At 68.7% G+C, this 57,671-nt stretch carries 46 protein-coding genes and 1 other RNA gene (1 of these 47 cut by a window edge); 14 read left to right on the top strand and 33 right to left on the bottom strand.

Annotation, left to right across the window (positions count from 1 at the left end; genetic code table 11):
- The 6 genes from RG19_RS07170 to RG19_RS07195 form a co-directional block, all read left to right on the top strand.
- On the top strand, window positions 1-771 hold the 3' end of the coding sequence (locus RG19_RS07170; RefSeq protein ID WP_238376600.1) for an AMP-binding protein. 912 nt of this gene lie to the left of the window's left edge; 771 of the gene's 1,683 nt are visible here — the last part of the coding sequence; its start codon lies beyond the left edge, outside the window; its stop codon occupies window positions 769-771.
- A 216-nt stretch (window positions 772-987) separates the two neighbouring features.
- Window positions 988-1,911 carry a diiron oxygenase gene (locus tag RG19_RS07175; RefSeq protein WP_058834683.1) on the top strand — a complete coding sequence of 308 codons (924 nt, stop codon included), beginning with the start codon at window positions 988-990 and terminating at the stop codon, window positions 1,909-1,911.
- Window positions 1,908-2,153 carry a hypothetical protein gene (locus RG19_RS07180; protein WP_058834684.1) on the top strand — a complete coding sequence of 82 codons (246 nt, stop codon included), beginning with the start codon at window positions 1,908-1,910 and terminating at the stop codon, window positions 2,151-2,153. The genes RG19_RS07175 and RG19_RS07180 overlap by 4 nt, the downstream gene beginning before the upstream one ends.
- Window positions 2,154-2,247: 94 nt before the next feature.
- Window positions 2,248-4,326, top strand: a complete 2,079-nt coding sequence (locus RG19_RS07185) for an alpha/beta fold hydrolase (protein ID WP_058834685.1) — start codon at window positions 2,248-2,250, stop codon at window positions 4,324-4,326.
- A gap of 16 nt (window positions 4,327-4,342) precedes the next feature.
- Window positions 4,343-6,085, top strand: a complete 1,743-nt coding sequence (locus tag RG19_RS07190; RefSeq protein ID WP_058834686.1) for an AMP-binding protein — start codon at window positions 4,343-4,345, stop codon at window positions 6,083-6,085.
- Window positions 6,082-6,567 carry an HIT family protein gene (locus RG19_RS07195; protein ID WP_058834687.1) on the top strand — a complete coding sequence of 162 codons (486 nt, stop codon included), beginning with the start codon at window positions 6,082-6,084 and terminating at the stop codon, window positions 6,565-6,567. The genes RG19_RS07190 and RG19_RS07195 overlap by 4 nt, the downstream gene beginning before the upstream one ends.
- Before the next feature lie 344 nt (window positions 6,568-6,911).
- Here RG19_RS07195 and acnB read toward each other — a convergent pair whose 3' ends face one another.
- From acnB to RG19_RS07210, 3 genes are read right to left on the bottom strand one after another with little or no spacing between them, the layout of a single operon-like run.
- The gene (acnB, locus tag RG19_RS07200) at window positions 6,912-9,491 is read right to left on the bottom strand and encodes a bifunctional aconitate hydratase 2/2-methylisocitrate dehydratase (protein WP_058834688.1); all 2,580 of its coding nucleotides are present in this window, start codon (window positions 9,489-9,491) and stop codon (window positions 6,912-6,914) included.
- 38 nt (window positions 9,492-9,529) lie between these two features.
- Window positions 9,530-9,934, bottom strand: coding sequence for a type II toxin-antitoxin system VapC family toxin (locus RG19_RS07205; protein ID WP_058834689.1), 405 nt, complete (start codon window positions 9,932-9,934; stop codon window positions 9,530-9,532).
- Entirely contained in the window at window positions 9,931-10,179 is a 249-nt protein-coding gene (locus RG19_RS07210; RefSeq protein ID WP_058834690.1) for an AbrB/MazE/SpoVT family DNA-binding domain-containing protein, read from the bottom strand. The genes RG19_RS07205 and RG19_RS07210 overlap by 4 nt, the downstream gene beginning before the upstream one ends.
- Before the next feature lie 141 nt (window positions 10,180-10,320).
- Between RG19_RS07210 and acnA the strand changes: the two genes are divergently transcribed.
- On the top strand, window positions 10,321-13,098 hold the full coding sequence (acnA, locus tag RG19_RS07215) for an aconitate hydratase AcnA (protein ID WP_058836468.1): 2,778 nt from the start codon (window positions 10,321-10,323) through the stop codon (window positions 13,096-13,098).
- Between the two features lie 56 nt (window positions 13,099-13,154).
- Here acnA and RG19_RS07220 read toward each other — a convergent pair whose 3' ends face one another.
- Window positions 13,155-13,598, bottom strand: a complete 444-nt coding sequence (locus tag RG19_RS07220; protein WP_058834691.1) for a Cif family virulence factor — start codon at window positions 13,596-13,598, stop codon at window positions 13,155-13,157.
- A 166-nt stretch (window positions 13,599-13,764) separates the two neighbouring features.
- Between RG19_RS07220 and RG19_RS07225 the strand changes: the two genes are divergently transcribed.
- Window positions 13,765-15,447, top strand: coding sequence for an AMP-binding protein (locus RG19_RS07225; protein ID WP_058834692.1), 1,683 nt, complete (start codon window positions 13,765-13,767; stop codon window positions 15,445-15,447).
- A gap of 278 nt (window positions 15,448-15,725) precedes the next feature.
- Window positions 15,726-16,607: a crotonase/enoyl-CoA hydratase family protein gene (locus RG19_RS07230; protein ID WP_058834693.1), complete on the top strand. Its 882-nt coding sequence runs from the start codon at window positions 15,726-15,728 to the stop codon at window positions 16,605-16,607.
- 13 nt (window positions 16,608-16,620) lie between these two features.
- Here RG19_RS07230 and RG19_RS07235 read toward each other — a convergent pair whose 3' ends face one another.
- The 4 genes from RG19_RS07235 to prfB form a co-directional block, all read right to left on the bottom strand.
- Window positions 16,621-18,780, bottom strand: coding sequence for an ATP-binding protein (locus RG19_RS07235; protein ID WP_058834694.1), 2,160 nt, complete (start codon window positions 18,778-18,780; stop codon window positions 16,621-16,623).
- Between the two features lie 5 nt (window positions 18,781-18,785).
- On the bottom strand, window positions 18,786-19,916 hold the full coding sequence (locus RG19_RS07240) for a response regulator (protein ID WP_058834695.1): 1,131 nt from the start codon (window positions 19,914-19,916) through the stop codon (window positions 18,786-18,788).
- 49 nt (window positions 19,917-19,965) lie between these two features.
- Window positions 19,966-21,495: a lysine--tRNA ligase gene (gene lysS / locus RG19_RS07245; protein ID WP_058836469.1), complete on the bottom strand. Its 1,530-nt coding sequence runs from the start codon at window positions 21,493-21,495 to the stop codon at window positions 19,966-19,968.
- A 179-nt stretch (window positions 21,496-21,674) separates the two neighbouring features.
- A protein-coding gene (prfB, locus tag RG19_RS07250) for a peptide chain release factor 2 (RefSeq protein ID WP_157515194.1) occupies window positions 21,675-22,803 on the bottom strand; the annotation gives its coding sequence in 2 pieces (ribosomal slippage) (window positions 21,675-22,727 and window positions 22,729-22,803; 1,128 coding nt in all).
- Between the two features lie 120 nt (window positions 22,804-22,923).
- Here prfB and RG19_RS07255 point away from each other — a divergent pair.
- Window positions 22,924-24,849 carry a tetratricopeptide repeat-containing diguanylate cyclase gene (locus tag RG19_RS07255; protein ID WP_058834696.1) on the top strand — a complete coding sequence of 642 codons (1,926 nt, stop codon included), beginning with the start codon at window positions 22,924-22,926 and terminating at the stop codon, window positions 24,847-24,849.
- Between the two features lie 57 nt (window positions 24,850-24,906).
- Here RG19_RS07255 and RG19_RS07260 read toward each other — a convergent pair whose 3' ends face one another.
- The 21 genes from RG19_RS07260 to hrcA form a co-directional block, all read right to left on the bottom strand.
- On the bottom strand, window positions 24,907-26,235 hold the full coding sequence (locus tag RG19_RS07260) for a hypothetical protein (protein WP_058834697.1): 1,329 nt from the start codon (window positions 26,233-26,235) through the stop codon (window positions 24,907-24,909).
- 55 nt (window positions 26,236-26,290) lie between these two features.
- Window positions 26,291-28,024, bottom strand: coding sequence for a single-stranded-DNA-specific exonuclease RecJ (recJ, locus tag RG19_RS07265; RefSeq protein ID WP_058834698.1), 1,734 nt, complete (start codon window positions 28,022-28,024; stop codon window positions 26,291-26,293).
- The gene (locus RG19_RS07270) at window positions 28,021-28,998 is read right to left on the bottom strand and encodes a phosphoglycerate mutase (protein WP_238376602.1); all 978 of its coding nucleotides are present in this window, start codon (window positions 28,996-28,998) and stop codon (window positions 28,021-28,023) included. The genes recJ and RG19_RS07270 overlap by 4 nt, the downstream gene beginning before the upstream one ends.
- A 42-nt stretch (window positions 28,999-29,040) precedes the next feature.
- Complete coding sequence (gene greA / locus RG19_RS07275; protein WP_058834699.1) at window positions 29,041-29,517, bottom strand: transcription elongation factor GreA; 477 nt, start codon at window positions 29,515-29,517, stop codon at window positions 29,041-29,043.
- A complete protein-coding gene (carB, locus tag RG19_RS07280) occupies window positions 29,514-32,762 on the bottom strand; it encodes a carbamoyl-phosphate synthase large subunit (protein WP_058834700.1) in 3,249 nt (1,082 codons plus the stop codon). The genes greA and carB overlap by 4 nt, the downstream gene beginning before the upstream one ends.
- 1 nt (window position 32,763) lies before the next feature.
- Window positions 32,764-33,915: a glutamine-hydrolyzing carbamoyl-phosphate synthase small subunit gene (carA, locus tag RG19_RS07285; RefSeq protein ID WP_058834701.1), complete on the bottom strand. Its 1,152-nt coding sequence runs from the start codon at window positions 33,913-33,915 to the stop codon at window positions 32,764-32,766.
- 215 nt (window positions 33,916-34,130) lie between these two features.
- A complete protein-coding gene (locus RG19_RS07290) occupies window positions 34,131-34,850 on the bottom strand; it encodes a 4-hydroxy-tetrahydrodipicolinate reductase (RefSeq protein ID WP_082672543.1) in 720 nt (239 codons plus the stop codon).
- Window positions 34,851-34,985: 135 nt separating this feature from the next.
- The gene (locus RG19_RS07295; RefSeq protein ID WP_058834703.1) at window positions 34,986-36,671 is read right to left on the bottom strand and encodes a complex I subunit 5 family protein; all 1,686 of its coding nucleotides are present in this window, start codon (window positions 36,669-36,671) and stop codon (window positions 34,986-34,988) included.
- Window positions 36,672-36,673: 2 nt separating this feature from the next.
- On the bottom strand, window positions 36,674-38,197 hold the full coding sequence (locus RG19_RS07300) for a complex I subunit 5 family protein (RefSeq protein WP_202905323.1): 1,524 nt from the start codon (window positions 38,195-38,197) through the stop codon (window positions 36,674-36,676).
- Window positions 38,194-39,663, bottom strand: coding sequence for a complex I subunit 5 family protein (locus tag RG19_RS07305; RefSeq protein WP_202905324.1), 1,470 nt, complete (start codon window positions 39,661-39,663; stop codon window positions 38,194-38,196). Before RG19_RS07305 ends, RG19_RS07300 begins: the two co-directional genes overlap by 4 nt.
- Before the next feature lie 5 nt (window positions 39,664-39,668).
- Window positions 39,669-40,052, bottom strand: a complete 384-nt coding sequence (locus tag RG19_RS07310) for an NADH-quinone oxidoreductase subunit K (protein WP_202905325.1) — start codon at window positions 40,050-40,052, stop codon at window positions 39,669-39,671.
- Between the two features lie 11 nt (window positions 40,053-40,063).
- Entirely contained in the window at window positions 40,064-41,011 is a 948-nt protein-coding gene (locus tag RG19_RS07315; RefSeq protein ID WP_157515195.1) for a hydrogenase subunit MbhD domain-containing protein, read from the bottom strand.
- Window positions 41,011-41,469, bottom strand: coding sequence for a cation:proton antiporter (locus tag RG19_RS17200; RefSeq protein WP_082672545.1), 459 nt, complete (start codon window positions 41,467-41,469; stop codon window positions 41,011-41,013). Before RG19_RS17200 ends, RG19_RS07315 begins: the two co-directional genes overlap by 1 nt.
- Complete coding sequence (locus RG19_RS07325; protein ID WP_058834706.1) at window positions 41,466-41,747, bottom strand: monovalent cation/H+ antiporter complex subunit F; 282 nt, start codon at window positions 41,745-41,747, stop codon at window positions 41,466-41,468. Before RG19_RS07325 ends, RG19_RS17200 begins: the two co-directional genes overlap by 4 nt.
- Window positions 41,744-42,223, bottom strand: a complete 480-nt coding sequence (locus tag RG19_RS07330; protein WP_058834707.1) for a Na+/H+ antiporter subunit E — start codon at window positions 42,221-42,223, stop codon at window positions 41,744-41,746. Before RG19_RS07330 ends, RG19_RS07325 begins: the two co-directional genes overlap by 4 nt.
- 204 nt (window positions 42,224-42,427) lie before the next feature.
- Window positions 42,428-43,531: a prephenate dehydrogenase gene (locus RG19_RS07335; protein WP_058836473.1), complete on the bottom strand. Its 1,104-nt coding sequence runs from the start codon at window positions 43,529-43,531 to the stop codon at window positions 42,428-42,430.
- A gap of 8 nt (window positions 43,532-43,539) precedes the next feature.
- Window positions 43,540-44,466: a pyridoxal kinase gene (gene pdxY / locus RG19_RS07340; RefSeq protein ID WP_058834708.1), complete on the bottom strand. Its 927-nt coding sequence runs from the start codon at window positions 44,464-44,466 to the stop codon at window positions 43,540-43,542.
- A gap of 636 nt (window positions 44,467-45,102) precedes the next feature.
- A complete protein-coding gene (gene dnaJ, locus RG19_RS07345; protein WP_058834709.1) occupies window positions 45,103-46,239 on the bottom strand; it encodes a molecular chaperone DnaJ in 1,137 nt (378 codons plus the stop codon).
- A 125-nt stretch (window positions 46,240-46,364) separates the two neighbouring features.
- The gene (gene dnaK, locus RG19_RS07350) at window positions 46,365-48,299 is read right to left on the bottom strand and encodes a molecular chaperone DnaK (protein ID WP_058834710.1); all 1,935 of its coding nucleotides are present in this window, start codon (window positions 48,297-48,299) and stop codon (window positions 46,365-46,367) included.
- A gap of 188 nt (window positions 48,300-48,487) precedes the next feature.
- The gene (gene grpE, locus RG19_RS07355) at window positions 48,488-49,015 is read right to left on the bottom strand and encodes a nucleotide exchange factor GrpE (RefSeq protein ID WP_082672546.1); all 528 of its coding nucleotides are present in this window, start codon (window positions 49,013-49,015) and stop codon (window positions 48,488-48,490) included.
- Window positions 49,016-49,117: 102 nt separating this feature from the next.
- The gene (hrcA, locus tag RG19_RS07360) at window positions 49,118-50,167 is read right to left on the bottom strand and encodes a heat-inducible transcriptional repressor HrcA (RefSeq protein ID WP_058836475.1); all 1,050 of its coding nucleotides are present in this window, start codon (window positions 50,165-50,167) and stop codon (window positions 49,118-49,120) included.
- Window positions 50,168-50,485: 318 nt separating this feature from the next.
- Between hrcA and recN the strand changes: the two genes are divergently transcribed.
- Window positions 50,486-52,147, top strand: a complete 1,662-nt coding sequence (gene recN / locus RG19_RS07365; RefSeq protein ID WP_058834711.1) for a DNA repair protein RecN — start codon at window positions 50,486-50,488, stop codon at window positions 52,145-52,147.
- A 283-nt stretch (window positions 52,148-52,430) separates the two neighbouring features.
- On the opposite strand, the gene fur is transcribed toward recN, so the two are convergent.
- Window positions 52,431-52,838 (bottom strand): ferric iron uptake transcriptional regulator, encoded by a 408-nt coding sequence (gene fur / locus RG19_RS07370; protein ID WP_058834712.1) that lies wholly within the window; start codon window positions 52,836-52,838, stop codon window positions 52,431-52,433.
- A 101-nt stretch (window positions 52,839-52,939) separates the two neighbouring features.
- Between fur and RG19_RS07375 the strand changes: the two genes are divergently transcribed.
- Window positions 52,940-53,317, top strand: coding sequence for an outer membrane protein assembly factor BamE (locus tag RG19_RS07375; RefSeq protein ID WP_058834713.1), 378 nt, complete (start codon window positions 52,940-52,942; stop codon window positions 53,315-53,317).
- 49 nt (window positions 53,318-53,366) lie between these two features.
- Here RG19_RS07375 and RG19_RS07380 read toward each other — a convergent pair whose 3' ends face one another.
- Window positions 53,367-53,645, bottom strand: coding sequence for an RnfH family protein (locus RG19_RS07380; RefSeq protein ID WP_058834714.1), 279 nt, complete (start codon window positions 53,643-53,645; stop codon window positions 53,367-53,369).
- A complete protein-coding gene (locus RG19_RS07385; protein WP_058834715.1) occupies window positions 53,642-54,070 on the bottom strand; it encodes a type II toxin-antitoxin system RatA family toxin in 429 nt (142 codons plus the stop codon). Before RG19_RS07385 ends, RG19_RS07380 begins: the two co-directional genes overlap by 4 nt.
- 57 nt (window positions 54,071-54,127) lie before the next feature.
- Between RG19_RS07385 and smpB the strand changes: the two genes are divergently transcribed.
- Window positions 54,128-54,619, top strand: a complete 492-nt coding sequence (smpB, locus tag RG19_RS07390; protein ID WP_058834716.1) for an SsrA-binding protein SmpB — start codon at window positions 54,128-54,130, stop codon at window positions 54,617-54,619.
- Window positions 54,620-54,646: 27 nt separating this feature from the next.
- Here the strand turns inward: smpB and RG19_RS07395 are convergent, their stop codons facing one another.
- Entirely contained in the window at window positions 54,647-56,830 is a 2,184-nt protein-coding gene (locus RG19_RS07395; protein WP_162267057.1) for a CHASE domain-containing protein, read from the bottom strand.
- A 139-nt stretch (window positions 56,831-56,969) separates the two neighbouring features.
- On the opposite strand from RG19_RS07395, the gene ssrA reads away from it, so the two are divergent.
- Window positions 56,970-57,326: a transfer-messenger RNA gene (ssrA, locus tag RG19_RS17205) on the top strand.
- Window positions 57,327-57,671: the final 345 nt, after the last annotated feature.

A 57,671-nucleotide genomic window follows, 5' to 3' on the forward strand; every position in this document is an offset into this window, starting at 1 on the left:
ACCGGTGTCAACACGCTGTTCAACGGGCTGCTCAATACACCGGGCTTCGACAAGATCGATCTCTCGCACCTCACCCTGTCGCTGGGCGGCGGGACCGCCGTGCAGCGTTCGGTCGCCGACCGTTGGAAGCAGGTGACCGGCTGCACCCTGGTCGAGGCCTACGGCCTGACGGAGACCTCACCGGCCGCATGCATCAATCCGATGAACCTCACCGAGTACAACGGTTCGATCGGCCTGCCGGTGTCGTCCACCGATGCCTGCGTCATGGGGCCTGACAACGAACGCCTGCCCACCGGCGAGATCGGCGAACTCTGCCTGCGCGGACCGCAGGTCATGAAGGGCTATTGGAACCACCCGGAAGAAACCGCCAAGATCATCGACGAGCAGGGCTGGCTGCACACCGGCGACATGGCGCGGATGGACGAGAACGGATTCTTCTACGTCGTCGACCGCAAGAAGGACATGGTGCTCGTCTCGGGCTTCAACGTGTATCCGAACGAAATCGAAGACGTCATCTCCGGACTGCCCGGCGTGCTCGAGGTCGCGGCGCTGGGCGTGCCCGACGAGAAGTCCGGCGAGGCGGTCAAGGTCGTCATCGTCAAGAAGGACCCGAACCTCACCGAGGAGCAGGTCAAGGCCTACGCCCGCGAGAACCTCACGGGCTACAAGCAGCCCAGGCACGTGGAATTCCGCTCCGAACTGCCCAAGAGCAACGTCGGCAAGATCCTGCGCCGCGAACTTCGCGAAGAAGCCAAGGCCAAAGCGTCCTGACCTCCGGGCACGCCGGCAATGCGACGGCGGCACGCCCGGGGGCGTGCCGCACATCTCAGTTTTGAAATTTTTCCCTCCCATACCTCCCCGCACGGTTGCCGACATGGAATAGTCGGCTGCACCGGCACGCGGCGTCGCTGAAGGCGTCGCGGACCCGGCACAGGAAGATCCAGACGGGCGCCCGCAAGCCCGCATCCAAACCAGGGAGGGAATCAGATGTTTCCGGACAACGGCGCCGAAGGCGTGGCCGTCGATCTGAGCAGGATCGACGAGGATCCCGTATTCGCATCGCGTGTCGAGCAGTTGATCAAGCTGTCGCGCGAGCGGCACGTCAACAGCTTCTCGCAGATCGAATGGCCCGAGTCCATTCCCGACGACGAATGGTGGCTGCCACCCGAGTTGCTGAGCGTGCACGGCACCGAGCACGCCGCCGCGCTGTCGGAACGACAGCTCAAGCTGCTGTCGAAGTGGGAGTGCATCAACGCCTTCAGCCTCAATGTCGAGGGCGAGCGCGAACTGATCAACATGCTGTCCGCACGCCTGTATGCGCCGGACCTGCCCGAGATCGAGCACTACATCCATCACTTCATCGACGAAGAGAACAAGCACCTCTGGTTCTTCGGCGAGTTCTGCCGGCGCTACGGCGGCAAGATCTACTCCAGCAAGAAGATGGGCGTCGCCGACGAGCGCTTCGGCAAGGAGATGGAATTCTTCCTGCTGTTCGCACGCATTTTCATCTTCGAGGAGATCGGCGGGTACTACAACGTCATCGCAGGCGGCGACACCCGCGTCTCGCCATTCGTCCGTCTGATCCATCAGATCCACCACGCCGACGAGGCGCGCCACATCACGTTCGGGCGCGCGGTGCTGACGCAGAGCAAATCGATCGCGTTCGCCGCCAGTCCGGCCGCGGAATGCGAGGCGGCCATCGCCCACTTGCAGCGTTTCGTGCAGATTTCGATCGAGGCGCTCTACCAGCCCGCGATGTACCGCGACAGCGGCATCGCCGGCGGCGTGGCCCTGCGCCGCGCCCTGCTCGCAGATCCCGCGCGGCGCGACCATCACGCCTCGGCGCTGCTGAAGCGCCCGCTGAAGTTCATGGCCGGCATCGGCATTCCACTGGAGGCCAACCCCGCATGAGCGTCCACACCGCGAGTCTCGACACGCTGCGCGAGTGGTTGCTGGAAAAGCATCCCGACATCGCCCACATCGACGATGACGCCGACCTGTTCGAGATGAAGCTGATCGACTCGATCAACTTCGTCGAGTACATCCTGATCATCGAAGAACTCATCGATCGCGAGATTCCGGTCACGCCCGACCTGATCCCCCGCACCGCCACGCTCGCGCGGGTCCGCGACAACTTTCTCGCCCTGACCTGAGCGCGTCCCCAAACGGATTCCGGGCCGGGCACGACGTCCGGCCTCCCTGTCGCCGCAGCCGCGGCAGGACTGCCCACACCGACAAGGAGTTCACGTGAACCGCTTCGAACACCGCAGCCTCGAGACCCGTCACTTCGAAACCCGCGACCCGCGTTCGATCGCCGTGCCCGATGCGGTGGCGCCGATCCTGTTGACCGGTGCGACCGGCTTCCTCGGCGGCCATTTCCTGCTGCATCGGATCGAATGGCCCGGCACGGTCTACGCACTGGTTCGCGGCGATTCGCCGCAACAGGCGCGTGCCCGCCTTTACGCACACCTCGCCGAATGCGCCGCCTCGTACCAGCGCGCCCTGCCCAAGGCATTGCTCGACGCACGCCTGCAGGTGCTCGTCGGCGACATCACCCTGCCCGATTGCGGATTGGACCCGCGCGCCGTCCAGACGCTGCGCGATGCCGACATCAGCGGCTTCTGGCACTGCGCGGCGAGCCTCAAGTTCGAGGACCGGCACCGCCGCGAAATCATGGAGCAGAACGCCGACGGCACCCGCCACATGCTCGAACTGTTCCGGAAGACATGCGCATCGCGTACCGCCGGTGCGCCGGCCGAGTTCGTCCACGTGTCCACCGCCTATACCGCGGGCAAGACCCAGGGCGACATCGACGAAGTCCGTCATTCGCTGGACCGCGAGTACAACAACGTCTACGAAGAGAGCAAGAACATCGCCGAGAACTCGGTCATCGACTTCTGCGACGCGCACGCGTTCTCCTACCGCATCCTTCGCCCGACCGCGGTGATGGGCCCGCGTGCCAGCCACCACAGCGGGACCACGCGCTTCGGCGTCTACGGCTTCACCAAGGAAGTATTCCGGCTGCGCGAGACCCTGGTCAAACTCAAGCATCCGCTCGAACTGCTGGGCAAGCCGCGCGCATCGATGAACCTGACCCCGGTCGACGAATGCGTCTACGACATGATGCACATGGCCGCGACGGGCTTCGGCGGGCGTCGATTCTTCCACCTCTGCAATCCGGAGGGGGTCAACATGGAGAAGCTGATCGGGATGGTCGACCGCAAGACCGGCACCGAGCGCCTGGCGTTCGTCTACGAACGCGGCCCCGACAGCAGTCCGCTGCAGGAACTGTTCGACGAGCGCACCAAGTTCTACGCCGGTTACTACAACGCGGAGAAGCGGTTCCTGCGTGCCGCGTCGCCGCAGCCGCAACTGGACTGGGACGACGTCGACCGTTATGTCGCCTCGTTCCTCACCGAACTCGAGCAGGAGGAAGCCGGTGGCGTGGGGTTCCGGCCGCAGACGATCTCCGCGCGCGACGGGGTGTCGCTGAGGGTGTTCTCGTGCGGCAATCCCACCCTGCCCCCGCTGGTCCTGGCCAACGCCTACGGCATGCCCGCCGAATTCATGTGGCCACTCGCCCAGCGCCTGCAGGAACACTTCCATGTGCTCACCTGGGAATGCCGCTGGGTGCCGGGCCTGGACCACGCCTTCGATCCGGAAGCCTGCGGTTCGATCGTGCATGCGCAGGACATGATCGACGTACTCAAGGCACTCGGCGTGGGCCGGGCGAGCGTGGCCGGCTGGAGCAGCGGCGCGCAGGTGGCGCTGCGTGCGCTGGGCACGTTCCCGGACCGGCTCCAGGCCGGTGTCCTGCTCAACCCGGGCGTCTCGATCTCGCCGTCGGAAACGGTCCGGGTCACCCGCTTCGAATCCGGAATCCGCTCGCTGTTCGACAAGATCGCCGGCAACTACCGGATGGCCGAGAAGTACTGCGAGCTGATCTACGGCGCCGCCAGCACCGATGCCGGCGACACGAAGATGTTGAGCACCATCCTCACCAGCACCGACCCCTACCTGCTCTACATGACCAGCATGCCGTTCCGCACCGCGGAATCGCTCTACCGCTACGCCAACATGATGCGCACCCTCTTCGCCGAGCGTCCCGACGCCTGGACCCAGGACGTGACGCAGCCGGTGCTGGTCTACGTCGGCGACGAGGATGTGGTCACCCATCCCGACATCGGCAAGGCCTTGTGCGCTGGCCTGCGCCAGGGCGAACTCCACCACGATCCGGAAGGCGACCACTTCGCCCACTACTACGAGCAACGCATCGCCGACATGATCCGCGGCGCGCTGGCTGTCGATCAGCAGAACGCCGCCTGAGCGGAGCACCGACGCCGTGACCACGACCAGCGCCGTCCAGTACGTCGTCGACGCCGCCGCACGCGGGCCGCACCGGCCCGCGTTGTGGGTGGACGGCGAATCGTTCACCTACCGGCAACTCATGGCGCATGCCCACCGGCTCGCCCGGGAATTGCGCGATGTGGCGGGCCCGGTCTGCGCGACGCTCGGCGAGCGCAGCCTGACCGCGTACTGCGCACCGCTGGCATGCATGCTCGCGGGCAAGATCCACGTGCCGTTGGGGGCCAGCTTTCCCCAGGCGCGCATGCTCGACATCCTGCAGCGCACCGCGCCTGTCTGCGTGATCGCCGACACGGCCAACACCGACGTGGCACAGGCACTGCTGGACGCGCTCGAGGCCGCGCCCGGGCAGGCGACCCGGCCCGTGCTGATCGTCCCGGACGCCTGGTACGCCGCCGATGAAGGCTCCGGCGGTACCGGCGAAGACGACGCCGCGAACACACCCGGCACATTCGCCGAGCCGGACGCGCACCCTGCCGCAGTCGCCGCCACCGCCTCCCCGGACGCCCGCCGCCCCGAGGCGGCCACCATCGCGGACACGGTCTCCGGCCTGCCGGTATCCGACGACGCGATCGCCTACGTACTGTTCACCTCCGGCAGCACCGGACGCCCGAAGGGCGTCGCCGTCGGCCATGCGGCGCTGCGCGCTTATGTGGAGACGGTGCTCGCACGCTATCCGGAGCTCGACGCGCAGCAGCGTTGCACGCAGTTCTTCGAGCCCACCTTCGACTTGTCCATGCACGACATGTTCGTGACCTGGGCTGCAGGCGCGTGCCTGTACAGCGTGCCGAAGTCCGCACTGCTGATGCCGACCGACTTCGTCAACGCGCATCGCCTGACCGTCTGGTTCTCCGTGCCCTCGCTCGCGGCCACGTTGCAGCGCTACCGGCTTCTCGGGCAGGACACGTTCCCGACGCTGAGGCTGGCCCTGTTCTGCGGTGAAGCCCTGCCCGGCCCGCTGGCGGACGCGTGGCGGATGGCCGCACCGCACGCGCGTTGCGAGAACATCTACGGCCCGACCGAAGCCACGATCGCCTGCACCGGCCATCCGTTCGGCTCCACGGACGCGCCGCATGCCGTCGTTCCGATCGGCACCGCATTCGCCGGCATGGAGATCGCCGTCGTGGATGCGGAGGGCACGCCCTGCGCCCGCGGCACCGATGGCGAGCTCTGGCTCGGCGGAAGGCAATTGGCGTTCGGGTACTGGCAGGATGCGAAGCAGACCGACGAACGCTTCGTCGAGAACACACTGCCCGGGCACGCGGCCACGCGCTGGTACCGGACCGGCGACCTCGCGCGCATCGACACCGAGGGCACCGCGCACTACCGGGGACGCCTGGATCGTCAGATCAAACTCCGCGGCTATCGGATCGAACTTCAGGAAATCGAGGCTCACCTGCGCACCGCCTGCGCCGCGCGGACGGCGCCGGCGGAGGTCGCGGTGGTCGCCATCGCCCCTGGCCCCGGCGAACCCGCGACAGGTATCGCCGCCTTCGTGGTGCAGGATGGATTCGACGCGGGCGCGACGCTCGCCACGATGAAGCAGCGCGTGCCCGCCTACATGGTCCCGGACCAGATCCATGCGTTGGAGACCCTGCCGCTCAACAGCAATGGCAAGATCGATTACCCGGCGCTGGCCGCGCATGTGCGGAGTACGCCCGCCACGCCGCGCCGTCGGCGAAGGCCGGACACGACCACCACCAGCGAGGCCCCGCAATGACCGCACGCGACACCAGGACCGCAACCGGGACGGACTGCATCTTCTGCGGCATCGCCAGTGGCCGGCTGCCGGCCAGCCTCGTGCATCAGGACCAGGACTGGCTCGCGGTGATGGACATCCATCCGATTCGCGTGGGCCATGTCCTGATCATCCCGCGTCGGCACGTGGCCCGGATCGCCGAGTTGTCCGCACCGGCGCAGCAGACGCTGTTCGGTCTGGCCGATCGTGTCTTGCGCGCGCAGGAGGCCACCGGGCATGCACGCGGCGGCGCCAATCTGCTGCTCAACGACGGCGTCGCCGCCAACCAGCACATCCCGCACCTGCACCTGCACTGCATCCCACGCCGGCCGGGCGACACCCTCGGCTTCGGTTCGCGCCTGCTCGCGCGCACGCTCGGACTCTTCGGACGCAAGACCGGCCGTGGGCAGCTCGACGCCATCGCGAGCGACCTCGCTCGCCACGTCGGCACAGTCAGCCGGTAGCCGCTTACCTCAGCAAGACCTGCTCCCTCCGCGTCACCGGTACGGTTCGCGATGACGCTCGCGCCCGTCATCGCAGGAACGTTCTTCATCCGACCATCCGGAGACGGCCGGAACGATCGATGTTCGAGCGGCGGCCGAGCCCGCCGCTGAGACGGTGCGGGGGCACAGCCCGGCAGCGGCATTCCGCACGTCCCGCCGGGGCCCGCCAGGTCGCAACGAAAAAAATCGAAGCAAGCCTTCCAGGCAGACGCGCCGCAATCCCGATCCCCCAAGGCTCGAAACGCGCGAAGAAAAACCCGGCCGAAGCCGGGCTTCTCAGTTCAACGCAACGAGCGACCGATGACTCAGGCCGCGACCTCGCGGTACTCCTCGATCTGGTCGAAGTTCATGTAGCGGTAGATCTCCGCACCGTGCGTGTTGATGACGCCGATGTCCGCCATGTACTCGTCCTTGCTCGGGATGCGGCCCAGCCGCGAACAGATCGCCGCCAGCTCCGCCGATCCCAGGTACACATTGGAATTGCGGCCCAGGCGGTTCGGGAAGTTGCGGGTGCTGGTGGAGAACACCGTCGCTCCCTCGCGCACCTGCGCCTGGTTGCCCATGCACAGCGAACAGCCCGGCATCTCCATCCGCGCACCGGCCGTGCCGAAGGTGCCGTAATGGCCTTCCTTGGTCAGCTCCGACGCGTCCATCTTGGTCGGCGGCGCGACCCACAGCTTGGTCGGGATGTCGCGCTTGCCTTCCAGCAGCTTGGCGGCCGCACGGAAGTGACCGATGTTGGTCATGCACGAGCCGATGAAGACCTCGTCGATGGTCGCACCGGCCACGTCGGACAGCGTCTTGACGTCGTCCGGATCGTTCGGGCACGCCACGATCGGCTCGTGCACCTCGGCCAGGTCGATCTCGATGACCGCCGCGTACTCGGCATCGGCATCGGGCTCGAGCAGCTGCGGGTCGGCCAGCCACGCCTCCATCTTCTCGATCCGGCGCTGCAGCGAACGCGGATCCTGGTAGCCCTCGGCGATCATCCACTTCAGCAGCGCGATGTTGCTGTTGAGGTATTCGATGATCGGCGCCTTGTCCAGGCGCACCGTACAACCGGCGGCCGACCGCTCGGCCGACGCATCGGACAGCTCGAACGCCTGCTCGACCTTCAGCTCCGGCAGACCCTCGATCTCCAGGATGCGGCCGGAGAAGATGTTCTTCTTGCCGGCCTTGGCGACCGTCAGCAGGCCGGCCTTGATCGCGTACAGCGGGATCGCGTTGACCAGATCGCGCAGGGTCACGCCCGGCTGCATCTCGCCCTTGAAGCGGACCAGCACCGATTCCGGCATGTCCAGCGGCATCACGCCGGTGGCCGCGGCGAACGCGACCAGGCCCGAGCCCGCCGGGAACGAAATGCCCACCGGGAAGCGCGTGTGCGAATCGCCGCCGGTGCCGACGGTGTCGGGCAGCAGCATGCGGTTGAGCCAGCTGTGGATCACGCCATCGCCCGGACGCAGCGAGATGCCGCCGCGGGTGGAGATGAACTCCGGCAGCGTGTGATGGGTCTTGACGTCGACGGGCTTGGGGTACGCCGCGGTGTGGCAGAACGACTGCATCACCAGATCGGCCGAGAAGCCCAGGCAGGCCAGGTCTTTCAGCTCGTCACGGGTCATCGGCCCGGTGGTGTCCTGCGAGCCCACCGAGGTCATCTTCGGCTCGCAGTAGGTGCCCGGGCGCACGCCCTGCCCTTCCTCCAACCCGCACGCACGACCGACCATCTTCTGCGCCAGCGAGAACCCGGTGCCGGTATCGGCCGGCTGCTGCGGCTGGCGGAACAGGTCGGTGGCCGGCAGCCCCAGCGATTCCCGCGCCTTCGCGGTGAGGCCGCGGCCGACGATCAGCGGGATGCGGCCGCCGGCGCGCACCTCGTCGAACAGCACGTCCGACTTCACCTTGAACTCGGCGATCACCGCGCCGTCCTTCAGCGCCTGACCGGCATACGGGCGCAGCTCGACCACGTCGCCGTGCACCATCTGCGACACGTCGAGCTCGATCGGCAGCGCGCCCGCGTCTTCCATCGTGTTGTAGAAGATCGGCGCGATCTTCGATCCCAGGCACACGCCGCCGAAGCGCTTGTTGGGAATGTAGGGAATGTCCTGGCCGGTGAACCACAGCACCGAGTTGGTCGCGGACTTGCGGCTGGAACCGGTGCCGACCACGTCGCCGACGTAGGCCACGAGATGACCTTTGTCCTTCAGCGACAGGATCTCCTGGATCGGGCCGCGCTTGCCGTCTTCTTCCGGCACGAACGGCGCGTCGGGGCGTGCGTTCTTCAGCATCGCCAGCGCGTGCATCGGGATGTCGGGCCGCGTCGTGGCGTCGGGCGCCGGCGACAGGTCGTCGGTGTTGGTCTCGCCGGGCACCTTGAACACGGTGATGGTCAGGCTCTCGGGCACTTCCGGCTTGCTGGTGAACCACTCGGCGTCGGCCCAGCTCTGCAGCACGTCCTTGGCATGCACGTTACCCGCCTTCGCCTTCTCTTCCACGTCGTGGAACGCGTCGAACATCAGCAGGGTGTGCTTGAGGCCTTCGGCGGCGACCGGTCCCAGTTCGGCATGGTCGAGCAGTTCGACCAGCGGATGGATGTTGTAGCCGCCGAGCATGGTGCCCAGCAGTTCGGTCGCGCGGCGCGCGTCGATCAGCGGCGAGGCGGCGGTGCCGAAGGCGATCGCGGCCAGGAACGAGGCCTTGACCTTGGCGGCGTCGTCGACGCCGGCGGGCACCCGATGGGTGATCAGCTCGAGCAGGAACGGACCCTCGCCCTCCGGCGGCGCCTTCAGCAGTTCCACCAGGTCGGCGGTCTGCTGGGCGGACAACGGCAGCGGGGGAATACCGAGCGCTTCGCGTTCGGCGGCATGTTGGCGATAGGCTACGAGCATGGTGACTCCGGGAAACGCGTACCAGGAAACGGGACGTCTCAGGCCGACGGTACGATCAGCTTGAGACCCTTGAAGTAGTCGCGGAAGAACGCCGCGTCGCGGGTGATCAGGGCGTCGCATTGCAGCAGCGCGTGCGCCCCGATCAGGAAATCGCCGATCACACGCTCGCCCTGCCCACCGCGAATGCGGAACCGCCGATACATGTGGCCTGCGCGCATCGCCGCGGCCTCCTGTGTGGGCTGGTAGCGGATGCCGAGCCCGGCCAGGACTTCCATCAGGCTGGCCGAGGTATCGAGCATGGCCTGCACCTCGGCCACCACCGCATCGCAGACCACCACATCCTCGCGCGCGAGCGCATCGGCGATGAGCGTCTCCGAGGCTTCGGCGTGGCGCGGGTCGTCGGTCAGGATATCGAGCAGCACCGAGGCGTCGAGGGCGATCATGGCTCGACCGGATCGCCGGGCGCACGGCCGCGCGAGGCGCGCAACGCGTCGTCGGTGGAGGCATGGCCGTCGACCAGCCTGAAGCGCCCGCGCACCTTGCGCAGCGCCTCGCTGACATCCTTGCGCAGGATGATCCGGCCACCATCGAGTTCGACTTTCAGGATGGTGCCCTTGGTCAGCCCGAGCGCATCGCGCACGGCCTTGGGCAGGGTGATCTGCCCGCGTTCGGCAACGGTGGCTTCCATGGGCGGGACACTCCGGACCGGTTGAGTATGCGAGAATTATACATACTTCATGTCACATACCCCAGCACTCATACCGAACCGTCACAATCTTTCGGACAGAATGCTGAACTCGCTACCGCCCCAGCCACAGGAGTGCCGCTCATGAGCGATTCCTTCGCCACGCGAAGCCAACTGTCCGTCAACGGCAAGTCGTACACCTACGCCAGCCTGCCCAAGCTCGGCGAGCGCTTCGACATCGCCGCCCTGCCCTATTCGATGAAGATCCTGCTGGAGAACCTGCTCCGGCACGAAGACGGCGTGACCGTCGGTCCGTCGCACATCGAGGCGGTCGCGACCTGGGACGCCACGGCCGAGCCCGACATCGAAATCGCCTTCATGCCTGCACGCGTGGTGCTGCAGGACTTCACCGGCGTGCCCTGTGTGGTGGACCTGGCGGCGATGCGCGACGCGGTCAAGCGGCTGGGCGGCCGTCCGGAGCAGATCAACCCGCAGATCCCGTCCGAGCTGGTCATCGACCACTCGGTCCAGGTCGACGTTTTCGGCCGGCCCGACGCGCTCGACCTCAACGGCAAGATCGAATTCGAGCGCAACAAGGAGCGCTACGCGTTCCTGCGCTGGGGCCAGAAGGCGTTCGACGACTTCAAGGTGGTGCCGCCGAACACCGGCATCGTCCACCAGGTGAACCTGGAGAACCTGGCCCGGGTGGTCATGGAGCGTGACATTCCCGACGAGAACGGCGACGGCACGCTGTGGGCCTTCCCGGACACCGTGTTCGGCACCGACTCGCATACCACGATGATCAACGGCATCGGCGTGCTCGGCTGGGGCGTGGGCGGCATCGAGGCGGAGGCCGCCATGCTCGGCCAGCCGTCGTCGATGCTGATCCCGCAGGTGGTCGGCTTCGAACTCACCGGCAGGCTGCCCGAAGGCGCCACCGCCACCGACCTGGTGCTCACCGTCACCCAGATGCTGCGCAAGCACGGCGTCGTCGGCAAGTTCGTCGAGTTCTACGGCGACGGCCTGCAGCACCTGCCGCTGGCCGATCGCGCCACCATCGGCAACATGGCGCCCGAGTACGGCGCGACCTGCGGCATCTTCCCGATCGATGCCGAGTCGCTCAACTACCTGCGCCTGTCGGGCCGCAGTGAAGAGCAGATCGCGCTGGTCGAGGCCTATGCCAAGGCCCAGGGCCTGTGGCACGAACCCGGCAGCGCACCGGCCACCTACAGCGCGACGCTGCGCCTCGACATGAGCGACGTGAAGCCGTCGCTGGCCGGCCCGAAGCGCCCGCAGGACCGCGTGCTGCTCGAGGACGTCAAGGCCAACTTCAACGAAAACCTCGTCCCGCTGGTCAAGAACCGCCGGCTCGACGAAGACGCCGAAATCCACGAATTCAAGGAGGAAGGCGGCAACCAGCCGCAGGCCGAGCGCCTGGCGGCCAAGCCGATCTCGCGCATCACCCTCGACGACGGCGAACACGAATTGACCGACGGCTCGGTGGTGATCGCCGCGATCACGTCGTGCACCAATACCTCCAATCCGGCGGTCATGCTGGGCGCCGGCCTGCTGGCGCGCAACGCGGTGGCCAAGGGCCTGAAGGCTGCCCCGTGGGTGAAGACCTCGCTCGGTCCGGGTTCGCGCGTGGTCACCGATTACCTCGAGAAGGCCGGCGTCACCGGGGATCTCGAGAAGCTCGGCTTCTACGTGGTCGGCTACGGCTGCACCACCTGCATCGGCAATTCCGGCCCCCTGCCCGAAGCGGTGTCCAAGGGCATCGCACAGAACGATCTGGCGGTCGCCTCGGTGCTGTCGGGCAACCGCAACTTCGAAGGACGCATCCACGCCGAAGTGAAGATGAACTATCTCGCCTCGCCGCCGCTGGTGGTCGCCTACGCGATCGCCGGCACCGTCGACATCGACCTCAGCACCGAGCCGCTGGGCAATGACCCGGACGGCAACCCGGTCTACCTGCGCGACATCTGGCCCACCAACAAGGAGATCGGCGACACCATCGCCGCGACCATCGGGCCGGAGATGTTCGCCAAGAACTACGCCGACGTGTTCAAGGGCGACACCCGCTGGAACACTATCGAATCGCCCGACGGCGAGCTCTACGCGTGGGACGAGGCCTCGACCTACATCAAGAATCCGCCCTACTTCGACGGCATGACGATGGACGTCGGCACCATCGGCGACATCCGGGGCGCGCGCGTCATGGGCCTGTTCGGCGACTCGATCACCACCGACCACATCTCCCCCGCGGGCAACATCAAGAAGGACTCGCCGGCAGGCCGCTTCCTGCAGGAGCGCGGCGTCCAGCCGGCCGACTTCAACAGCTACGGCAGCCGCCGCGGCAACGACGACGTGATGGTGCGCGGCACGTTCGCCAACATCCGCATCAAGAACCTGATGTTCGGCGGCGAGGAAGGCGGCAACACGCTGTACTACGGCCGTGACGGCGGCGAGCCGGAGAAGCTGGCGATCTACGACGCCGCGCAGAAGTACAAGGCCGACGGCGTGCCGCTGGTGGTGTTCGCCGGCGAGGAGTACGGCACCGGGTCGTCGCGCGACTGGGCGGCCAAGGGCACCAACCTGCTCGGGGTGAGGGCGGTGATCGCGCAGAGCTTCGAGCGCATCCATCGCTCCAATCTGGTCGGCATGGGCGTGCTGCCGCTGCGCTTCCGCGACGGCGAGAGCGCGCAGACGCATGGCTTGGACGGTTCGGAAACGATCGATGTCGCCGGCCTCGACGACGGCAAGGCGAAGGTCGCCACCGTCACCGCGACCCGGCAGGACGGCGAAACGATCTCGTTCGAGGTGGACGTGTTGCTGCTGACGCCGAAGGAAGTCGAATACTTCCGCAACGGTGGCCTCCTGCACTACGTCCTGCGCCAGCTCGCGGCGAAGAAAGCGGCGTAGACCGGACGGAACGGGCGGAAGTCCGGCCCGGGCGCACGGCGCCCGGGCTCTTGCCGTCAGCGAACCGCCGGCCTCCACTCGATACTGGTCATGCGCCAGTCGGCACCTTCCCGTCGCCAGCCGCTTTCGATCCGATAGATCTGCCCCGTATCCGGCAGGAACCGCTCACCTCCGGTCAACGCCGCGGTGAACGTCACCCGCGCGTAGGCGTCCTGGAGCGAGATCGCGACCGGGCCCGGCGCGTGTACTCCCACCTGCCGGTGACGCAGAAAATGCAGTGCGGCCATCCGTCGGGCGCCATCGCGGTCCATACCGCCAGGACCGATGAAATCCTCGGCCAGATGATTCGCGATCCGCCCCGCGTCCCGTCCCTCGACCGCCTGCTGCAGATCCGCCAGCGATGCCCGCAGCGCCTGCTCCGGATCGCTGCGGCCGCACGCTGCGAGAGCGACCAGCAGCATGGCCAGGGCCACCGCTCCGCCGCGACGCCAGTCAAACATTCCACGTCGCCTCATGTTCGCCCCATATCGCTGTCCGATCGCAGCATATCGCGTCATTCCCGAAACTGTGCGCCTTGTCACCCAACGGCCCCTGTGCTGAAATCCCACGAGATAGAGCGGCGACCTCGAACGCTGCCGTGCACGCTCAGGAACAGGGAGGACACACATGACCCACGACCGGCCTTGGCTGGCCCAGTACTCGCCCGGCACCCCGGCCGAGATCGATCTCGACGAATTCCGCTCGATCCCTGCGGTGCTGCAGGCCGCGATCCGGGATTTCGCCGACCGCCCCGCCTTCTCCAACATGGGGAAGACGATGAGCTACGCGGAGATCGATGCCGCCAGCCGCACGTTCGCGGCCTATCTGCTGGGCGAGCTCAAGCTCAAGAAGGGCGATCGCGTGGCGATCATGATGCCCAACTGCCTGCAGTATCCGATCGCGACCTTCGGCATCCTGCGCGCCGGACTGGTGGTGGTGAACGTCAACCCGCTGTACACGGTGCGCGAGTTCAAGCACCAGATGGTGGACTCCGGCGCCGTGGCCCTGCTGGTGCTGGACAACTTCGGCGCCACGGTCGAGAAGGCCCTGCCCGACACCCAGATCCGGCATGTCATCACCAGCGGACTGGGCGACCTGTTCGACTTCCCCAAGCGTCCGCTGGTGAATTTCGTCCTCCGCCACGTCAAGAAGATGGTGCCGGACTACCATATCGGCGGTGCCGTCCGGTTCCGCGATGCGCTGCGCATCGGCGAGGGGCACACGTTTCCTGAAGTGACGATCGATCCGCAGGACATCGCGTTCCTGCAGTACACCGGTGGCACGACCGGTGTCGCCAAGGGCGCGATCCTCACCCATCGCAACCTCGTCGCCAACATGCAGCAGGCGTCTGCCTGGGTGGCCGGCCAGACCGAACCGGGCCAGGAGGTGATCATCACCGCCCTGCCGCTGTACCACATCTTCGCGCTGACCGCGAACGGGCTGGTCTTCATGAAGCTCGGCGCCAAGAACGTGCTGATCACCAATCCGCGCGACATGCCCGGCTTCGTCAAGGAGCTCAAGCGCGAGCGGTTCACCGCCATCACCGGCGTCAACACGTTGTTCAACGGGCTGCTCAACACACCCGGGTTCGACAGCATCGATTTCTCCTCGCTGAAGCTCACCCTCGGCGGGGGCATGGCCGTGCAACGTTCCGTGGCGGAGCGCTGGAAGAAGGTCACCGGCGTCACCCTGGTCGAGGCATACGGCCTGACCGAGACGTCTCCTGCCGCCTGCATCAATCCGATGGACCTGGCCGAGTACAACGGCGCCATCGGCCTGCCGGTGCCGTCCACCGACGCCGGCATTCTGGGCGAGAACGGCGAGTGGCTGCCGGCCGGCGAGATCGGCGAACTCTGCATCAAGGGGCCGCAGGTCATGGCCGGCTACTGGCAACGTCCGGAGGAGACCGCCAAGACCGTCGATGCCGACGGCTGGCTGCACACCGGCGACATGGCGAAGATGGACGAACAGGGCTTCTTCTACGTCGTCGACCGCAAGAAGGACATGATCCTGGTGTCCGGTTTCAACGTATATCCGAACGAGATCGAGGAAGTGATCTCGTCGATGCCCGAGGTGCTGGAAGTCGCCGCGGTGGGCGTCCCCGACGAGCGCTCGGGCGAGGTGGTGAAACTCTTCGTGGTGAAGAAGGATCCGGCCCTGACCGAGGAGCGGATCAAGGCATTCGCGCGGGAGAACCTCACCGGCTACAAGCAGCCCAAGAAGATCGAGTTCCGCGACGAACTGCCGAAAAGCAACGTGGGCAAGATCCTGCGACGCGAACTGAAGGACGAGCAGAAGACGGCCGGTTGAGATACCGGTCGCCTGTGCGGCGACTCGCCGCGAAACGTTCCAGGAAAGCCCGCCGCATGGCGGGCTTTTTTTCGTTTCAGCGGCCCGGATCGCGGAACGGGATCGCCCCCGGCGACACCCGCGCGACACACCGGCCGGGCGATGCGGGCGACCTTGCAGTTTGTGGTGGTTCGGCGCATAGAGGGAGCCGATCGGGCGTTTTGCACGACATTCCGCAACGCATACACCCGACAGGCCGCACCCCAACCTCCGTCAACCGCCAAAGGAAAGGAACCCCCATGAACAACGTCGAAGCCCTCCAGTTTTCCGCTCCCCGTTACGCCACCCTCCGCATCGAAGAGGATGCCGAACGCCACGTCCACTGGTGCTACATGCACAACCGCCACACCCAGACCGGACGCGCCTGCTTCCGTCCGGCGCTGGTCGACAACATCCTCGCCTACCAGAAATCGCTGGGCGAGCGCCTGCGTCACCGCGAACCCGGCACGCTGGCGCATGTCGTGCTCGCCTCCGATTCGGACGTCTTCAATCTCGGCGGCGACCTCGAACTGTTCTGTACCGCGATCCGGCAGCAGGACCGCGACACCCTGCTCGCCTACGCGCGTCAGTGCGTGCTCGGGGTGTACGCCTTTCACGATGGCCTCGGCGCCGGCGCACACAGCATCGCGCTCGTCCAGGGCGACGCCCTGGGTGGCGGGTTCGAGGCCGCGTTGAGCTGCCATACCATCGTGGCCGAAGAAGGCGCCCAGATGGGCCTGCCGGAAGTGCTGTTCGACCTGTTTCCCGGCATGGGCGCCTATTCGTTCCTGTGCCAGCGGATCGCGCCGCAAGCCGCCGAGAAACTGATGATCGAAGGCAACGTCTATCCGGTCGAGACCCTGCACCGCATGGGGTTGGTCGACATCGTCGTCCCGCGCGGCCAGGGACACCGGGCCGTCGAGGAGGTCATTCGCGCCAATCGCCGCATCCCGCATGCACGCATGGCCATGCACCGCGTCCGCGGCATGGCGCGTCCGGTCCAGCTCGACGAACTGATGCGCATCACCGAGGTCTGGGTCGATACCGCCCTGCAGCTCGGCGACAAATCGCTGCGCACGATGGAACGTCTGGTGCGGGCGCAGTACCGCCGCCAGGGCGGCGCCCAGGCCGCAACGGCCTGAGCCTTGAAAAGGCCTAGGGGTCGCCGTCGCCCTGGCGATGGGCGTCGGCGACCCGGCCATGCCGGTGCAGGGCATCGCGCCCCTGCACGAGGGCGTGCTCCAGATCGCCCAGGCGCTGGCGCCATTCCTTGCCGACCTGCCAGTTCGCCAGCCGCATCAGGTCGCCGCTGATCGCGGCGACCCGCACGAGGCCGATGTTGCTGGCCACGCCCTTCACGGCATGCGCCTGATCGCGGACCAGCCCCCAGTCGCCCGACTCGCCGGCGGTCGCCAGTCGGTTCAGGGCGTCCCGGGCGTCCTGCAGGCACTGGGTGACGAACTTCTCCTCGAAGGCATCCCCCAGCCCCAACTGGCGGATCTCTTCCAGAACCCCCGGATCGAAGAACTCGTCGGGGTCGGCGAGCGCGTCGCGGGTCGTGTTCGATTGCTCCGGCGTCGTCGTATCGCCGGTGGCGATCGCGGCCAGCAGGTCGAGCAGTTTCGAGGCGATCACGGGCTTGGCGAGAAACGCCCGCGCGCCCGCTTCGGTGCACGCCGCGATCGATTCCGGGGTGACGTCGGCACTCAGGATGACCACCGGGGTGGCCTCGGGCGAACCGGCCTCCATGACACGCAATTGACGCAACAGGTCGAGACCGGTGACGTCGGGCATGTGCAGATCCACGATCACCACGTCGTACGGCGAGAGCTCCAGCGCGTCCAGCGCCTGTCCGCCGTCGCCGACCGCGGTCACGCGATGGCCGGCCTTGTGCAGCAGGCTCTGCAACACCAGGCGATTGGCGGCATGGTCGTCCGCGATGAGGACGCTCATGCCCGGCACCCGCGCCCGGTGACGTCGGAAGGGATCCGAGAATGCGATCACATTCTCCGGCGTTTCGGCCTGCGCGGCGGGCCCTGCATCGTCGGCATCGGCGAGGGTCTCGAACGGGATCTCCACCCAGAACCGGCTGCCGACGCCCTCCTGGCTTTCGAACCCGATCAACCCGCCCATCGCTTCGGTCAGGCCCTTGGCGATCGTGGTGCCCAGGCCGGTTCCGCCGTAACGCCGCGACAGGCTGGAGTCGGCCTGCTCGAACGCTTCGAATAATTTGGGCCGCAACGATGCCGGGACCCCGATCCCCGAATCGGCGACCGTGAAGCGGACATGGAGCTCGGCGCCGAAATCGCCCGACCCGACCCGCGTCACATCGACATGCACGAATCCCTGCGCGGTGAACTTGATCGCGTTGTTGATCAGGTTCAACAGGATCTGGCGGAGCTGGCCCGGATCGCCGCACAGCCTGTCCGGCACATCGGCCGCCACGTTGACCCGGTAATCCAGCCGCTTCGCCTGGGTTTCCGGTTCCAGGATGTAATCGATGTTGCGCAGCAGGTCGCGGATGGAGAACGTCTCGCGCGCACGCTTGAGCTTGCCCGCCTCGATCGCGGAAATGTCGAGCACGTCCTCGACCAGCGCCAACAGCGAGCGGGTCGAGGCGCGGATGGCCTTCAGGTAATCGCGTTGCTCCGCGTCCAGCCGCGTCGTCGCCAGCAGCTCGGACATGCCCGCCAGCCCGTTGAGCGGCGTCCGGAACTCGTGACTCATGTTGGCGAGAAAGCGGCTCTTGGCGGCATTCGCCTTTCTCGCTTCCTCACTGGCCTCGGTCAGCGCCTTCAGCAGGGACAGGAAGTACAGCGGGACCGCCGCCAGCCCGACCAGCAGCCCCCACGACAGCAACGGGCTGGCCAGCCAGAATGGCGTCAGCAGGATCACCGCGAGGAACGACACGGTCGCCAGCAACGTAGCCGCATAGAGGTATCGGGGCCCGTATCGCAGGCCGTTGCCGATGGTCACCCACAGATAGACGGAATACAGCGGCGACGCCGTGTCCCCCTGCAGATGCATCACCGCCGCCAGCGCGAAGTAATCGGCGATCATGCCGATCCAGCGACGGACATGGGAGACGCCGGGCTGGGCCAGGATCCCGATCAGCAGGACGAACGACACCAGCAGTTCGCCGAGCAGGATCAGCCAGGTCAGGAACAGCGCCCCGTCGCGATCCCCTCCGCCGACCTGCCAGCCCAGATACCCGCAGAACAGCGCCGTGATGACGATGCGCACGGCCACCTGCTTGTGTTCGCTGTCCGGCCGCCGGGACAGGCGCATGCGGATCCATGTCGTTGAGATCGACATGGGGGCTACTGCAGGTGCTGGCCCGGCTGCACGCTCTGCTTGACGAAGCGCTGCACGATCTCGCCCATCTGCGCCTCATGCCGCAACAGCGCGTCCACGCAGCGGGGATCGAACAGCACGCCGCTGTTGTCGCGCATGTAGTCCATGGCCTCCTGCAGCGACCACGCCCGCTTGTAGGGCCTTTCGGAGATCAGCGCATCGAACACGTCGGCCACCGCGACGATGCGCGCCTCGAGCGGGATCGTCTCGCCGGACAGTCCGTCCGGGTAGCCGCTGCCGTCCCAGCGCTCCTGATGGCGCAATGCGATCTTGGCGCTGAGCTGGATGAAGCGGTTCTGGCTGCCCGACAGCAGGTCGTAGCCGATCTGCGGATGCTGCCGCATCACCGCGGTTTCCTCGACGCTCAACGGACCGGGCTTGAGCAGCAGCGCGTCGGGAATCGCGATCTTGCCGATGTCGTGCAGCGGCGCGGCCAGCTCGATCATGCGGACCTCGTCCTCGAACAGGCCGAGCTCCTCCGCGATCAGTCCGGCGATATGCGCGACCCGCTCGAGATTCGCACTGGTCCCGGTGTCGCGGAAGGCGATCGCCCGCGCCAGACGGGTCAGGGTCTCGCGCTCGCGCTCCTCGACTTCGTGCATCGTCGCCAGCAGGCGCTGCTCCAGCGACAACGCCCGCTGCTTCACGCTCTCGCTGTGCTGGCGCAGCTGCAGCAGGTTGCGACAGCGTGCGCGCAGTTCGCGGGGCCGGATCGGCTTGACCAGGAAATCGATGACACCGGCATCCAGCGCGGCCTGCCGGATCGGCTCGTCGCCGACCACGGTGACCAGGACGATGGGCACGTCCCGGTGCAGCAGCGGCTTGCGGAATCGCCGCGCGAACTCCAGCCCGTCGATCCCCGGCATCCTGTAGTCGAGCAACAGCAGATCGGGGCGATTGTCCTGGCACCAGTGGAGCGCACTCTGCGGGTCGCCGAAGTCCAGCACCTCGAGTTCTGGACTGATGTCCTCGAGGATGTGGCGCAGCATCGTACGGGCGGAGGTCTGGTCGTCGACGATGACGATGTTCATGTCGCGCTCCTCGGCAGGATGTCCACCGGTGTGCAGGTCCTCATGGTGGCCGCGTGAATGGGCCATGCGCAAGCCCCGCGCACATCCGGGCGGGTATGGCCGTGCGGGAGTCCGCTCAGTCCCGAGCGTCGCCGGCTTCGGGTCGCATGTACGGGAACAACAGCACGTCGCGGATCGAGGCTGAACCGGTCAGCAGCATGACGAACCTGTCCACCCCGATGCCGAGCCCCCCCGTCGGCGGCAGGCCGACCTCCAGCGCACGGATGTAGTCCGCATCGTAGTGCATGGCCTCGTCGTCGCCGCCCGCCTTCGCATCGACCTGAGCCCGGAAGCGTGCGGCCTGGTCCTCGGGATCGTTGAGCTCCGAGAAACCGTTCGCCAGTTCCTTGGCGCCGACGAACAGCTCGAACCGGTCGGTCATGCCGGCTTCCGTGTCGGACTCGCGCGCCAGCGGCGACACTTCCACCGGGTAATGGGTGATGAAGGTCGGCTGCACCAGTGTGTGCTCCACCGTCGCCTCGAAGATTTCGAGCAGCAGCTTGCCCCAGCCCCACCCCGCCTTGACGCGGATGCCCAGCCGCGTCGCGTGCGCGGCCAGCGCATCGCGGTCCCGGCAGTCGGCCGCGGTGATCTCGGGATTCAACTCGCGCACGGCGTCGTCCATGCGCCAGCGGCGGAAGGCCGGCCCCAGGTCGATCGCCTGGCCGTCCCATTCCACGTCGGTCCGGCCCAGGGTGTCCTGCGCCACATCGCGCATCAGCGCTTCGGTCAGGTCCATCACTTCTTCGTAGCCGACATAGGCTTCGTAGAGTTCGAGCATGGTGAACTCGGGATTGTGCCGGGTGGACACGCCCTCGTTGCGGAAGTTCCGGTTGATCTCGTAGACGCGCTCGAAACCGCCCACCACCAGACGCTTGAGATACAGCTCGGGCGCGACACGCAGATAGAGGTCGAGATCCAGCGCGTTGTGATGGGTGGTGAACGGCTTGGCCGCCGCGCCACCGGCCAGGTAATGCATCATCGGCGTCTCGACCTCGAGGAAACGCCGTGCGTCCAGCCAGCGCCGGATCGCGGCGATGATCCGCGAACGCTTGAAGAACACGTCGCGCGCCTCCGGGGTCACGATCAGGTCGACGTAGCGCTGGCGGTAGCGTTGCTCCACGTCGGACAACCCGTGCCACTTGTCGGGCAGCGGCCGCAGCGACTTGGTCAGCAGGCGCAACGCGTCGACCTTCACCGAGAGTTCGCCGGTCCGGGTCCGCATCAGCGTGCCTTCGGCGGCGACGATGTCGCCGATATCCCATCCCTTGAACGCGTCGTAGCGCTCGCCGAGCGTCGCGGCCTGCAGGAACAGCTGGATCCGCCCGCTGACATCCTGGATCTGCGCGAACGCCGCCTTGCCCATGATGCGCTTGGCCAGCAACCGCCCGGCCAGCGCCACACGCCGCCCGGTCGCCTCGAGCGCTTCGCCCGTCCAGGTCGCGTCGTCGAGGTACTCCCGCTGCAGATCATCGGCGTCGTCGCGGCGCCGGAAATCGTTGGGATACGCGATCCCCTGCCCGCGCAGCGCCTTGAGCTTGCCGCGGCGTTCCGCGATCAGGGCGTTTTCGTCGGCGGGCGGTGGCGTGGCGGATTGCTCGGTCATCTGGTGGGTCTCGGTGAATCGATTGCTGGCCGCGGACGGCACGGCCATCGCGGATTGGAAGACGAACGTCCGCCGTGAAAAGACACGGCGGAAGACAGCCGGACGTTCGAGCCGAAACGCCCGGCCGTCCAGTCCCCGGGCGTCGTCGATATCGGGGCGCCCCTGTCGGGAAAGGCGCCCTACGCGGCGTCGACCCGCTTCGAGCCGGCTTCCAGGCCGGCCTTCAGGCTCGCCTCGACGAACTCGTCGAGGTCGCCGTCGAGGACCTTCTGCGTATCGCTGCGCTCGATGCCGGTGCGCAGGTCCTTGATCCGCGACTGGTCGAGGACGTAGTTGCGAATCTGGCTGCCCCAGCCGATGTCGGACTTGGTCGCCTCCACCGCATCGCGCTCGGCGTTGCGCTTCTGGATCTCGAGCTCGTACAGCTTGGCCGCCAGCATCTTCATCGCCCGGTCGCGGTTGGCGTGCTGGCTGCGCTCGGTCTGGCAAGCCACCACGATGCCGCTGGGGTTGTGGGTGATGCGCACCGCCGACTCGGTCTTGTTGACGTGCTGGCCGCCCGCGCCCGACGACCGGTACACGTCGGTCCGGAGGTCGGCGGGATTGATGTCGATGTCGATGTTGTCGTCGACTTCCGGCGACACGAACACCGACGTGAAGCTGGTGTGGCGCCTGTTGTCGGAGTCGAACGGCGACTTGCGCACGAGACGGTGCACGCCGGTCTCGGTCTTCAGCCAACCGTAGGCGAAGTCGCCCTCGACCCGGAACGTCGCCGACTTGATACCGGCCACTTCGCCGCCCGAGACTTCGAGCAGCTCGGTCTTCCAGCCGCGGCTCTCGGCCCAGCGCAGGTACATGCGCAACAGGATCTCCGCCCAATCCTGGGCCTCGGTGCCGCCGGCGCCGGCTTGGATGTCGACGAAAGCGCTGCTGCCGTCCATCTCGCCGGCGAACATGCGCTGGAATTCCAGCTTGTCCACGGCCACGGCATAGCGTTCGACATCCTCGACCACCGCATGCGCGGTGTCCTCGTCGTCTTCCGATTCGGCCAGTTCCAGCAGCTCGGACGCCCCGGCCAGCCCTTCGAGCAGGTCGCGGATGCCGTTGACGGTCTTGTCGAGCAAGGCGCGTTCGCGCCCTAGCGCCTGCGCACGCTCGGGTTCGTTCCAGATGCCGGGATCTTCGAGTTCGCGCTCGACTTCTTCGAGGCGCTCGCGCTTGGCATCGTAGTCAAAGAAACCCCCTCAGCGCTTCCAACCGACCTTGCAGGTCGGCGATGCGCTGGCGGACGGGATTGAGTTCGATCATGGGTGGGGCACGGGCCGTTCGGGTACAAGACTTGCATTCTAGCAATCGGGCCCGCCCCGGCGCAGCATCGCCGCACCGGACGCGTCCCACTTCTTTCCGATCGGCAGTGGAGGCCGAGCGATGCGACATCGCCGTCACGACGCACTGGCGCGTCTGCTCCTGCTCGGCCTGGCATTGTCCTGGCCGATCCTGGAGATTCATGCCCGCCCGCTGGTGCCGCCTTCGGTGCGTGGCCCGGCGCCGACCGAGCACCTGATCGACGAGGACATGGGCCACTGCCTGGATCTGCGCGAGACCGACCCCGTCGAGGCGATCGAAGTCGCCACGCGCATCCTCGGGCGACCGGCACTGCCACCCGCGCAGGAGATCATCACCCTGACCTGCCTGGGCAGCGCGGCGGCCACTGCCGGGCCATCCGAACGGGCAGCCGCCGCGGTCGCGCGGATCGAGATCCTGCTGGCCGAGCACAGCTTCGACCCGGCATTCCGGTTGCGCGCGTTTTCGCAGGCCGGCGGCATCCTGCAGCGCATCGGCCATCTGCACGCGGCCATCGATCTGTATGCGCGGGCCTATCGCGCGGCCGAGGACGACGAGACACGGGTGGCGCAGATCGTGGCCCTGAACAACATCGCCAGCATCCACGGCGCCGACCTGGGCGACCCCGACGGCGCCGAGCGCTACTTCCTGCAGGCCCAGGCGCTCGCCGACGCCGAGACCGGCTACGACGGCAGCGTGCTGGATTACAACCATGCCGAGAACCTGATCCGCCTCGGACGCAACGACGAGGCCCTGCCGCTCCTCGAACGCGCATCGGCGATGGCGCAGCTGACCGGACGCGACCTGGTGGCATTGCGCGCGCGGGCCTGGCAGGCGGCGCTCGCAGACTCGACACCCGAGGTGCGCATTGATCGCCTGCAGGCGATCGCCCGCGACCAGGCGGCCCTGCCCGATGCCGGCGGCGAAGCGGCGACGCGTTCGCTGCTCGCCGAGCAACACCTGCGCACCGGCGATGCGGCCGCGGCGCTGCCGGAGGCGCGTCGCGCACTCGAGCTGTCCGATACACCGGGCGAGGCCTACGAGCACCGTCGTGCATTACGTAATCTGATCGCGGCGCTGTCGGATCACGGCGATCTGCGCGAAGCGCTCGAAACCTCGGCAAGGCTGGTCGCACTCATCGAGCGCGAAGACCGGATGCGGGACATGCAGCGACTCGCCGAACTGCAGGCCCGCCTGGAAGATGCCGAGCAGGCACAAGCGCTGGACGTACTGCGCGTGCAGCAGGACAGGCAGGCGCTGATCCTGGCCGAGACCCGCCTGTTCCGGAATTGGGCCCTGGCGCTGCTGTGCCTCCTGGCCGCCGGGACGATCGCGTTCGCGCTCTACCAGCGCCGCATCCAACGCCGGCTACGGGAACTCGGCGCGACCGATGCGATGACCGGCCTGCTCAACCGCGGCGCGGTGACCGCGCGCCTGCGCACGATGCCGGGCCTTCCGTCCGACCCGGCAGGTTCGCGCCGCAACGTTGTGTTCCTGCTGGACGCCGACCATTTCAAACGCCTCAACGATCTGCACGGCCACATGGCCGGCGACACCTTGCTGGTGGCGCTGGCATCGCGCCTGCGCGACGCCTGCCGTCCTGGCGACATCGTGGCGCGCTGGGGCGGCGAGGAGTTCCTGATCGCATGCTGCGATGTGGACCAGACACAGGCCTGGCAGATCGCCGAGCGCCTGAGGAGCGCGATCGCGTCGACCCCTGTGGAGATCGGCGACGGCGTGGCGGTGCCGCTGAGCGTGTCGATCGGGCTGGCGCCATGGCCGTTCTTCGGCGATGCGCGCCGGCAGGATCCGGACCTCTGGCAGGACGCGGTGATGCTCGCCGACCGCGCGCTCTACGCGTCCAAGCGCGGTGGCCGCGATGCCTGGACCGCCCTCTGGGGCACGTCGGAGCGCTCCGTACCGCTGAGCAGGATCCTGGAGTCTCCCGGCGATGCCGCGCGCGCCGGGTATGTGACGATCCGCTCGAGTCTGCCCGAGGTGATCTGGTGACGCGGGCCACCGCAACGGGGGCCGGCGCGCGATGCGTGCCGGCCCCGCGGCGAGCGATCAGCTGCGGTTGATCGAGATCCGGTAGCGGCCGCTCTGGCCGCCGATCGCCGATTCGGCTTCGATGGTGTAGGTCCCGGGCTCCAGCGTCTGCTCGAGACGCGCATCCAGGCCACCGCCGCTGTCGTCGTCGGATCCGATCTCGACACCGTCGCGCAGGATGCGCACGTAGCTGTCGACTTCGGTCGAGCCCATCTCGATCAGGTGCCGCCCGCCACGCCGCACCTGCACGGTGTAGCGGTCGGTCACGCCGGGCATCAGCACCGCCTCGTGCGACCGGCCGATCTGCAGGCTGCCGCCACCGACATTGTCCGGCACGTCGTCGAACCTGGCATCGAGGGTGAAGATGCCGCCGCCATCGTTGAACGACGAGGTGCGCACCGAGTAGGAGCCCGGCTCGAGTACCGACACGATCCGCGCATCCACGCCTTCGCCCGAGTCGTCGTCCGACAACGCCACGCCCTCGCCTTCCAGCGCGAGCATCGAATCGAGATCGCTGCTGCGCATGTCGATCGTGACCAGACGGCGGGCCGGCACCTGCAACGTGTAGGTCGCCGGCTGGCCCTGGTAGAGCGCCGTGACCGTCTCGCCGGCGGTCAGCACGCCATCGCGCGCGGGGCCGACGCCGGCAGGCAGTGCGCGCTCTTCCACCGACAGGGTGTACTGCCCGCTCATGGTGTCGCCGTAACCGGCCGCGGTGAGGGTGTAGGTGCCGGGCGACAGGTGCGCGGTGATCAGCGAGTTGGTGCCCTCCGCATCGTCGTTGCGCAGCGACACGCCCTGGCCGTCCAGCGACAGCACGGTATCGAACTCGTCCGATCCCATGCGGATCGCGTACATGCCTTCGCGCTCGATCTCCAGCGGGATCTGCCGCGAACGCTCCGACCAGTCGGTGATGCTGCCGCCGGCGCGGACCGGGCCGCCCTCGTAGAGTTGCAGCGGCGAGACGTTCAACGTGTACGGCCCGTACGACGACGTGTCCCGCCCGCTGACGGCGAGCAGGTAGCGGCCAGCGCGTGGCACGCGGACCGACATCGACGTGCCGGTGTCGCCGCGATCGTTGGAAGACTGGAGCAGGCGATCCTCATCGTGCAGGCTCAGGTGCGCCCGCAACGGGCCGTCCACACGGAACTGCACGCCCTGATCCGGCGCGAGCCGGATTTCGTACAGACGGCTACGGGTGCCGTCGCGATAATTGATCGCGTCGGCGCTGGTGATCTCGCCACGCACCTGCTGGCCCACCTGCAACGGTGCCGCGGAAGGCGATGCCGCCCAGGCGCTGCCGGCCACGGCCATGGTCACGGCCAGGACAATCGATTCCTTGTGCATTCGGTTTTTCCCTCGAGGGGCCACCATGGCCCCAGCTGAACGCGCGGATTATCCGTCAGCCGGCCGCTTCGCGATAGTCGATCACGAGCTGGATCGCCTGCCCGCCCCGATAGTCGTCGGGCGCGAGGCGGTAGGCCAGCCGGACCCGTGGAGGCAATGCCCCCCCGTCGAGGGCACCGCCGAAATGGATCGCCGGAAGCGGTGCCGGACGGCCCTGCACGCGCAGCGACAGCTTGAGATGCCGCTGGCCGACCGGGCGGGCATCGAGCACGTCGAACTCGCCGTCGAACACCGGTTCGGGAAATCCCTGCCCCCATGGGCCGCCATCGCGCAGGGCCTCGGCGTGGACGCGGTCGAACTCGCCCGGCGCCAGGTTGCCGTCGCTGTCGATCACCGCTTCCAGCAGCGAGGCATCCAGCTGGCGCTCGGCATGCGCACGGAAGGCCGCCTCGAACGCCGCGAACGCGTCGCGCTCCAGGCTCAGCCCTGCCGCCATCGCATGCCCACCGAACTTGCCGATCAGGCCGGGACAACCCACGTCGACCGCCGCCAGCGCATCGCGGATATGGAAGCCCGGGATCGAACGCGCCGAACCGCGCAGTTGCGTACTGCCCGGTTCGGCGGGCGCAAACGCGACCACCGGGCGATGCAGCCGCTCCTTCAGTTTCGACGCCACCAGGCCGACCACGCCCGGGTGCCAGTCGGGATCGAACAGGCACACGGCCGCAGGTGCGCCGCCCGCGAACTCGAGCGGACGACCGGCGATCGCAGCGTCGGCATCGTCGATCATCGCCTGTTGCACCCCGCGGCGTTCGGCATTGATGCGATCGAGCGTCTGCGCCAGCGCCTGGGCCTGGCCGGGGTCGTCGCACAGCAGACATTCGATCCCGATCGACATGTCCTCCAGGCGCCCGGCCGCATTGAGGCGCGGACCGACCGCGAAGCCGATGTCGCTGGCGGTCAGCCGTGCGGCGTCGCGACCCGAGACCGCCACGAGCGCTTGCAGGCCAGCACAGGCGCGGCCGTCGCGGAGGCGTTGCAGGCCGGCCGCGACCAGGGCGCGGTTGTTCGCATCCAACGGCACCAGATCGGCCACGGTGCCGACCGCCACCAGATCCAGCAACACCCGCAGATCGGGCGCCTCGCCGGGGAACGCATCGCGCGCGCGCAGGACGCCGCGCAGCGCGAGCAACACGTAGAAGATCACCCCGACGCCGGCCAGGGTCTTGGATGCGAATGCATCGCCCGGCAGGTTCGGATCGACGATCACGTCGGCCGGTGGCAGCGTCGGGCCCGGCAGGTGGTGATCGGTGACCAGCACCTGCCAGCCGCGCGCCTTGGCCGCCCGGATGCCCGCGTGGCAGGCGATCCCGTGATCCACGGTGAGCAGCAGTTCCGGCGACAGCGCCGCGAGTTCGTCCACCAGCCCCGGCGAAAGCCCGTAGCCGTGCACGATCCGGTTGGGCACCGCGTAGGCGACCTCGCGCGCGCCCAGCATCCGCAACCCGCGCACGGCGACGGCGCAGGCCGTCGCACCGTCACAATCGAAATCGCCCACCACCACGATGCGGCGTCGCGCGGCGATCGCATCGTCCAGCAGGCGCGCCGCCTCGGCCATGCCGGTCAACGTGTCCGGCGGCAGCAGGTGCTGCAGGCGCGGCCGCGCGGTGTCCGCATCGAGCACGCCCCGCGCGGCGTAGATCCGCTGCAGCAGCGGCGGCACATGTGCAGGCCAGGCCGACGACATCGGCGGAATCTCGCGCCGACGGATGATCCGGCGTGGGCTCATGCGCCCAGCGTGCCGCGGGCACGTCGCCAGAACCGCCAGCGTTGGCGCTGCCGGATGGTGAAGCGACGGCCATCGGCCAGATCGAGGACCAGCGCGGACAAGGTGCGGGCGCGCAGCGCATCGAGTGCCGGAATCCACCAGGTCTCAGCGAGCATGCGCAGGTCGCGCACGGTGCGCAGGTCGACCAGGGTGTCGGCGCCGAGCGGCCACGCGAGGCGATCGACCTCTTCCGTCATGGCGCCGCCGGCGGCCGCGATCGCGCGCAACGCCTCGTCGGCGCTGAGGAGCCGTGCCGCACGTGCGGTCACCCGGTCGGGCAGACGGCTGCCACCCCAGAACCACAGCGAGTTCACCGGCGGCGCGCCGCGATCGGCCCGTTGCGCATTGACCGGATGGTTGTGCAGCACGATCTGCGCTTCGCTCAACAGCGAGCGCCAGCGGCGGGCCTCGGCGCCCTCGGCGAGGACTTCGAACACATCCGCACCCAGCGCCTCGTCGGGTCCCGCGAACACCGGCGGCGTCGCCCCGGCCGGCAGGCGCACGTACCAGCGGCCCGGCACCGGCGCGTCGATGGGCACCCCGGCATCGCCGAACAGCGGCTTCAGCGGCCGCAGCAGCGCCTCGGCGTCCGCGGCATCGAGACCGAGCGCATCGCCGACGCCGAGCAGCCGGGCACCGTTGATGTCGGGGCGGATCCAGGCGGGATCGGCACGCAGCCAGGTTGCCCCGGCGGCGTCGCCCGCATCGCGCTGGCGGGTGAGCGCGGCGACCGGCCAGCCGCGCGGGACCACGTCCACATGACGGCGGAGCTGGTCGGCCTCGCCTGCCTCGCCGACCGTCTCCAGATCGGCCCGGCCCAGGGCCCGCGCGATCGGTTCCGGCAAACGCTGCGCGCCGAAGGCGTCGCCGGCGGGCAGCAGCAGGGTGAGGTCCGGTGCGCTCATGCAGGGCAGCGTGGCATCGCGCGTCGGCATGCCGCGCGCCCCGTGCGGTCGCGCGGACGTCGGCGCATCGCGTCAGCCGTCGTAGGCCACCGAGACGATGTCGTACTCGTGGGTCCCGCCGGGCGCTTCGATGGTGACCGTATCGCCCTCGTTCTTGCCGATCAGCGCGCGTGCCACCGGCGACGAGATCGCGATCAGGCCCTGTTTGATGTCGGCCTCGAGGTCGCCCACGATCTGGTAGCGGGTTTCCTCGCCGCTTTCGGTGTTCTCCAGCTCGACCACCGCGCCGAACACGATCTTCGAGCCGGCGTTGAGCGTGGACACGTCGATGATCTGCGCGTGCGACAGCTCGCCTTCGAGCTGCTTGATGCGGCCTTCGATGAAGCCCTGCTGCTCGCGCGCGGCGTGATACTCGGCGTTCTCCTTGAGATCGCCGTGCGCGCGCGCTTCGGCGATCGCGTTGATCACCGCCGGGCGCTTGACCGACTTCAGTTCTTCCAGCTCGGCGCGCAAGCGCTGCGCGCCCTGGACCGTCAGGGGAGCTCTCATGACGTCTTCAGTTCCTCGTGCAGTTCCTGCAGCGACCACACCGGGCCGCTGTCGCGGTAGTCCAGAGAATGCAGCAAGGCCCGCGCACCGGCAATCGTCGTCGAGTAGGTGACGCGGTGCTGCAGGGCCTCGCGGCGGATCGAGAACGAGTCCGAGATGGCCTGCTTGCCCTCGGTCGTATTCACGATGTAGGCGATCTCGCCGTTCTTGATCAGGTCGACCACGTGCGGTCGGCCTTCCACCACCTTGTTGATGCGCTCGCAGGCGATGTCGTGCTTGCCGAGCCACTCCGCGGTGCCCTGGGTGGCGACGATGGCATAGCCGCGGCGCACCAGCTCCTGCGCCACTGGCACCACGCGTGCCTTGTCGGGATCGCGCACCGAGACGAACACCTTGCCCTCGCCCGGCGGCGCCTTGATGCTGGCCGCTTCCTGCGCGCGTGCGAACGCGGCGCCGAAGTTGCGGCCCACGCCCATCACCTCGCCGGTGGAGCGCATCTCGGGCCCGAGGATGGGATCGACGTTCTGGAACTTGGCGAACGGGAAGATCGCCTCCTTCACCGAGAAGTACTCGGGCACCACCTCGGCGGTCGCGTCCTGCTCGGCCAGCGAACGGCCCGCCATGCAGCGCGCCGCGATCTTGGCCAGCGGACGACCGATGGCCTTGGAGACGAACGGCACCGTGCGCGACGCACGCGGGTTCACTTCCAGCAGGAAGATCTGGTCCTCGCCGTCCTCGTTCGTCTGCACCGCGAACTGGGTGTTCATCAGGCCGACGACGTTCAGCGCGCGCGCCAGCGCCACGACCTGCTCGCGCAGGCGGGCCTGGGTCTCGGCCGAGAGTGAATACGGCGGCAGCGAGCAGGACGAATCGCCCGAATGCACGCCGGCCTCCTCGATGTGCTCCATCAGACCGCCGATCATCACCTGGCCCTGGGCATCGGCGATCACGTCGATGTCCACCTCGACGGCGTTGTCGAGGAACCGATCCAGCAGCACCGGCGAATCGTTGGAGACCTTTACCGCCTCGCGCATGTAGCGTTCCAGGTCGGCATCGGCGTGCACCACTTCCATCGCGCGGCCGCCCAGCACGTAGCTCGGGCGCACGACCAGCGGGTAGCCGATCTCCTTGGCCAGCACCAGGGCTTCCTCGGCGCTGCGTGCGGTGCGGTTGGGCGGCTGCTTGAGGGCGAGCTTTTCGACCAGTTGCTGGAAGCGCTCGCGGTCCTCGGCGAGGTCGATGGAGTCGGGCGAGGTGCCGATGATCGGCACGCCGTTGGCTTCCAGGGCCCGGGCCAGCTTCAGCGGGGTCTGCCCGCCGTACTGCACGATCACGCCCTTGGGCTTCTCGACCTCGACGATCTCCAGCACGTCCTCGAGCGTCAGCGGCTCGAAGTACAGACGGTCGGAGGTGTCGTAGTCGGTGGAGACGGTCTCCGGGTTGCAGTTGACCATGATGGTCTCGTAACCGTCTTCGCGCAGGGCGAGCGCGGCGTGGACGCAGCAGTAATCGAACTCGATGCCCTGCCCGATCCGGTTCGGGCCACCGCCCAGCACCATGATCTTCTCGCGGTCGGTCGGCTGCGCCTCGCACTCGTCCTCGTAGGTCGAGTACAGATACGCGGTATCGGTCGCGAACTCGGCGGCGCACGAATCCACGCGCTTGTAGACCGGACGCACGCCGAATGCGCGACGCAACGCCCGCACCGCCTGCTCGTCGGTCCCGAGCAGCTGCGCCATGCGCGCATCGGAGAAGCCCATGCGCTTGAGCGCGCGCACGCGTGCGGCGTCCAGCGCGTCGATGCCACCGGCGGCGATCTCGCCTTCGGTGGTCACGATTTCCTCGATCTGGTCGAGGAACCACGGGTCGACGTAGGACAGGCCGTACACGTCCTCGACCGAGAGCCCCGCGCGGAACGCATCGGCCAGGTAGAACAGGCGCTCCGGGCCCGGCTCGCGGACCTCGCGGCGCAGGGTCGCGAGGTCGGTGTCGTCACTCAGGTCCAGTCCGGTGGGATCGAAGCCGACCTTGCCGGTCTCCAGACCACGCAGCGCCTTCTGCATCGACTCCTGGAAGGTGCGCCCCATCGCCATCACCTCGCCGACCGACTTCATCTGCGTGGTCAGGCGCGCGTCCGCTTGCGGAAACTTCTCGAAGGCGAAGCGCGGGATCTTGGTCACCACGTAATCGATCGCCGGCTCGAACGAGGCCGGGGTCTTGCCACCGGTGATCTCGTTCTTCAACTCGTCGAGGGTGTAGCCCACGGCGAGCTTGGCCGCGACCTTGGCGATCGGGAAGCCGGTCGCCTTGGAGGCCAGCGCCGAGGACCGCGAGACACGCGGGTTCATCTCGATCACCACCACGCGGCCGGTGGTCGGGCTGATGCCGAACTGCACGTTCGAGCCGCCGGTGTCCACGCCGATCTTGCGCAGCACCGCGATCGACGCGTTGCGCAGGCGCTGATATTCCTTGTCGGTCAGGGTCTGCGCCGGGGCGACGGTGATCGAATCGCCGGTGTGCACGCCCATCGGGTCGAGGTTTTCGATCGAGCAGACGATGATGCAGTTGTCCGCGGTGTCGCGGACCACCTCCATCTCGAACTCCTTCCAGCCGAGCACGGATTCCTCGACCAGGACCTCGCCCACCGGCGACAGCTCGAGCCCGCGTTTGATGATCTCCTCGAACTCTTCCTTGTTGTAGGCGATGCCGCCACCGCTGCCGCCGAGCGTGAACGACGGACGGATGATGGTCGGGAAGCCCACCTTGGCCTGGATCTCGACCGCCTGCTCGAACGTCCTGGCGACCTCGGCGGTCGGGCATTCCAGCCCGATCTCCTGCATCGCCACACGGAACAACTCGCGGTCCTCGGCCATGCGGATGGCCTCGCGCTTGGCGCCGATCAGCTCGACGCCGTATTTCTCCAGCACGCCGTGGTCGGCGAGCTCCAGCGCGCAGTTGAGCGCGGTCTGGCCGCCCATCGTCGGCAGCAGCGCATCGGGCTTCTCCTTGGCGATGATCTTCTCGACCGTGCGCCAGTTGATCGGCTCGATGTAGACCGCATCGGCGGTCTCCGGGTCGGTCATGATCGTGGCCGGGTTGCTGTTGACCAGCACCACCCGATACCCCTCCTCGCGCAGCGCCTTGCACGCCTGCGCGCCCGAATAATCGAACTCGCAGGCCTGGCCGATGACGATCGGGCCGGCGCCGATGATGAGAATGGTCTTGATGTCGGTGCGCTTTGGCATGTCAGTGCTTCTCCGTCAGCGCAACGCGCATGCTTTCTACGAATCGGTCGAACAGCGGGGCCACGTCGTGCGGCCCGGGCGATGCCTCGGGGTGGCCCTGGAAGGAGAACGCCGGCGCATCGGTGAGTTCGATGCCCTGGTTGGTGCCGTCGAACAGCGAGCGGTGGGTCACCCGCACGTTGGCCGGCAGGCTGGTCTCGTCGACCGCGAAACCGTGGTTCTGCGAGGTGATCATCACCCGGCCGCTGTCGAGGTCCTGCACCGGATGGTTCGCACCATGGTGGCCGTGCGGCATCTTGGCGGTCTTCGCACCGGCGGCCAGCGCCAGCAGCTGATGGCCCAGGCAGATGCCGAAGGTCGGGATCTTCTTCTCGATGCAGGTGCGGATCGCGGCGATGGCGTAGTCGCAGGGCTCCGGATCGCCCGGACCGTTGGACAGGAACACGCCGTCCGGCGACAGCGCCAGCACCTCGTCGGCCGGGGTCTGCGCCGGCACCACGGTCACGTCGCAACCGCGCTCGGCCAGCATCCGCAGGATGTTGCGCTTCACCCCGTAATCCCAGGCGACCACCTTGAAACGCGGCTCGGCCTGCACCCAGTCGCCGCTGTCGAGATCGAGCTGGCCTTCGCGCCAGTTGTAGCGCTCGGTCGTGCTGACGGTCTTGGCCAGGTCCATGCCTTTCAGGCCGGGGAACGTGCGGGCCGCCTCGATCGCGCGCTCCACGTCGGCTTGCCCGATGGAAGCCCCGCCGGCCATCAGCGCGCCGTTCTGGGCGCCGCGCTCGCGCAGGATGCGGGTCAGATTGCGGGTATCGATGCCGGCGATCGCCACCACACCGCGTGCGGCCAGCCATTCCGGCAGCGCCACCTGGCTGCGCCAGCTGCTGGGACGGCGCGGCACGTCGCGCACGATCAGCCCGGCCGACCACACCTTGCCGGCCTCGTCGTCCTGGTCGGTGAACCCGGTGTTGCCGATGTGCGGATATGTCAAGGTGACGATCTGGCGCGCATATGAGGGGTCGGTGACGACCTCCTGGTAACCGGTCATGGCGGTGTTGAACACCACTTCGCCGACGGACAGGCCGGTGGCGCCTGCGGAAATACCCTCGAAGACGGTGCCGTCTTCGAGCGCGAGGATTGCGGGTTGGGTCACGTCGATCGCCTAGTCATGAAGGAGATCCTGCACCGCCAACCCGCTCCGTGGCCGGAACGCGGGCTGCAAAAAACCGCGGACGTGGTCTGGAACCAGTCCGGGGCGGTGGTGTTCAGGCGAGCGGGAATTTTACCGGCCGATGACGCAAAAGGAAACGGCTTCGACGGGGCGGCATCACGAATCCGGGGCAACCGCAGCGCGCGGCCCGCTGCCGTTCAGGCGTCCGCCAGCAGATCCCGCATGCCGTACAGACCCGGCGTCCGGGCCGCCAGCCGTACCGCCGCCGTCAGTGCGCCCAGCGCGAACACGTCGCGGTTGGTGGCCCGATGCACCAGTTCGACCCGCTCGCCGACGCCCGCGAACTGCACCGTGTGCTCGCCGACGATGTCGCCCGCTCGCACGCTGGCGTAGCGTGGGGCCGCTCCGCCCCGCTCCGCCGAGGCGCCCAGCGCAAGCGCGGTGCCCGACGGCGCATCGAGCTTGTGGACGTGATGCTGCTCGAGGATGTCGCAGGCCCAGCCGTCGAGATCGCGCGCGGCACGCTCGACCAGCAGGTCGAGCACCGCCACGCCCAGGCTGAAGTTGGCCGCCCAGAGCACTGGGATACGAGATGCCGCGGCATCGAGCGCCCCCCGCTGGTCGTCGGACAGCCCGGTGGTGCCGGACACGAACGCGGCGCTGCGCGACACGCACAGCGCCAGCATGGCCTCGAACCCGTCGGGTAGGCTGAAGTCGATCGCCGCATCGAACGCCGGCACGCCGGCGAGTTCCTTCGCGGCGAAGCGCGGGATGCCGTCCACGACACGCTGGTCCACCTTGCGCGAGACCGCAGCGACCACCCGCAGATCCTCGCGATCGGCCGCCAGGCGCAACAGCGCTTGCCCCATCCGGCCGGATGCACCATGGACGAGCAAACGGATCGGTGTCTTCGACATCGGTCATCACTCCGGGCTGTGCGGCTTGCCGCGTGGGGGGCCGCATAGGCTGCGCCACCGGCGCGGTGCGATCAACCGCCGGCGGCGTCGCGCCCTCGTACCGGTACGGCGAAGGCATCGACGCACGTACGGAGGTCAGCGGACGAGCGCGAGCGACACCAGGATCAGCAACGTGCCGGCGACCGGCCACCGGGACAGTGCCCGTTCCGTGGCCTCGGACCATCGGCGCCACGGCAGGCGACGCAGACGCGCCACACGCCCGGGCGCAGGACGGGGCAGTTCCGCCACCCACCGGGCCCAGCAACGGACGCCGCCCCGCATCCCGGCCGCCAGCGGCCACAACAGATCGCCCTCGGGCACGCGCGGCAGGCCGCGCGTGCTCCACCGGGAGACGAGCCACCCGGTCGCCAACGCCGCGACGATCGGCCAGAGCCCGTCGCCCAGCGTGCCGGGACGCAGCTGATAGGCCAGCGTCGTGACGTCACCCGAGCCCCCCAGCCACCATGGCAGCGCGCACATCGCGACCACGCTCGCCCCCCACGGCAGCACCAGACCGGCAGCGGGGGTCGACGGCGCGTCCTGGATCTGCTGGCCACGCAGCAGCCAGAGGAAGCGCATCAGCAACAGCGCCGTACCGACCGCCGACGCGGCGAACAGCGCACCGCCCGTCCCATCGCCCAGCAATGCCTTCGCGCCCGTCTTCGCGACGGCGCCGGCCGTCAGCGGCGCGCCGGCAAGCGAAAGCGCGGGCACGCACAGCGCCAGCAGCACGGCCCGCCCCACACGGCCGCCACCCGCCGCGAGCGCGACACCCACGCCCAGGAACAGCGCCGCTTTCGCCAGCCCGTGGTGCACGCTGTAGAGCACGACCCCGTCGAGCACCTCGCCGCGCGCGTCGTGCCCCGGCAACAACGCCAGCAATGCGATCACCAGACCCATCTGGCTCACCGTCGAATACGCCAGCACGGCTTTCGGGTCGCGCTGGCACAGCCCGAGCGCGGCGCCGTAATACGCACCGGCCAGCCCCGCCCACAGCAGGATCGCTTGCGCGTCGGGGGCCGCGACGTCGGGCAGGAACTGCATCAGGCCGACCACGCCGGCTTTCACCAGTACCCCCGACAGCATCGCGGAGGCCGCGGTCGGCGCCGCCGGGTGGGCCAGCGGCAGCCACACATGCAGCGGCACCATACCCATCTTGATGCCGAACCCCACGATCAGCAGCGCCAGCGCGGCCTCCCGTCCGACCCCGTCGCCGAGCGCCGCCCGCACGTCGACGATCGCCAGCGAATCGGCGCTGCCGGTCGCCACGACGAAGGCGGCCAGCAGACAGGCCTCGCCCAGCACCGCCAGCGCGATGTAGACGGTGCCGGCGCGCCGGGCGGCGGTGGTGCGCGTGTGCACCACCAGCGGATACGCCGCCAGCGACAGGCAGGCGAACGCGGCGTAGAACGTGGCGACGTCCGCCGCCACGATCACCCCCAGGCTGCCCGCCAGGGTCAACAGCCACAGCGCAGCGAAGCGCACCCGACGCGGGTCGTCGCGCAGGTGCGTACGCGCGAACAGGCCCGCCAGGCACCAGACCAGCGCCGCGAAGCCGAGCATCGTGCGCATCGGGCCGTCCAGGGCCAGGCGCATGTCCAGCAGGACGGACGGCACCCCCAGCGCAACGCCCGCCGGTGCGGCCAGCGCGGCCGCCAGCGCCGGCAGCGGCGCCCACGGCAGCATCGCCAGCGCATGCGCGCGCATCGTCGGCCACAGCACCAGCGCGGCCAGCAGCAACGGCACGGCCAGGACCGGCACCAGCCAGAGCGTCACCACCATGGTCAGTAGAACCTTTCGACGATGAGCCGGGCCCAGCCCAGCGGGCTGAGCGCGAGCGCGGCGAACAGCCCCGCGGCCAACGAACAGAGCGCGGTGACCAGCGCCGGCAGGATCAGCCCCTGCCATGGCACTTCGAGCCGCATGCCGTCGCCGTCGCCGTCGCCGGCATCTGCCACCGTCCTCGAGGGCGGCCGGAACCAGGCGCGATAGAGCAGCGGGAGGAAATAGGCGGCGTTGAGCAGGCTCGACAGCACCAGCACGCCGAGGACCCAGGGCTGACCGGCGGCCAGGCCACCCAGCCCCAGATACCACTTCGACACGAACCCGGCCACCGGCGGCACGCCGATCATGCCCAGCGCGCCGATGGAGAACGCGAACACCGTCCACGGCATGCGCCGGCCCGCGCCGTCGAGCTGGGACACGGTCTGCACTCCCAGACGTTCGGCGAGCGCGCCTGCCGCGAAGAACAGGGTGATCTTCATCAGCCCCTGGTGGACCAGGTGCGTCAGCCCGCCGATCGCCGCCACCGGTCCGGCCAGACTCGCGCCCAGCACGATGTAGGCGACCTGGGAGACCGTGGAGTACGCGAGCCTTCGCTTGATGTCGGCCTGCTGCAGGGCGCGTATCGATCCGTAGAGGATCGTGACCGAGGCCAGTACCGCCAACGGGACGCCCAGCGCCAGCGCGGCGACGCGCTCGCTGCCGTAGACGTCGTAGATCAGGCGCACGATGCCGAATGCGCCGGCCTTGACCACCGCCACCGCGTGCAGCAACGCGCTCACCGGTGCCGGCGCCGCCATCGCGCCGGGCAGCCAGCCGTGCAGCGGTACCAGTGCCGCCTTCACGCCCAGCCCGCCCACGCAGAGCACGAACACCGCCCGCAGCGCCCAGTCGTCGACCTGGTCCAGCGCGTCCGGTCGCACGAACTCCACCGGTCCGGTCATGCCTTCCAGCCACACGATCCCGGCCAGCAGGGCGACGCTGCCGGTCATGGTGTAGGCCAGATAGCGCCGCCCGGCGGCCAGCGATTTCGCATCGCCCTTGTGCACCACCAGGGGCCAGGTCGACAGCGTGAGCAGTTCGTAGAACAGGAAGAAGGTGAGCAGCGAGCCGGAGAGCGCGATGCCGGTGGTCGCGGTCACGCAGAGATTGAAGAAGCCGAAAAAGCGCGCCTGGTCGGGACTTCCCCGCAGATAGGCGATGGCGTAGATCGTGGTGACCAGCCACAGGAAGGTCGACAGTGTGACCAGCAGCAACGCCAGCGCATCCACGCGCAGCAGCAGATCGAGACCGGGAACGAATGCCATGCGCACTTCGTAGCGCTCGCCCTGCGAGACGCCGGCGATCAGCCAGGCCACCACCAGCAGTTTCAACAGCGCGCCGGCGATGTTGATCCCGTCGCGCAGGCGGCTGTCGGCTGCGCGCAGGACGAACGACAGCAGCGCCGGCAACAACGCGCACGCCATCAGCAGCAGCACGGGCACCGCATCGGGCACGGGCGGATTGACCGGATCGATCGGATTCACTCGATCCCCTCCTCGGCCGCCAGCGGCCGACCGATCTGCAGCAGGGCATACGGCGCGTTGACCGCGATGCCCATCGCCACCGCGATCGCGGCCAGCACGAAAGGCACCGCCTGCCGCCACAGTGCGACCGATGATTTCAGCACGACGTCATGCCGCTTCAGCGCCCGGTTCAGCGGTCGGAACAGGTAGAGCGCCGCCAACAGTCCGCCGGCCAGCATGACCAGTGCGTAGCCGACCTGTCCTGCGGCCAGCGCCGAGGTCAGCATCAGATACTTCGCCATGAAGCCGCCGCTGGGCGGCAGGCCCATCAGCGAGACCGCCGCCAGCGCGAACGCGGCCAGGGTCAACGGCATCGCGCGCGCGAGGCCCTTCATGCCGCCGAGGCGGTCGTGTCCGAGCGCCTCGATCACCAGCCCGGCCGCCAGGAACATCGCCGCCTTGGCGAACGCATGCGCGAGGGCATGCAGCACCCCGCCCGTCCACGCACCGGCCGCCCACGGCATCTCGTAGGCGGCACCGCCGGCCAGCGGGAACACCAGGAACAGGTATCCCACCTGAGCCACCGTGGAGTACGCCACGATCCGTTTCAGGCGCGTCTGCACGATCGCCAGCAGCGACCCGTAGACGATCGCGGCCGCGCCCAGCGCGCCGAGCACCGGGGTGACACCGCGCCCGCCGGCGTCGGGCATCAGGTCGAACCAGATCCGCAACAGGATGAGGAACGATGCCTTGATCACCAGAGCCGACAGCAGTGCGCTTCCGGGTGCCGGCGCGCCGGCATGCGCGGGCGGCAGCCACGCATGCAGCGGGAACAGTGCCGTCTTCGCCAACAGGCCCGCGGTCATCAGCGCGCCGGCCAGCAACACCGCGCGGCTGTCGCCGAGGGTGCGATACAGCAGGCCGGTATCCAGGGCACCGGACGTCGCATAGATCAACATGACCCCGGCGAGATAGGCCGTGGAGCCCAGCAACGCGACCATCAGGTAGCGCAGCGCGGCCCGGGCGCTGCCGTAGGCGACCATGCCCACCGCCGCGATGGTCAGCAGTTCCAGCGCCACGTACAGGCTGAACAGATCGCGCCCGAGAAAGACCGCATTGAGTGCGGTCCACATCGCGTAGAACAACGGCCAGAAGGTGTAGCGTCGCGCCTGCTCCGGGATGCGCGGCGCGAACGCCCGATAGGCGCATGCGGCCACCGCCGGCATGATCAGTGCACAGGTGAGCACGAAGGCCGCCGACAGGCCATCGGCATGCAGGCCGATGCCGAGCGGCGCCTGCCAGCCGCCGAGCGCGACTTCGCGGGGGCCGTCGGTCGTCACCGCCCCCCACAGCGCCAGCGCCGTCGCGCACATCGTCGTCGACACGGCGACCAGCAACCCCAAGGCGCCCCGGCGACCGGCCACGACCGACCACAACGCCGCCGCCAGCGGCACGGCCACCAGCGTTTCCAGCAAGGGCCAGTCCACGAGCGTCACCGCCGACGCCTCCCGTCCGCAGCGCAAGCATCCGTCCCGCCGTCCCGCCCGTCGTCGTCATCCAGGCCGTCGCGGCCGCCACCGGTGCCGGGGCCCGGGCGCTCGGCGCCCGACTTGTCTTCCTCCCCCTCGTCCGCCAGGCGCAGCACCAGCGCTACCGCGAGCGCCGTGAGCGACAGCGCCACCACGATGCCGGTGATGACCAGCGCCTGCGCGACCGGGTCGACGCCAGCCGATGTCCGGGTGAGCGCACCGAAGTACAGGAAGAGCCCGCCGCCGACGACGTTGAACGCCACGATCCGGTGCAGCGGACGCAGGCGGGTGACGAAGCCGTACGCCCCGATGCCGACCAGCACGGCACCGCAGAGTGCGAACACCATCGAGCCCTGCATCAAGACCCGCCCTGTCCGCGCGGATTACCCGCCACCAGCAACCCCAGGGCGACCGCGATCGACAGCGCCAGCGCGAATTCGATCGCCACGATCAACATCGAGGCCGATGCCGACGGCAGGCCCATCAGATGCCCGGTCGTCGCCATGCCCAGCGCACCGACGGCCAGAAAGATGCCGGGCCCCGCCACCAGCGCCACACGCGTGCGCCGGGCGGTCGTCCGGGGCGCCTGCCGGAGCCCCGCCAACACCACGAGCAGGCCGACCGCCGCGAGGATGGTCCCGCCCTGGAAGGCCCCGCCGGGCCGATAGCTGCCGACCCACACCGTGTAGATCGCCACCACCAGGCCCACCGGCGGCAGCAGGCGCCCGAGCGTGGCCATCACGCCGTCGCCGCGCGCATGCTGGCGCAGCCCCGGAACATCGCCCCATGCCGCGCGCGGCACCAGAACCCACACCGCGATGAGCGCCAGCAGCAACACCGCACTTTCCATCAAGGTGTCGTAGGCGCGCAGGTTCAACAGTACGGCGGTCACCGGCTGCGAGGTACCGGCCTCGGCGCCCGCCTGTTCCACCGCGTCGCCCAGCCCCGCCCGTTCCTCGCCGTCCAGCGACCAGGCCGCTGCGCCGAGCAGCACCGTCAGCGCGGACGCGGTGCCGGCCGCGGCGAGCCTGGGCAGCCGACGCGTGGCCGGTGCGGTATCGATCGCGCCGCGACGCCGCAGCGCCGACCAGGCGCCGATCAAAAGCACGCCGGTCAGGCCGGTACCGATCGCGATTTCCGCCAACGCCACATCCACCGCCCCGAGCCGGACCCAGGCGATCGCGACCAGCACGCCGTAGGTCACGAAGAACGCGATCGCCGCGAACAGGGCGCGCCCGGTCACCGCCAGCCACGCCGTGCCGACCAGCATCGCGCACAGGATGAGATCCAGGATCGCCGCGCTCATCACGCCTCGCCCGGCCGCGCGCGCCTCCGCGCAGACGGCATCCGCGGCGGTGTCCCTCGGCCGGCGTGCCCAGGGCGTGCGCCGTGGCGCCCCTCCTGGGTACGCTGGCCGGGACGGTCCGGGTCGGCGCGCGTCGTTGATGGAGCGTTCCCATTCGACGGCGCCGGACGATCCTCATCGCGCAAGACCGAGCGCGCCAGCAACTGCGCTGCGGTCGACGCGGCGAATACCGCCAGCACCCAGATCAACGCCAGCTTGGCCGCTGCCCAGCCGGAGCCCAGATGCAGCGCCACGCCGATGGCCAGCAGACCGAGGCCGAGGTTGTCCGCTTTGGTCAAGGCATGCAGACGGCTGTGCGGATCAGGAAACCGCAACAGCCCCACCGTCCCGGCCACGAAAAAGAACAGCCCGGCGCCGACGAACACCCCGACCCCGATCGTCGCCAGCGCCGAGGTCACGATGGCTCCTCCGGATCGCCGGCACCATCAGGACTGGTCGCCTTGACGAACGCCACCGAGGCCAATGCGGCCAACAGCGCCAGCACCAGGGCCACGTCGAGCACAGCCGCCTCGCCCGATACTCCGGCCAGCAGCAGCAACACGCCGATCCCGCCGGTACCCACCAGTTGCGCGCTCATCATCCGGTCGGCCCTGCCGGGACCGCGATGGATACGGAACAGGCTGCCGGCCACCGTGAGCAACAGCAGCGCGGCCGCGCCCTCCAGCACGCCCGTCACCCGTCGCGCCCGTCGACTGCAGGGCGCCATGCCGCCGCGAAGCGGGCCTCCTCGTCGCCGAGTTGCCGCACCACGCGATCGCGTCCGACCAGGCAATGCACGTAGAGCACATCCTCGTCGCCACCTGCCAGCAACGAACCCGGCAGCAGACTCATCTCGCTACCGAAGATGTTGCGCTGGGTGCCGTCCTGCAACGCGGTGCGATATGCGATCCAGCCGCCATCGATCGGCATCCTCGGATGCAGCGCCAGCCACGCGATCTCGATGCCGCCGCGCAACGAGCGGTACAGGAAGCCCGGCACCAGGCGTGCGAACCCGAGGATGTCGGCGCGCACGCGGCCGGGCGGCAACAGCCACAGGCTGGCCGCCGTGGCCGACGCCGCCGCGAGAAGTCCCGCGACCCAACCGCCCGGCTCACCTCTGCTGAGCACCAGCCAGATCAAGGCGAAGCACACGAAACGTTTGACGATGGGCATGACGGACTCGGCGCATTGCGGACGAAACAGCGCCTCGGCACGTGGATCACCACGGCGGGCTGCGACGCCACATCATCGAAGACGCGCCGTGTAGGCGATGCGACGCGCGTGCCCTCCCCCGCGGGGCACCGTGGCCCCGGGCGACACGCAAACGTCTCCGGCCGCTACCCGCAGGCCGCCGGCCACCGTCCGCGCCTGTGCCGGTCAGCCACGACGCTCGAGAACCGTGCCGATCCCCTCGGTCGCCAGCGTCTGCGCCGCCGCATCCAGCGCGGCCCGGTCCACGGCGCCATCGAAGCCGACCCGGAAGTGCAACTCGCCGGACGGCGTGCGCGAGGAATGGATCGACCCGATGTTGAGCCGATGCCGCTCGAACGTCGCCAGCAGCGCACGCAACGAGCCCGGCCGGTCCTCGGGCAGGTGCACCGCCAGCGCCACCGGCTCCGCCAGATCCGCGAGCAGATAGCCGACCCGTTCGTAGGTGTGCTGACCGGCGTCGAGCGACTCCGCCATCGCCTCGCGGGCGGCGCCGATGACTTCGGTGCGGAACGCCGCGCGCGCGGCATCGTCGCCGGCCCGCACCAGGGCATGTACGCGTTCGAGTTCCTCGCGCAGCACGTCGAGTGCCTCGGCGACGTACGGATTGCCGAACTGGATGTCTTCGTAGATCTGCGGATTCAGCGCGAGCATCCGCGCGATCACTGCCGCATCCAGCTCGAAGGAGACCGAACGGTACGGCATCAGCGCCTCCAGCCCCCCTGCACGGCGGATCGCCCCCGCCTGCGCCAGGTGCAGCGCATGCACCTGCGCCTGCACGCTGGCCATGATCCGGTCGTGCTGCACGGGATCCGCACGCACACACTCGGCCTCCAGCGCGGTCACCAGTTGCTCGATCCATGTGCGCCAGTCCGCCACGCGCGCTTCGCACAGCACCAGCACGCGTCCCTTGAGCGTCGGCGACTTGGGCGGCGCGGTCATCGGATGCAACCCCACGACCTCCGCCTGCGTGCGCAACATGGCCGATACGGGCGCGTCCTTGATGGAAGTGACGTCGAGCCAAAGTTTGCCGGACTCGCGTCCTGCGGACGCCACCCGCCAGGCATCGATGATGTCCGCGGTCTGGCGGATCGGCACGGAGAACAGCAGCACGTCCGCCGTGTCGAGCAGTTCCGCCGGTGGCAGCGCATCCGGATCGGCGGGGTCGTGGCCGAGCACCCGCAACCCCATCCGCTCGCGGAAGAAGGTGGCCAGCCAGCGCCCGTAGGCACCACCGCTTCCGACGATGCCGACCATCGGACGCACCGGCACGGCAGCGCTCATGCCAGCCGCTCCGCAGGAAACCGGGCGTGGTGGGCATGCGCGGCCGGGACCGCCGCCAGCACGTCCAGTTCCTCCTGATCCGAGGCCAGGGTCGCTTCGAGCGCGCCGTGCACACCGGCCAGGGCGAACGAGACCGCCTCCGGCAAGGGCTTCCCTCGCAGGTGCGCGGCGAGCATCAGCGCCAAAAGCACGTCGCCGGTGCCGGCCACGTCCACCGGCAGATACGGCGTGGACCAGCGCCAGACCGCATCGTGGCCGACCAGCAACGTCACCAGCATGTCCGGCGCGCCGGACACGCTGTGCGCCAGTACCCACGCCGGGCCTCGTGCCAGCAACGCCCGCGACGCGGCGATGGCATCGGCCTGCGCCAACGCCGGTAGGCCGGTCAGCCGCTCCAGTTCGAACGCGTTCGGCGTGACCAGCCAGGCCCGGGTTATCAGACGTTCGACGAAGATCCGCTCGATCCCGGGCTCCACGTAAGGCCCGGTGTGGGTGTCGCCGATGACCGGATCGAGCCAGTAGCGCAGGCCCGGTGCCTGCGGCAGCGTGGCCTCCACCCAGTCGGCGAACGCATTGCCGTTGTCCACCGTGCCGAAATAGCCCGAGACCAGCGCACGCGCGCGTGCCGGCAGCCCGCGCTCGCGCGCGCCCTGCAACAGATCGGCGAGCCAGTCGGCCGGCAGCATGCGGCCGCGCAGGGTGTCGTAGAACGGCGCGTTGCTGAGCAGCGTGGTCGGGATCTCCGCCACGCGCAGGCCCATCGCCCGCAGCGGCGGCACCGCCGCGCTGTTGCCGGCGTATCCGTAGACCAGCTGCGACTGCACCGAGATCACGTCGATCGGCGACGGCCCGTCGGGACGCTGGCGTCGGCCGTGGACGAGGTGGCCGCCCTCGGGGCGCGTGTGCTCGGCATTGGTGTTCATCGATGCATTCTAGTCGCGCGCCCGGTTGGCGGAGATAGGGTCCACGCGCTTGCTCCGCTTGGTGTCGTTGCGACCTGGCGGGTCACGCCGGAACCGGAAGCCTTCTGGCACGAATGCGCCTGGCACCCGTCAAGCACGGCAGCAGATGCACGAAAAGCTTCTCGACGATCTGCAGGACCCGAGGGGCGGAACGCCTGCGAGGATTTCGTCGAGACGCCGCGCCCAGGCGACCGGGCATCGCTCTTCCCTCGGTCAAGGCATCCTGCCTTGACTCGGGCGCGCGCCATCCATGGCGCGCTTGACGCGACACCCGGCCGCCTGGACACGGCTCGTCTCGGCATCGGGATCGGCGCTTCGGTTAGAACAAGCTGCGCCAGCGACTGGCCGACGCGGCCGAGATAATGCGGAGAGCCGGCCATGGGTGAGCGCCGACGGCTTGCGCGGCACTGCCGCGCGGCCGGGCTGACCGAGCGAAGGAGCATGCCCCGGCTGCGGCGACGCTCCTGCCGAAGCCCACGCACTCCTCATGCTTCCGTCCCGAATGTCCCTCGCACTTGGAAGAAGAGCCAAAAAAAAGCCGCCGCGGGTGAGCCGCGGCGGCTTTCTAACGACGCAGAGTGCGACAGCGAAACGCCGTCAGGACGTCATCCGGTCCCAGAACCCGCGCACGCCGTCGACGAAGGTGCTCGACTTGGGCGAATGGCGACGCGCGCCGTCGCCGACGAAGGTGGCCTCGAACTTCTCAAGCAGCTCGCGCTGCTCGGGGGTGAGGTTGACCGGCGTCTCGACCACGGCCTTGCAGTACAGGTCGCCGCGATGCCGGCTGCGGACCGATTTGACGCCCTTGTCGCGCAGGCGGAACACCTTGCCGCTCTGGGTCTCGGCCGGAATCCGGATCTCGGCCTCGCCATCCAGCGTCGGCACCCGCACGGTGTCGCCCAACGCGGCCTGGGAGATCCGGATCGGGACCTCGCAATGCAGGTCGTCGCCTTCGCGCACGAAGATCTCGTGCGGCTTCACCCGGATCTCGACGTACAGATCGCCCGGCGCCGAGCCCGCGGGTCCCGCCTCGCCCTCGCCGGTCAGGCGGATGCGATCGCCGGTATCGACGCCCGCGGGCACCTTGACCGACAACACCTTTTCTTCTTCCACCCGCCCGGCGCCGTGACAACTCTTGCAGGGATTGACGATGGCCTGCCCGCGCCCACCGCAGTGCGGACAGGTCTGCTGCATGGTGAAGATTCCACGCTGCATGCGGACCTGGCCGCGGCCATGACAGGTGCTGCAGGTCTCGATCTTGCCGTCCTCGGAACCGCTGCCATCGCAACTGCCGCACTCGGCGAGCGTGGGCACCTCGATCTGCTTCTCGATGCCCCCGACCGCCTCGCGCAGGTCGAGTTCCATGACGTAGCCGACATCGGCCCCACGCCGGGGGCCGCCACGGCCGCCGGCGCCGCCGAAAATGTTGCCGAACAGGTCGCCGAAGATGTCGCCCATGTCGGCACCGCCGAAACCGCCCGGACCCGCATTGCCGCCGCCCATGCCGTGCTCGAACGCGGCGTGACCGTGCTGGTCGTACATGCGTCGCTTGCCGCCGTCGGACAGGACCTCGTAGGCCTCCTTGGCTTCCTTGAACGACGCCTCGGCGGCGGCGTCACCCGGATTGCGATCCGGGTGGTACTTCATCGCGCTGCGGCGATACGCCTTTTTGAGATCGTCTTCGGTGGCGGTACGGGACACGCCCAGGACTTCGTAGTAATCGCGTTTGCTCATCGGCCCAGATCAGTCGTGCGAGTGCTGCACAGGTGCGTGGCGTGCGTACCGGACGCGGAACGCACGACGCCCCGGCGAACCGGGGCGACCAAGGCCGGGCGGATGGGATCCGCCCGGCACTGCGGTCAGGACTTCTTGTCGTCGTCCTTGACCTCGGTGAACTCGGCGTCCACCACGTCGTCGTTGTTGGCCTGCGACGGGCCGGCGCCCGGACCCTGCCCCGCATCGCCTTCCGGCTGCTGGCTGGCGGCCACCGCGGCGAACAGCGCCTGCGCGGACTCCTCCAGCGCCTTCGACTTGGCCTCGATCTGGCCCTTGTCGTCGCCCTTCATCGCCGTCTCGAGCTCGGCCAGCGCGCCTTCGACACGACCGATCACCTCGCCCGGCACCTTGTCGCCGTTGTCCTTGATCGCGCTGCGGGTGCTGTGCACCAGCGCATCGGCCTGGTTGCGGGTGGTCACCAGCTCCTGGAACTTCTTGTCCTCCTCGCGGTGCGCCTCGGCGTCGGCGACCATCCGCTGGATCTCGTCGTCCGACAGGCCCGAGCCGGCCTTGATCTCGACCTTCTGTTCCTTGCCGGTCTTCTTGTCCTTGGCGGTGACGTGGACGATGCCGTTGGCGTCGATGTCGAACGACACCTCCACCTGCGGCATGCCGCGCGGCGCGGCGTCGATGCCCGACAGGTCGAACTTCGCCAGCGACTTGTTGTAACGGGCCTGTTCGCGCTCACCCTGCAGGACGTGCACGGTGACCGCGGACTGATTGTCCTCGGCGGTCGAGAAGGTCTGCGACGCCTTGGTCGGCACCGTGGTGTTCTTCTCGATGATCTTGGTGAACACGCCGCCCAGGGTCTCGATGCCCAGGCTCAGCGGGGTCACGTCGAGCAGCAGCACGTCCTTGACGTCGCCGGCCAGCACGCCGCCCTGGATCGCGGCGCCCAGCGCCACGGCCTCGTCGGGGTTGACGTCCTTGCGCGGCTCCTTGCCGAAGAACTCCGACACCGCCTGCTGCACCTTCGGCATGCGGGTCTGCCCACCGACCAGGATCACCTCGTTGATGTCCGAGGCGCGCACGCCGGCGTCGTTGAGCGCGGTGCGGCAGGGCTCGATCGACTTCTTGATCAGGTCCTCCACCAGCGCCTCGAGCTTGGCCCGGGTCAACTTGATGTTCAGGTGCTTCGGCCCCGAGGCGTCGGCGGTGACGTACGGCAGGTTGACCTCGGTCTGCTGCGACGACGACAGCTCGATCTTGGCGCGCTCGGCGGCGTCCTTCAGGCGCTGCAGGGCCAGCGGATCCTTGCGCAGGTCGATGCCCTGGTCCTTCTGGAACTCGTCCACCAGATAATCGATGACGCGCTTGTCGAAGTCCTCGCCACCGAGGAAGGTGTCGCCGTTGGTGGCCAGCACCTCGAACTGCTTCTCGCCGTCGACCTCGGCGATCTCGATGATCGACACGTCGAACGTACCGCCACCCAGGTCGTACACCGCGATCTTGCGGTCGCCGCCGGCCTTGTCCAGGCCGTAGGCCAGCGCTGCCGCGGTGGGCTCGTTGATGATGCGCTTGACGTCCAGGCCCGCGATCTTGCCGGCGTCCTTGGTCGCCTGGCGCTGGGAGTCGTTGAAGTACGCCGGCACGGTGATGACCGCTTCCGTGACCTTCTCGCCCAGATAATCCTCGGCGGTCTTCTTCATCTTCTCCAGGATGCGCGCGGAGATTTCCTGCGCGGACAGCTTCTTGCCGTCGCTGGTGGCCACCCACGCGTCGCCGTTGTCGTGCTCGGCGATCTTGTACGGCACCAGGCCGATGTCCTTCTGCACTTCGGCGTCGGAGAACTTCCGGCCGATCAGGCGCTTGACCGCGAAGAAGGTGTTGTGCGGATTGGTGACGGCCTGACGCTTGGCCGAGGCGCCCACGAGCACCTCGCCATCCTTGGTGTAGGCCACCACCGACGGAGTGGTGCGATCGCCCTCGCTGTTCTCGATGACCTTGGATTTGCCGCCGTCCATGATCGCCACGCACGAGTTGGTCGTGCCGAGGTCGATGCCGATGATCTTTGCCATGAGTGGTTCCCTCTGATCCCGATGTGTTGATGTGTGCGGGCGGCCCCGGCCGCCGATGCGGCTTATCTGGGGGCGCCCGTCAGGGCTTCAAGCCAGCCGCGACCCCGGCCGCGTCGGCGTATTCGAACGGCGGCCCGCGGCCGCGATGCCGGACCCGGTTCGCGGGCATCACCCGCGCCCGGCAGGCCTCAGTCGCGCGCCACCACCACCAGCGCAGGACGCAGCAGGCGCTCGTTGAGCACGTAGCCCTTCTGGAAGACCTGCGCAACGTGCCCCGGCGGTACGTCGCCCGGGTCGGTCTGGCTGATCGCCTGGTGATGTGCCGGGTCGAACGGCTGGCCGGCCGGGTCGACCTGGCGCAGGCCGTTGTCGGTGGCGACTTTCAGCAGCTGGCGCTGGGTCATTTCCAGCCCCTCCCGCAGCGGTCCGGCCTCGCCGGCTGCGGCCAGGCCGGCGTCGAGGCTGTCGAACACCGGCAGCAGGTCGCCCAGCAGACGCTCGTTGGCGAAACGACGCGCCGCATCGACCTCGCGGGCCAGGCGCTTGCGCTGGTTCTCCAGGTCGGCGCGCTCGAGCAGCGTCTGCGCACGGACCTGCTCCACTTCCGCCTGCAGCAGTTGCACCTGCTCCTCCAGCAGCGCCTGCGGCGACAGGCCGTCCTCGCCGTGGGGGGGCAGCTCGTGTTCGGGTGAATCCGGGTGATGCTCGTTGCTCATCTCGATATCCGTGGCGGTCGTTCGGCCGCCGCTGGCGCAGCAATGGGGTTGGCCGGGCAGGATTCAAGGGCATCCGTCCCGCGACCGGGCCCCTCGCGGCTCTCAGCCGGTGCGCGGCGGGCCCTGCTCCAGGGCCGCACCCAGCACGTCGGCCGTGGCCTGCACCACCGGAATGATCCGGTCGTAGGCCATCCGGGTCGGTCCGATCACCCCCAGCACGCCCAGCACGCGGCCATCGGCGGCGTATGGGGCGGTGACCAGCGACACTCCCTCCAGCGGTGCGAGCCCGGTCTCCTCGCCGATGAAGATGCGCACGCCCGGCGCCTTCACCGTGCGCTCGAACAACTGCAGGATCTCCCGCTTGCGCGAGAACGCGTCGAACAGATCGCGCAGACGGTCCAGGTCCGACAGATCCTGCACCCCGATCAGGCGGGTCTGCCCGGCGACCACCATGTCCTCGGTGTCGTCGGGCGCCAGCGCCTGCTCGGCCAGTTCGACCGTGCGCGCCAGCAGGCTCTCCATCTCGTCGCGGGCGACCCGCATCTCGCGCAGCAGGGTGGCGCGGATGTCGGCCACCGAGCGCCCGGCGAAATGCACGTTGAGGTAGTTCGCCACCCGTTCCAGCTCGGAGGCGTCGTAGGCGCGGCGCACCTGGATCAGGCGGTTCTGCACCTCGTTGTCGGCGAACACCAGGATCGCCATCACCCGCTGGCTGTCCACCGCGACGAAGTCGATGTAGCGGAACGCGAACTGCTCGCGCTTGGGCACGCTGACCACGCCCATGAAGTGGGTCATCGCCGAGACCAGCTCCGAGGCGCTGCCCAGCAGGGACTGGGTGCCGCCGCCGGCAGGCAGGCCGTCGCGCAGGCGGCTGACCTCGCCCTCCGGCAACGGGCGCAGTTGCAGCATGGAATCGACGAACACCCGGTAGCCCTGCGCGGTCGGCACGCGCCCGGCCGAGGTATGCGGCGCGGTCAGCAGACCGCTGTCCTCGAGGTCGGCCAGGATGTTGCGGATCGTCGCCGGGCTGACGTCGAGCCCGGCGTGCCGGGCCAGGGTCTGCGAGCCCACCGGCTCGCCGTCCTCGATATGGCGGGCGATCAACGTACGCAGCAGATGCCGGGCACGGGCGTCGAGTTCGTCGGTGGGCAGGCGTTTGCGGGTCACGCTTCACGATATCAGGCACGCGCCGCTCCGGTGCAAGCCCGCCTCCGACAGGACCGGCGCACAGGCACTGCCGGACGTTACGGCCGGACGGGCCGGGCGATCGCGCGGTCATCGCGACCTGACCCTGCGGTCGGCCGAACCGACCGGCGAATCCTGCCCGCAGTCAGGCGCCCGGATCGCGACCGCCCGCGCGATGAACCACGACGCTGTCGCGCGACGCACGACCGGTCTCAACCGGTGCGTCACGCGCCGGTATCGTGTGGCTGTTGGCCGCACGTCGGCCTGCCCGTCACAATCCACGCCATGCTGACCCATCTCGCCATCCGCAACTTCGCCGTCGCCAACGCCAGCGAGCTCGAATTCGGGCCCGGCCTCACCGTCATTTCCGGCGAGACCGGCGCCGGCAAATCGCTGCTCGTCGATGCGCTCGGATTCCTTTCGGGCCAGCGCGCCGACAGCGGCATGGTGCGCCACGGCGCCGAACGCGCCGAGCTCAGCGCGGTCTTCGACCTCGACGATGCCCCGGGCGCACGCGCCTGGCTGGCCGCGCAGGAACTCGACGATGGCGACACCTGCCAGCTGCGACGGACCCTGCGTGCCGATGGCGGTTCGCGGGCGTGGATCAATGGCCGCACCGCGACCATCGGCCAGTTGGCGGAACTGGCCGGACACCTGGTGGAGATCCACGGCCAGCACGAGCACCAGGCGTTGCTGTCGCGCGGCGCCCAGCTCGCCTTGCTCGATGCCTACGGCCGCCACGCCCCTGCACTGGCCGATGTGGCCGCCGCGGCGCAGGCGTGGCAGGCCCTGCTCGACGAGCGCGAGCACCTGGCCGGCCTCGGCGACCCGGGCGAGCGTCGCGAATGGCTGGCCCACCAGCTCAAGGAATTCGACCGCGAACGGCTCGAACCCGAGGCCCTGGCCGAGCTCGATGCCGCCCACCGTCGCCAGGCCAATGCCGCCGGCCTGATCGCCACCTGCGACGGCGTGCTGGCCGAGCTCGGCGACGACGACGCCCTCGGCCGCCGGCTGCAGCGCATCCGTGGCGACCTGGCCCGCATGCGCGACGACGAACCGCGCCTGGCCGAGGCCGACGGCATGCTGGAAGCGGCGGCGATCCAGCTCGATGAAGCCCAGTTGCTGCTGCAGCGCATCCGCGACGATCTCGACATCGACCCCGAGCGCTATGCCGAGCTCGAACGCAGCCTGGCCCGCGTTCACGACCTCGCCCGCAAGCATCGCGTCGCACCCGACGCGCTGATCGGCGTGCGCGACCGCCTGCGCTCCGAGTTCGAAACCCTGGCCGATGCCGACGAACGCCTGCAGCGCCTGGACGGCGACATCGCCGCCGCGACCCAGCACTGGCGCACAGCGGCGGACGCACTGGGCCATGCGCGACGCACGGCCGCGGCCCGGCTTTCGAGCGACACCACGGCGTTGATCGCCGAGCTCGGCATGGGCGGCGGCCGCTTCGAGATCGCACTGGAGGCGCAACCGACGCCGCGGCCCGATCCGCAGGGGGCCGAACGCGCCGAGTTCCTGGTGGCCGCCAACACCGGCCAGCCTCCCCGGCCGTTGCGCAAGGTGGCCTCCGGCGGTGAGCTGTCGCGCATTTCGCTGGCGATCGAAGTCGCCGCGCTGGGGCTGGATGCGGTGCCGACGATGGTCTTCGACGAGGTCGACACCGGCATCGGCGGCGCCGTGGCGGCGATCGTGGGCAGCAAGCTGCGCGCGCTCGGCGCACAACGTCAGGCGTTGTGCGTGACCCACCTGCCGCAGGTGGCCGCGCAGGGCCACGCGCACTATCGGGTCAGCAAGCGCACCGTGGACGGGGCGACCGAAAGCGCGGTCGAACGGCTGGACGCGCGTGCCCGCGAAGAGGAGTTGGCCCGGATGCTCGGCGGCGTGGACGTCACCCGCGAGGCGCGTGCGGCAGCGCGGAAGCTGTTGCAGACGGCGGACTGACGCCGAGCCTCGGCTCGCGGCCTTGCTCCCTGCTCCCGCCTGCGGGTCTCCCGCAAGCAGGAGAGGGGCGATGGTGCCGGACATGAGCGGCCAGCCCCCTTCTCCCGCCTGCGGGAGAAGGTGCCCCGCAGGGGCGGATGAGGGTGCTTTTCGCGCGATGCCGCACGTCTGCCCTCACCCCAACCCCTCTCCCGCTGGCGGGAGAGGGGCGATGGTGCCCGGCGGGCGTCGTTTCGGGGACATCGTCCGCGAACGTCAGCAATGAGGGGTTTTGAAGGGCGGTTTACTGGCGCTTCTTGCGCACGTAGAGCACCAGCGAGTGCTCGTCGAGGATGCAGCCGTGCTCGTCGGCGATCCGGTTGAGCAGCGCCACGATCTCTGGGCTCTCGAACTCGGTGATCTGGCCGCTGCTCATGTCCACCATGTGGTAGTGGTGATCGCCACGATCGAGTTCGTACAGCGCGTGGCCGCCCTCGAAGTTGTGCTTGACCACCAAGCCGGCGGCCTCGAACTGGGTCAGGACGCGGTAGACGGTCGCCAGGCCGATTTCGTCGCCCTGGTCCAGCAACTGGCGGTAGATGTCTTCCGCGGTCATGTGCTGGCGCGGGGTCTTCTGCTCCAGCAGCTCCAGGATGCGCATCCTGGGGTGCGTGACCTTGAGGCCCGCTTTGCGAAGGTCGAGGGATTCCATGCTGTCTCCAGGCGGTCTGCGCTGAATGGCGGCGGGCCGAAACGGTTGCGAACGTGGGCCGGAGTGTATCATCGGCGGGTTCCCGACTTTCGCCTGTCCCCATGCGCAACCTCTTCGTCACGCTCATCGTCGCCGGCCTGCTCACGGGCTGCGGCATCATCTACAAGCAGCCGATCTATCAGGGCAGCCTGGTGCAGCCCACCGCCGTGGAGCAGTTGCGGGAAGGCATGAGCCGGCAGCAGGTCTCGGCGCTGCTCGGCACGCCGTCGATCGCCGATCCGTTCCACCACGATCGTTGGGACTACACCGCCAGCCAGCGCAACAATCGCCTGGGCCGCACCGAGATCAAGAACCTCACCGTCTGGTTCGAGAACAACCAGGTCGCGCGCTGGGAAGGCGAGTACTTCCCCAAGCAGGACGAGGAACTCGCCGCGGAAATGCGCAAGTTCGGCAACCTGCCGCGCGAACGCCGCCGCTGATCGGCCGCACGACGCATCATCCGAAACGACCGGCCGCTGGCCGGTCGTTTCATTTCCGGGCCGGGCGTTCGGCCGCGCGTCGGCGTCGCGCGTCCTTGGGATCGACCTGCAGCGGCCGCAGCAGTTCCAACCGGTCGCCATCGTGCAGCGGCGTATCCGGCGCCACCCGCTCGCCAAACACCGCCACGCCGTCGACCCCGTCCATCGGCAGGCCGCAGCGCGCGAGCGCATCGGCGACCCGGGCCCCGGGGGCCAGCGTCAAGGTCACCGACTCGAACTGCCGCGGCCAGGCCAGCACCACGTCGACACGCGGGCCTGCGTCGCTCACGCCTCGCGTCCGGCCACACGCACGAAGTCGTCGACCATGCGGTCGGCCAATCCCCGGAACCCGGCCGTGAGCGCCGGCAGCAACAGACGGCTGCGCGGCTCGAAATCCAGGGTGAGGGTCACCTTGCAGGCGGCCGCGTCGAGCGCCTTGAACTCCCAGCGTCCCTCCAGCCGCTTGAACGGGCCGTCCTTGAGGTGCATGTCGATGCGGTGCGGCGGATCGAGCGCGTTCTCGGTCAGGAACCAGGTCCGCAGCGCGCCGATGCCGAGGTCCAGCCGGGCCACCTGCCGTTCCGGGGTGGACTCGATCACCTCGGCCCGGTCGCACCAGGCGAACCGCGTCGGGTAGGCCTCGACATCGTGGACCAGGGCGAACATCCGCGAGGCGGGTTGTTCGACCAAAGCGCTGCGTTCGATCTTCGGCATGAAGGCTCTGCGTATGCGGGAGTGTCCTCGCCAGCCCGATTCGGGGACAATGGCGGGATGGCTAAACAAGCGGGCAAGGATAAGGCAAACGGCGCGACCATCGCGCTGAACAAGCGTGCGCGTCACGAGTACCACCTCGAGGAACGTTTCGAGGCGGGCGCCGCCCTGCAGGGTTGGGAGCTCAAGGCGATTCGCGCAGGCCGCGCCAACATCGGCGAAAGCTATGCCGTCGTCCTGCACGGCGAGATCTTCCTCGTCGGCGCGCAGATCACCCCGCTGATCTCCACGTCCAGCCACGTGGTGCCCGAGTCCCGACGCTCCCGCAAGCTGCTGCTGCACCGGCGCGAGATCGACCAGTTGATCGGCAAGGTCGAGCGCGACGGCTACACCCTGGTGCCCACCGCGCTTTACTGGAAGGGCAACAAGGTCAAGGCGGAGATCGCGCTGGCCAAGGGCAAGCAGAAGCACGACAAGCGTGACACCGAACGCGAGCGCGACTGGAACCGGGAAAAGCAGCGCGTCCTGCGGCGCCACAACAAGGACGCCTGACGTCGATCACCGCGGCGCCGGCCGGACTCAGCCCGCCGACGTGTCCTCGCCCTCGGGCAGCGTGAACCAGAAACAGGCGCCCTCGCCTTCCTGCGCCTCCGCCCAGACCTCGCCACCATGGCGCTCGACGATCCGGCGCACCGACGCCAGACCGATCCCGTGCCCGGGGTACTCGTCCTGGCGATGCAGACGCTGGAACGGCCGGAACAGCTTGGACGCATACGCCTGCGAGAAGCCCACGCCGTTGTCACGCACGAAGAAGGCCTCACCGCCGTCCTGCCGGCGTGCACGGCCGATCTCGATCCGCGCACGCGCGCGGCCGCCGCTGAACTTCCAGGCATTGCCGATCAGGTTCTGCAGCAGATTGGCGACCAGGGCGGGGTCGCCATGTGCCTCGAGCCCCTCGCCGATCGCCACCTCGACATCGCGGCCCGTTTCAGTCTGCTGCAGCTCCACGACCACCTGCTCCGCGATCGCGCCCAGATCCAGCGACTGCCTGCTCAACTCGGCACGGGACAGCCGCGCCATCTGCAGCAGGGCATCGATCAACGCATCCATGCGCCGGGTCGCGGCCCGGATCCGCCCGAGATAATCGCGCCCGGTGTCGTCGAGCGCCGCGCCGTGACGGTCGGCGAGGATCCGCGAGAAGCCGTCGATGGCACGCAATGGCGCGCGCAGATCGTGGGACACGCTGTAGGAGAACGCCTCCAGCTCATGGTTCGCGCGCTCGAGCTGGCGGGTCCGGTGAGCCACCCGTATCTCCAGGGTCCGGTTGAGGGCGCGCACGCGCTCCTCGGCGCGATACCAGTCGGTGACATCGTCGATCTGCAGCAGCCGCACCACTTCTTCGCTGGCCTCGCCCGGCACCGGCGCCGAGAACAGCCGCACGCGCCGGCGACTGCCATCGTCGCGCCGCAGGACCCGGCTGGCCCGATACACGCCCTCGCGCGCATGCGCGCCGGCCTCCTCGTCCTCGACCTCCACGGCGTCGCGCCCGTCCGCGAACAGAAGCGCCATATCCTGGCCGATCAGGCTTTCCAGCGGGCGTCCGACAATCGTCGCCAGCGCCGGATTGGCATCCACGATCCGATCCTCGTCGTCGAGCAGGGCCTTGCCGATCGGCGAGTGCGCCATCGCGCTGCGGAACCGGGATTCGCTGCGCCGGTAGGAATCGCTCATCCGCATCGCCAACCGCTCCGCATGCAGCCGGGTGCGCGCCAGCGACCAGACCGTGGCCGACAGCAACAGCGCCGCGAGGATGCCGACCAGGACCGTGGCGCTGCCCATGCGCCACAGGCCCAGGCCGGGTCGCAACGAAACGAAGTCGACATGCCACTGCCGGCCATAGACCTCCTGGGTCGCGCTCATGGCCTGGTGGCCCTTCGCGACGAGGCCGGCGTAATCGGAATCGACATACAGGTCCCGGGGCGCATCGTCGGTCACGTCCGAGATCCTGATCGCGAGGGTGCGCGGCCAGTGGGCGAGCGATTGCGGAATGAACGTCCGTGCGCGTACCGGCACGTAGGTCCAGCCCTGCAGCGCGATGCGGCGGCCCTCGACCGTATCCGGCCGAATCCCGCCGTAGTACACCGGTGTGAACAGCAGGGCGCCCTCCGGCGTGTCGTCCTGGGCGCGCCGCAGCCGCAGAGGCCCGGTCAACCGCGACTCGCCTTCGTCGCGGGCCCGCTCCATGGCCGCGCGCCTGACGGGTTCGCTCAGCATGTCGTAACCCAGGGTGATGCGATGTTCCGGCGTCCGCGGCTCGAGATAGAGCACCGGACCGTAGGCCGCGCGCACGCCGCGCGGTTCGATCGCGAACAACCCTTTGCCTTCCGCGCGCTGCTCCAGTTGCAGCTCGCGCAGACTCTCCGGCACGAGATACGGCGCGTAGCCGAGCGTGCCGGCGCCGGCGCCCTGCCCCACCTGCAGGCCGTCCACGTAGCTGCGCCATTGCTGCGCGCTGGGCCGCTCCAGCGAGGCGAACAACGAGGCCCCGCCGCGCGCGCTCAGCTCGTAGGCCAGCAGGCGCTGCGACAGCAGATCCAGCACCTGGGTGACGTCCTCGGCCATATGCGCCTGGCGCAACTGCTGGTCGCGCTGGAACTCCACCCGCCCGTACAGCGCGACCAGCAACAGCGAGCCCACCAGCACCGCGAGGGCCAGCCCGTCGGCCATGCGGGTACTTCCGTGCACCCCGTTCGACTCGCGCATGTCCCGCTCGTTCCCGTGCATCCCCATCGCCGTCGTGTGCCCGCACCGGATGAACGAATCCGCCTCCGGCGCGGGTTTCTACTTGAGTCCCTCGCTGTCGCCCCTATACTGGCGCATGTCGGCGACAAACGACATTCCCGGGGGTGCATTGGCTTCGACGGGGGTCGCAAAGTTGTCTGGCGCATGCCGAGGGGGCAGCTTTCCTCGTTAATCCAGCGGCAAAACTCATAGTTGCCAACGACGACAACTACGCACTGGCCGCTTAAGGCCTAAGCCCCGAACCCATCTTGTGTCCGTGCTCGTGGGTGTAGGGTCATTATCACGGAATCGCCGGGGGTGGCTGCCTGTCAGCTCCTGGTCAACACAAAGCAGGCTGGTCCCGGGATGCGCTTCGCACACCGTGCTGTTCCGGGACGAGACTCAACGGTGAGCTAAGCATGTAGTGCTGGAAGCGGAGTGCCTTCGGACGGGGGTTCAATTCCCCCCACCTCCACCAATGACCGGTCCCTCAGGGGCCACAGAAGGCCGGAAACTCGCAGTGGAATGCGGTTTCCGGCCTTTTTCTTGTCCGTCCCAGTCCATGCGAGTCCGTTGCAGACCGTGAGACCGTGGGGGTGCATAAGGGGGTACATCGAGGTTCCCGCGCACTTCGTACCCTCCGGACGTCTCTGGTCGGCACCTGCCGCTCGCACCGCGGGACCACGGCGCTATCCCGGACCGGCGCGCCCGAACGCGGCTTCGCCTCTTCGTCGCCGCTGCAGGAACGGGCAAATTTCCGGTAGGTCTCGCCATATCGCGATGTCACCGGGCGGCCTAACGTTGGGGACATTGCGCAGCGGGT

Origin of the sequence: Luteimonas abyssi, from assembly GCF_001482195.1 — a bacterium.
GTDB lineage: Bacteria > Pseudomonadota > Gammaproteobacteria > Xanthomonadales > Xanthomonadaceae > Luteimonas > Luteimonas abyssi.

What these genes read in the sequence shown, in the direction of transcription:
- lysS (WP_058836469.1), bottom strand. Translation starts at nt 21,495, where the DNA reads ATGACCGAGCAATCCGCCACGCCACCGCCCGCCGACGAAAACGCCCTG.
- acnB (WP_058834688.1), bottom strand. Translation starts at nt 9,491, where the DNA reads ATGCTCGTAGCCTATCGCCAACATGCCGCCGAACGCGAAGCGCTCGGT.
- RG19_RS07205 (WP_058834689.1), bottom strand. Translation starts at nt 9,934, where the DNA reads ATGATCGCCCTCGACGCCTCGGTGCTGCTCGATATCCTGACCGACGAC.
- dnaK (WP_058834710.1), bottom strand. Translation starts at nt 48,299, where the DNA reads ATGGCAAAGATCATCGGCATCGACCTCGGCACGACCAACTCGTGCGTG.
- RG19_RS07270 (WP_238376602.1), bottom strand. Translation starts at nt 28,998, where the DNA reads ATGCCGACGCGCGATGCCACGCTGCCCTGCATGAGCGCACCGGACCTC.
- RG19_RS07180 (WP_058834684.1), top strand. Translation starts at nt 1,908, where the DNA reads ATGAGCGTCCACACCGCGAGTCTCGACACGCTGCGCGAGTGGTTGCTG.
- RG19_RS07260 (WP_058834697.1), bottom strand. Translation starts at nt 26,235, where the DNA reads ATGCACAAGGAATCGATTGTCCTGGCCGTGACCATGGCCGTGGCCGGC.
- RG19_RS07295 (WP_058834703.1), bottom strand. Translation starts at nt 36,671, where the DNA reads ATGGTGGTGACGCTCTGGCTGGTGCCGGTCCTGGCCGTGCCGTTGCTG.
- acnA (WP_058836468.1), top strand. Translation starts at nt 10,321, where the DNA reads ATGAGCGATTCCTTCGCCACGCGAAGCCAACTGTCCGTCAACGGCAAG.
- fur (WP_058834712.1), bottom strand. Translation starts at nt 52,838, where the DNA reads ATGGAATCCCTCGACCTTCGCAAAGCGGGCCTCAAGGTCACGCACCCC.
- RG19_RS07255 (WP_058834696.1), top strand. Translation starts at nt 22,924, where the DNA reads ATGCGACATCGCCGTCACGACGCACTGGCGCGTCTGCTCCTGCTCGGC.
- RG19_RS07315 (WP_157515195.1), bottom strand. Translation starts at nt 41,011, where the DNA reads ATGAGCGCGGCGATCCTGGATCTCATCCTGTGCGCGATGCTGGTCGGC.
- RG19_RS07290 (WP_082672543.1), bottom strand. Translation starts at nt 34,850, where the DNA reads ATGTCGAAGACACCGATCCGTTTGCTCGTCCATGGTGCATCCGGCCGG.
- dnaJ (WP_058834709.1), bottom strand. Translation starts at nt 46,239, where the DNA reads ATGAGCAAACGCGATTACTACGAAGTCCTGGGCGTGTCCCGTACCGCC.
- RG19_RS07395 (WP_162267057.1), bottom strand. Translation starts at nt 56,830, where the DNA reads ATGCGCGAGTCGAACGGGGTGCACGGAAGTACCCGCATGGCCGACGGG.
- RG19_RS07225 (WP_058834692.1), top strand. Translation starts at nt 13,765, where the DNA reads ATGACCCACGACCGGCCTTGGCTGGCCCAGTACTCGCCCGGCACCCCG.
- recJ (WP_058834698.1), bottom strand. Translation starts at nt 28,024, where the DNA reads ATGAGCCCACGCCGGATCATCCGTCGGCGCGAGATTCCGCCGATGTCG.
- RG19_RS07175 (WP_058834683.1), top strand. Translation starts at nt 988, where the DNA reads ATGTTTCCGGACAACGGCGCCGAAGGCGTGGCCGTCGATCTGAGCAGG.
- grpE (WP_082672546.1), bottom strand. Translation starts at nt 49,015, where the DNA reads ATGAGCAACGAGCATCACCCGGATTCACCCGAACACGAGCTGCCCCCC.
- carB (WP_058834700.1), bottom strand. Translation starts at nt 32,762, where the DNA reads ATGCCAAAGCGCACCGACATCAAGACCATTCTCATCATCGGCGCCGGC.
- RG19_RS07385 (WP_058834715.1), bottom strand. Translation starts at nt 54,070, where the DNA reads ATGCCGAAGATCGAACGCAGCGCTTTGGTCGAACAACCCGCCTCGCGG.
- smpB (WP_058834716.1), top strand. Translation starts at nt 54,128, where the DNA reads ATGGCTAAACAAGCGGGCAAGGATAAGGCAAACGGCGCGACCATCGCG.
- recN (WP_058834711.1), top strand. Translation starts at nt 50,486, where the DNA reads ATGCTGACCCATCTCGCCATCCGCAACTTCGCCGTCGCCAACGCCAGC.
- RG19_RS07230 (WP_058834693.1), top strand. Translation starts at nt 15,726, where the DNA reads ATGAACAACGTCGAAGCCCTCCAGTTTTCCGCTCCCCGTTACGCCACC.
- RG19_RS07195 (WP_058834687.1), top strand. Translation starts at nt 6,082, where the DNA reads ATGACCGCACGCGACACCAGGACCGCAACCGGGACGGACTGCATCTTC.
- RG19_RS07310 (WP_202905325.1), bottom strand. Translation starts at nt 40,052, where the DNA reads ATGGTGTTCGCACTCTGCGGTGCCGTGCTGGTCGGCATCGGGGCGTAC.
- pdxY (WP_058834708.1), bottom strand. Translation starts at nt 44,466, where the DNA reads ATGAACACCAATGCCGAGCACACGCGCCCCGAGGGCGGCCACCTCGTC.
- RG19_RS07375 (WP_058834713.1), top strand. Translation starts at nt 52,940, where the DNA reads ATGCGCAACCTCTTCGTCACGCTCATCGTCGCCGGCCTGCTCACGGGC.
- RG19_RS07330 (WP_058834707.1), bottom strand. Translation starts at nt 42,223, where the DNA reads ATGCCCATCGTCAAACGTTTCGTGTGCTTCGCCTTGATCTGGCTGGTG.
- RG19_RS07240 (WP_058834695.1), bottom strand. Translation starts at nt 19,916, where the DNA reads ATGGCCCATTCACGCGGCCACCATGAGGACCTGCACACCGGTGGACAT.
- greA (WP_058834699.1), bottom strand. Translation starts at nt 29,517, where the DNA reads ATGAGAGCTCCCCTGACGGTCCAGGGCGCGCAGCGCTTGCGCGCCGAG.
- RG19_RS07235 (WP_058834694.1), bottom strand. Translation starts at nt 18,780, where the DNA reads ATGTCGATCTCAACGACATGGATCCGCATGCGCCTGTCCCGGCGGCCG.
- RG19_RS07220 (WP_058834691.1), bottom strand. Translation starts at nt 13,598, where the DNA reads ATGTTTGACTGGCGTCGCGGCGGAGCGGTGGCCCTGGCCATGCTGCTG.
- RG19_RS07210 (WP_058834690.1), bottom strand. Translation starts at nt 10,179, where the DNA reads ATGGAAGCCACCGTTGCCGAACGCGGGCAGATCACCCTGCCCAAGGCC.